Origin of the sequence: Dictyobacter arantiisoli (assembly GCF_008326305.1) — a bacterium.
Classification (GTDB): domain Bacteria; phylum Chloroflexota; class Ktedonobacteria; order Ktedonobacterales; family Ktedonobacteraceae; genus Dictyobacter; species Dictyobacter arantiisoli.
In genome coordinates, this window is record NZ_BIXY01000039.1 from 1 (window position 1) to 56870 (window position 56870).

At 49.7% G+C, this 56870-nt stretch carries 45 protein-coding genes, 8 tRNA genes and 3 pseudogenes; 34 read left to right on the forward strand and 22 right to left on the reverse strand.

The features are described 5' to 3' along the window. Nucleotides 1–230 precede the first annotated feature (230 nt). The 5 genes from F1593_RS13875 to F1593_RS13895 all read right to left on the reverse strand — a co-directional run bounded on the left by F1593_RS13875 (nt 231) and on the right by F1593_RS13895 (nt 788). Nucleotides 231–306 (reverse strand) — tRNA-Met (locus tag F1593_RS13875). A 46-nt stretch (nt 307–352) separates the two neighbouring features. Then, nucleotides 353–425, reverse strand: a tRNA-Met gene (locus F1593_RS13880). Between the two features lie 48 nt (nt 426–473). Beyond that, nucleotides 474–546, reverse strand: a tRNA-Met gene (locus tag F1593_RS13885). 48 nt (nt 547–594) lie between these two features. Beyond that, nucleotides 595–667, reverse strand: a tRNA-Met gene (locus F1593_RS13890). Nucleotides 668–715: 48 nt separating this feature from the next. Then, nucleotides 716–788: transfer RNA gene (locus tag F1593_RS13895), tRNA-Met, on the reverse strand. Nucleotides 789–973: 185 nt separating this feature from the next. Between F1593_RS13895 and F1593_RS29845 the strand changes: the two genes are divergently transcribed. Next, nucleotides 974–1567: a transposase family protein gene (locus F1593_RS29845; RefSeq protein ID WP_371873847.1), complete on the forward strand. Its 594-nt coding sequence runs from the start codon at nt 974–976 to the stop codon at nt 1565–1567. Between the two features lie 3 nt (nt 1568–1570). Here F1593_RS29845 and F1593_RS13905 read toward each other — a convergent pair. Beyond that, nucleotides 1571–1771 (reverse strand): annotated as a pseudogene (locus tag F1593_RS13905) (helix-turn-helix domain-containing protein); the annotation flags it as partial. A 128-nt stretch (nt 1772–1899) separates the two neighbouring features. On the opposite strand from F1593_RS13905, the pseudogene F1593_RS13910 reads away from it, so the two are divergent. Then, nucleotides 1900–2639 (forward strand): annotated as a pseudogene (locus tag F1593_RS13910) (Rossmann-fold NAD(P)-binding domain-containing protein). Between the two features lie 447 nt (nt 2640–3086). Further along, nucleotides 3087–3893, forward strand: coding sequence for an LLM class F420-dependent oxidoreductase (locus F1593_RS13920; protein ID WP_235932579.1), 807 nt, complete (start codon nt 3087–3089; stop codon nt 3891–3893). Nucleotides 3894–4053: 160 nt separating this feature from the next. Here F1593_RS13920 and F1593_RS13925 read toward each other — a convergent pair whose 3' ends face one another. The 3 genes and pseudogenes from F1593_RS13925 to F1593_RS30135 all read right to left on the reverse strand — a co-directional run. Beyond that, the gene (locus F1593_RS13925; protein ID WP_149402172.1) at nt 4054–4881 is read right to left on the reverse strand and encodes an SDR family oxidoreductase; all 828 of its coding nucleotides are present in this window, start codon (nt 4879–4881) and stop codon (nt 4054–4056) included. A 375-nt stretch (nt 4882–5256) separates the two neighbouring features. After that, nucleotides 5257–6201, reverse strand: a complete 945-nt coding sequence (locus F1593_RS13930) for a helix-turn-helix domain-containing protein (RefSeq protein ID WP_149402173.1) — start codon at nt 6199–6201, stop codon at nt 5257–5259. A 211-nt stretch (nt 6202–6412) separates the two neighbouring features. Then, nucleotides 6413–6652 (reverse strand): annotated as a pseudogene (locus tag F1593_RS30135) (transposase); the annotation flags it as partial. Nucleotides 6653–7329: 677 nt separating this feature from the next. On the opposite strand from F1593_RS30135, the gene rsgA reads away from it, so the two are divergent. After that, the gene (gene rsgA / locus F1593_RS13940; RefSeq protein ID WP_149402175.1) at nt 7330–8385 is read left to right on the forward strand and encodes a ribosome small subunit-dependent GTPase A; all 1056 of its coding nucleotides are present in this window, start codon (nt 7330–7332) and stop codon (nt 8383–8385) included. A gap of 40 nt (nt 8386–8425) precedes the next feature. Here the strand turns inward: rsgA and selA are convergent, their stop codons facing one another. The 3 genes from selA to F1593_RS13955 all read right to left on the reverse strand — a co-directional run bounded on the left by selA (nt 8426) and on the right by F1593_RS13955 (nt 10567). After that, entirely contained in the window at nt 8426–9817 is a 1392-nt protein-coding gene (gene selA / locus F1593_RS13945) for an L-seryl-tRNA(Sec) selenium transferase (RefSeq protein WP_149402176.1), read from the reverse strand. 61 nt (nt 9818–9878) lie between these two features. Further along, on the reverse strand, nt 9879–10310 hold the full coding sequence (locus F1593_RS13950) for a type II toxin-antitoxin system PemK/MazF family toxin (protein WP_149402177.1): 432 nt from the start codon (nt 10308–10310) through the stop codon (nt 9879–9881). Between the two features lie 32 nt (nt 10311–10342). Further along, nucleotides 10343–10567, reverse strand: a complete 225-nt coding sequence (locus tag F1593_RS13955) for a hypothetical protein (protein WP_149402178.1) — start codon at nt 10565–10567, stop codon at nt 10343–10345. A gap of 301 nt (nt 10568–10868) precedes the next feature. On the opposite strand from F1593_RS13955, the gene F1593_RS13960 reads away from it, so the two are divergent. From F1593_RS13960 to F1593_RS14025, 14 genes are all read left to right on the forward strand, one after another. Beyond that, nucleotides 10869–10952, forward strand: a tRNA-Tyr gene (locus tag F1593_RS13960). Nucleotides 10953–10989: 37 nt separating this feature from the next. After that, nucleotides 10990–11061 (forward strand) — tRNA-Thr (locus F1593_RS13965). A 261-nt stretch (nt 11062–11322) separates the two neighbouring features. Continuing rightward, the gene (gene tuf / locus F1593_RS13970; RefSeq protein WP_149402179.1) at nt 11323–12528 is read left to right on the forward strand and encodes an elongation factor Tu; all 1206 of its coding nucleotides are present in this window, start codon (nt 11323–11325) and stop codon (nt 12526–12528) included. 123 nt (nt 12529–12651) lie between these two features. Beyond that, nucleotides 12652–12819 carry a 50S ribosomal protein L33 gene (rpmG, locus tag F1593_RS13975; protein WP_149402215.1) on the forward strand — a complete coding sequence of 56 codons (168 nt, stop codon included), beginning with the start codon at nt 12652–12654 and terminating at the stop codon, nt 12817–12819. Nucleotides 12820–12902: 83 nt separating this feature from the next. Further along, entirely contained in the window at nt 12903–13292 is a 390-nt protein-coding gene (gene secE / locus F1593_RS13980; RefSeq protein ID WP_149402180.1) for a preprotein translocase subunit SecE, read from the forward strand. Nucleotides 13293–13329: 37 nt separating this feature from the next. After that, nucleotides 13330–13899 (forward strand): transcription termination/antitermination protein NusG, encoded by a 570-nt coding sequence (gene nusG, locus F1593_RS13985; protein ID WP_172632113.1) that lies wholly within the window; start codon nt 13330–13332, stop codon nt 13897–13899. A 44-nt stretch (nt 13900–13943) separates the two neighbouring features. Continuing rightward, nucleotides 13944–14366 carry a 50S ribosomal protein L11 gene (rplK, locus tag F1593_RS13990; protein ID WP_149402182.1) on the forward strand — a complete coding sequence of 141 codons (423 nt, stop codon included), beginning with the start codon at nt 13944–13946 and terminating at the stop codon, nt 14364–14366. A gap of 50 nt (nt 14367–14416) precedes the next feature. After that, complete coding sequence (rplA, locus tag F1593_RS13995; RefSeq protein ID WP_149402183.1) at nt 14417–15133, forward strand: 50S ribosomal protein L1; 717 nt, start codon at nt 14417–14419, stop codon at nt 15131–15133. Between the two features lie 203 nt (nt 15134–15336). Beyond that, complete coding sequence (locus F1593_RS14000) at nt 15337–16515, forward strand: hypothetical protein (RefSeq protein ID WP_149402184.1); 1179 nt, start codon at nt 15337–15339, stop codon at nt 16513–16515. Nucleotides 16516–17058: 543 nt separating this feature from the next. Then, nucleotides 17059–17598: a 50S ribosomal protein L10 gene (rplJ, locus tag F1593_RS14005; protein ID WP_149402185.1), complete on the forward strand. Its 540-nt coding sequence runs from the start codon at nt 17059–17061 to the stop codon at nt 17596–17598. 19 nt (nt 17599–17617) lie between these two features. Continuing rightward, nucleotides 17618–17995 carry a 50S ribosomal protein L7/L12 gene (gene rplL / locus F1593_RS14010; RefSeq protein ID WP_149402186.1) on the forward strand — a complete coding sequence of 126 codons (378 nt, stop codon included), beginning with the start codon at nt 17618–17620 and terminating at the stop codon, nt 17993–17995. 276 nt (nt 17996–18271) lie between these two features. Further along, a complete protein-coding gene (gene rpsO, locus F1593_RS14015; protein ID WP_149402187.1) occupies nt 18272–18559 on the forward strand; it encodes a 30S ribosomal protein S15 in 288 nt (95 codons plus the stop codon). A 372-nt stretch (nt 18560–18931) separates the two neighbouring features. Beyond that, entirely contained in the window at nt 18932–21376 is a 2445-nt protein-coding gene (locus tag F1593_RS14020) for a polyribonucleotide nucleotidyltransferase (RefSeq protein ID WP_371873848.1), read from the forward strand. 104 nt (nt 21377–21480) lie between these two features. Continuing rightward, nucleotides 21481–22143, forward strand: a complete 663-nt coding sequence (locus tag F1593_RS14025; RefSeq protein ID WP_149402189.1) for a uracil-DNA glycosylase — start codon at nt 21481–21483, stop codon at nt 22141–22143. Nucleotides 22144–22283: 140 nt separating this feature from the next. Here F1593_RS14025 and F1593_RS14030 read toward each other — a convergent pair whose 3' ends face one another. The 3 genes from F1593_RS14030 to F1593_RS14040 all read right to left on the reverse strand — a co-directional run bounded on the left by F1593_RS14030 (nt 22284) and on the right by F1593_RS14040 (nt 26436). Beyond that, nucleotides 22284–22901 (reverse strand): GtrA family protein, encoded by a 618-nt coding sequence (locus F1593_RS14030; protein WP_149402190.1) that lies wholly within the window; start codon nt 22899–22901, stop codon nt 22284–22286. Nucleotides 22902–23163: 262 nt separating this feature from the next. Further along, the gene (locus F1593_RS14035) at nt 23164–23673 is read right to left on the reverse strand and encodes a GvpU-like protein (RefSeq protein WP_149402191.1); all 510 of its coding nucleotides are present in this window, start codon (nt 23671–23673) and stop codon (nt 23164–23166) included. Nucleotides 23674–23913: 240 nt separating this feature from the next. Then, complete coding sequence (locus F1593_RS14040) at nt 23914–26436, reverse strand: transglycosylase domain-containing protein (protein WP_149402192.1); 2523 nt, start codon at nt 26434–26436, stop codon at nt 23914–23916. A 301-nt stretch (nt 26437–26737) separates the two neighbouring features. Here F1593_RS14040 and F1593_RS14045 point away from each other — a divergent pair, with 301 nt between their 5' ends. The 3 genes from F1593_RS14045 (at nt 26738) to F1593_RS14055 (ending at nt 30931) form a co-directional block, all read left to right on the forward strand. After that, nucleotides 26738–27382: a hypothetical protein gene (locus F1593_RS14045; protein ID WP_149402193.1), complete on the forward strand. Its 645-nt coding sequence runs from the start codon at nt 26738–26740 to the stop codon at nt 27380–27382. Nucleotides 27383–27666: 284 nt separating this feature from the next. Further along, nucleotides 27667–28530, forward strand: coding sequence for a 16S rRNA (adenine(1518)-N(6)/adenine(1519)-N(6))-dimethyltransferase RsmA (gene rsmA / locus F1593_RS14050; RefSeq protein ID WP_216368869.1), 864 nt, complete (start codon nt 27667–27669; stop codon nt 28528–28530). A 181-nt stretch (nt 28531–28711) separates the two neighbouring features. Further along, a complete protein-coding gene (locus tag F1593_RS14055) occupies nt 28712–30931 on the forward strand; it encodes a serine/threonine-protein kinase (protein ID WP_149402194.1) in 2220 nt (739 codons plus the stop codon). Between the two features lie 202 nt (nt 30932–31133). Here F1593_RS14055 and F1593_RS14060 read toward each other — a convergent pair whose 3' ends face one another. From F1593_RS14060 to F1593_RS14075, 4 genes are all read right to left on the reverse strand, one after another. Further along, nucleotides 31134–31622, reverse strand: a complete 489-nt coding sequence (locus F1593_RS14060) for a PRC-barrel domain-containing protein (RefSeq protein WP_149402195.1) — start codon at nt 31620–31622, stop codon at nt 31134–31136. A gap of 401 nt (nt 31623–32023) precedes the next feature. Further along, nucleotides 32024–34066, reverse strand: a complete 2043-nt coding sequence (locus tag F1593_RS14065; protein WP_149402196.1) for a prolyl oligopeptidase family serine peptidase — start codon at nt 34064–34066, stop codon at nt 32024–32026. A gap of 126 nt (nt 34067–34192) precedes the next feature. Next, complete coding sequence (locus tag F1593_RS14070) at nt 34193–34855, reverse strand: alpha/beta hydrolase (RefSeq protein ID WP_149402197.1); 663 nt, start codon at nt 34853–34855, stop codon at nt 34193–34195. Nucleotides 34856–35037: 182 nt separating this feature from the next. Then, entirely contained in the window at nt 35038–35421 is a 384-nt protein-coding gene (locus F1593_RS14075) for a hypothetical protein (protein WP_149402198.1), read from the reverse strand. An 828-nt stretch (nt 35422–36249) separates the two neighbouring features. On the opposite strand from F1593_RS14075, the gene F1593_RS14080 reads away from it, so the two are divergent. The 8 genes from F1593_RS14080 (at nt 36250) to F1593_RS14115 (ending at nt 45921) form a co-directional block, all read left to right on the forward strand. Then, nucleotides 36250–36999 (forward strand): dTMP kinase, encoded by a 750-nt coding sequence (locus F1593_RS14080; RefSeq protein ID WP_149402199.1) that lies wholly within the window; start codon nt 36250–36252, stop codon nt 36997–36999. 48 nt (nt 37000–37047) lie between these two features. After that, a complete protein-coding gene (locus F1593_RS14085) occupies nt 37048–37743 on the forward strand; it encodes a dTMP kinase (protein WP_149402200.1) in 696 nt (231 codons plus the stop codon). An 852-nt stretch (nt 37744–38595) separates the two neighbouring features. Beyond that, nucleotides 38596–40533, forward strand: coding sequence for a magnesium transporter (gene mgtE / locus F1593_RS14090; protein WP_149402201.1), 1938 nt, complete (start codon nt 38596–38598; stop codon nt 40531–40533). A gap of 77 nt (nt 40534–40610) precedes the next feature. Further along, nucleotides 40611–40682: transfer RNA gene (locus tag F1593_RS14095), tRNA-Asn, on the forward strand. Nucleotides 40683–40792: 110 nt separating this feature from the next. Then, a complete protein-coding gene (locus F1593_RS14100) occupies nt 40793–41899 on the forward strand; it encodes a sensor histidine kinase (RefSeq protein ID WP_172632114.1) in 1107 nt (368 codons plus the stop codon). Between the two features lie 570 nt (nt 41900–42469). Beyond that, the gene (locus tag F1593_RS14105; protein ID WP_149402203.1) at nt 42470–42865 is read left to right on the forward strand and encodes a response regulator; all 396 of its coding nucleotides are present in this window, start codon (nt 42470–42472) and stop codon (nt 42863–42865) included. A 13-nt stretch (nt 42866–42878) separates the two neighbouring features. Then, nucleotides 42879–43463: a chemotaxis protein CheW gene (locus F1593_RS14110; RefSeq protein ID WP_149402204.1), complete on the forward strand. Its 585-nt coding sequence runs from the start codon at nt 42879–42881 to the stop codon at nt 43461–43463. Next, on the forward strand, nt 43456–45921 hold the full coding sequence (locus tag F1593_RS14115; RefSeq protein ID WP_149402205.1) for an ATP-binding response regulator: 2466 nt from the start codon (nt 43456–43458) through the stop codon (nt 45919–45921). Before F1593_RS14110 ends, F1593_RS14115 begins: the two co-directional genes overlap by 8 nt. Nucleotides 45922–46019: 98 nt before the next feature. Here the strand turns inward: F1593_RS14115 and ftsH are convergent, their stop codons facing one another. Further along, nucleotides 46020–48032, reverse strand: coding sequence for an ATP-dependent zinc metalloprotease FtsH (gene ftsH / locus F1593_RS14120; protein ID WP_235932580.1), 2013 nt, complete (start codon nt 48030–48032; stop codon nt 46020–46022). A gap of 760 nt (nt 48033–48792) precedes the next feature. Beyond that, entirely contained in the window at nt 48793–49506 is a 714-nt protein-coding gene (locus tag F1593_RS14125) for a zinc ribbon domain-containing protein (protein WP_149402207.1), read from the reverse strand. A 320-nt stretch (nt 49507–49826) separates the two neighbouring features. On the opposite strand from F1593_RS14125, the gene F1593_RS14130 reads away from it, so the two are divergent. From F1593_RS14130 to F1593_RS14140, 3 genes are all read left to right on the forward strand, one after another. Further along, nucleotides 49827–50192 carry a cupin domain-containing protein gene (locus F1593_RS14130; protein WP_149402208.1) on the forward strand — a complete coding sequence of 122 codons (366 nt, stop codon included), beginning with the start codon at nt 49827–49829 and terminating at the stop codon, nt 50190–50192. Between the two features lie 711 nt (nt 50193–50903). Then, nucleotides 50904–52550, forward strand: a complete 1647-nt coding sequence (gene guaA, locus F1593_RS14135; RefSeq protein WP_149402209.1) for a glutamine-hydrolyzing GMP synthase — start codon at nt 50904–50906, stop codon at nt 52548–52550. Nucleotides 52551–52571: 21 nt separating this feature from the next. Beyond that, nucleotides 52572–53387: an NUDIX hydrolase gene (locus tag F1593_RS14140; protein WP_149402210.1), complete on the forward strand. Its 816-nt coding sequence runs from the start codon at nt 52572–52574 to the stop codon at nt 53385–53387. A 65-nt stretch (nt 53388–53452) separates the two neighbouring features. On the opposite strand, the gene F1593_RS14145 is transcribed toward F1593_RS14140, so the two are convergent. After that, nucleotides 53453–54706, reverse strand: coding sequence for an ISL3 family transposase (locus F1593_RS14145; RefSeq protein ID WP_149402211.1), 1254 nt, complete (start codon nt 54704–54706; stop codon nt 53453–53455). A gap of 930 nt (nt 54707–55636) precedes the next feature. On the opposite strand from F1593_RS14145, the gene F1593_RS14150 reads away from it, so the two are divergent. Both F1593_RS14150 and F1593_RS14155 read left to right on the forward strand, forming a co-directional pair. Then, nucleotides 55637–56143 carry a DUF2690 domain-containing protein gene (locus F1593_RS14150; protein WP_149402212.1) on the forward strand — a complete coding sequence of 169 codons (507 nt, stop codon included), beginning with the start codon at nt 55637–55639 and terminating at the stop codon, nt 56141–56143. Between the two features lie 370 nt (nt 56144–56513). Then, nucleotides 56514–56870: DUF2690 domain-containing protein (locus F1593_RS14155; protein ID WP_172632116.1), on the forward strand; the 357-nt coding region annotated here is incomplete at its 3' end.

The window sequence follows — 56870 nt, forward strand, 5'->3', positions numbered from 1 at the left end:
TCCTGAACTGTTTGGAATTTATCAATTTCCTTTACATCGTTCAGGAGGTTTTTTAGGTTTCACTTCCTTTGTTGAGTCTTTTATCACTCGAATATTTGTTCGAAAGATTCGGGGTGACCCATGCTGGTATGTAAGTGGTGCAGAAAACTCAGCGATGAAGGGCAAATTAAAGCGCCTGCACGAAGGCATAAAAAGAACCCTTTCTATAAGGGTTATTATAGAAAGGGTTCTGGTAGCGGGAACAGGACTCGAACCTGTGACCTCCGGGTTATGAGCCCGACGAGCTAACCACTGCTCTATCCCGCGTCAATAGGGATTTTGGGTTTGATCAAACATAGTGCCGAAACACTAATAGCGGGAACAGGACTCGAACCTGTGACCTCCGGGTTATGAGCCCGACGAGCTAACCACTGCTCTATCCCGCGTCAATAATGGGATTCCGTGTTATGTCGACCATAGCGCCGAAACGCTAATAGCGGGAACAGGACTCGAACCTGTGACCTCCGGGTTATGAGCCCGACGAGCTAACCACTGCTCTATCCCGCGTCAATAATGGGATTCCGTGTTATGTCGACCATAGCGCCGAAACGCTAATAGCGGGAACAGGACTCGAACCTGTGACCTCCGGGTTATGAGCCCGACGAGCTAACCACTGCTCTATCCCGCGTCAATAATGGGATTCCGTGTTATGTCGACCATAGCGCCGAAACGCTAATAGCGGGAACAGGACTCGAACCTGTGACCTCCGGGTTATGAGCCCGACGAGCTAACCACTGCTCTATCCCGCGTCGACTGTCTTAGAATACTACATTCTCAACTAGATGTCAAGTAGGGCTAGAAAAACACCAGGGCTACTTAATTTTCCCTTCCCCTCCCAGAAGTTCTGAAGAAGAAACAAAAGGATCAGTCCCTGTTACAGTGATGAAAACAAAAACGTCACGGAACGAGGGCTGATCGTCAGATGAACTATACCATGTTGGAAGAACTAAGGGAACGAACAGAGTGGAGCAAGGAATGTGAAGCCCTTTCCATTTATCACGAATTGAGTAAAATTCAAGATCTCCGTGGGAAACGGGGAAAGAGATATGGGTTAGCCCTTCTCCTAACCTGTGTGTTGCTGGCCAAGATGGCAGGAGAAACGACGCTTCAAGCCATCAGCGAATGGATACGCTTGCGTAGCACCTGGTTACAACAGGTATTACCTGAAACGCGTGCGACGTTTCCGTGTGCTGCGACGCACAGTAATGTGCTGCGGGGAGTGGATCAAGCTCAGGTAAATCAGGTCCTTATGGATTTGCTGACACGTGTGAGAACAGAGAAACGCACAATAAAAGAACAAATGCATGTGGTGCTCGATAGAAAGATGTTACGAGGAACACAACATCATCTTGCAGAAGATCAAAAGAATATGCATCATATGCATCTTATGAAGCACAGACGGGTATTGTCCTCAAGGAAGAGATGGTTGCGGAGAAAGCGCATGACATGGAAACGGTCCTGTGTGGTTCGGGAAGGGGCCGATGGAACAGGGCCAGCAATGGTACCTCGCCAGCGGCCTACTTCATAGCTCTACCCCTTCAAGGAGATCCTGACGCGTGGGGAAGTGGCGGTACAGCGTTCCGATTGCGACCCCAGCCGACCTGGCAACGTCTTCGAGGACGATGTCAGCGCCGCGCTCCGAGACTGCGACTCGCGTCGTGTTCAGCAGGCTGGCGTAGTTGCGCTGGGCATCAGCTCGCATGGGGCGGTTGGCGTGTGTTGGCTCGTTCATTTCATGCTCCCCCTTCCTCCCAGGAATATTAGTCCTTGATAAAGTGAGGGTTCCTCCGTTACTATAGGGAGGAACCCTCACTTTATCACACTCACGCTTGATCTTACCAGTAGAAGGAGAACTTTCTTATGCGTGTTTTCGTCACAGGGGCCACAGGCTTCATCGGTTCCGCCATCGTCCGCGAACTCATCTGACGACCTCGACAGCCTGCGCCTTGGTGCCGCCGCTGCCGACGGCGTCATTCACCTGGCGTTTGGGCAAAACCTCTCGGACTTCGCAGCCGCGCTGACCACCGATCTGCGCGCCGTCCAGACGATAGGGGCGGCACTTGAGGGCACCGGCAAGCCGTTCGTGACCACCGCTCACATAAACGGGGAAGCATCGGATAACGCGGTGCTCGCACTGGCTGGAGTGCGATCATCGGTCGTCAGTCTCGTACCGGCTGTGCATGGCGAGGGCGACAAGGGCGGCTTCATGCCCAGACTGATCACCATCGCTCGCGCGAAGGGCGTCTCCGCCTATATCGGCGACGGATCCAACCGCTGGCCGGCTGTCCATCGTCTCGATGCGGCGCGCCTGTTCCGCCTGGCACTGGAAGTCGCCCCGGCGGGGTCACGGTTTCAAGGGGTTGGCGACGAGGGTGTCCCATTCCGCGACATCGCTGGCGTCATCGGTCGCCACCTGAATCTGCCGGTGGTCAGCATTTCCCGTGAAGAGGCTGACGCCCACTTCGGCTCTTTTATCGGCGCCGTGGCGGCGCTCGACGCCCCGAGGTCGAGGAGTGCACAGACCCAGGAACTCTTGGGATGGCGGCCTGTACACCTCGCACTGATCCCGGGACCTCGAACAGCACTACTTCAACAACTGATGTGAGGCTGAGGGTCACTCCTGATGACAATGACCCTTGGGTATGAACAGACCGGAGGAGGACACCGCTGGATACCCGTTCGGCTGCGGCGGTTCATGCTCCCCGTGATCCAGAAATGGCGTTGGAGTTTTCCGCGTATCAGTTGTGCGGCCTCCACCGTCGGTGCATGGCGAGGGCGACCACGATTTTGTCCAGGCTCTCGTCAGCATTGCTCGCGTGAAGGGTCGATCTGAAGATCTGGCCAGGCTCGCGCAAATGGTAGCAGAGCAGCAATTGCGGACGCCAATCGAGGTGGAGGCTTCCTGACACGACGTTGGTGATATCGCACAACGCTTTTGGGAAAGACAATTCACCGGCAAAGCTGTTCTGGATCTGGTGGAGAGAGTCCATCTGAAGCTGCCAGAATCTTCCATGTTTCGATAATTGCAAAAAGAAGGATTTCTATCCGTGACACAACAGTCTACGCACCCTATAAAAGTAGGTGTACAAATTCATCCGCAACATACGACGTATAAAGATTTCGCAGATGCAGTGCGCCGGGTCGAGGACCTTGGTGTAGATAGTATCTGGAACTGGGATCACTTTTTCCCGCTGTCTGGCGATCCTCAGGGGAATCACTTTGAGAGCTGGACATTGCTAACCGCAATGGCTACTCTGACCACACGTGCTCAGATCGGTTGTCTGGTGACCGGCAATACCTATCGTAATCCCGCTTTGCTGTCCAATATGGCGAAAACAGTTGATCACATTAGCGATGGCCGCTTGATCCTGGGTATAGGAGCTGGCTGGTTTGAGCGTGACTATAAAGAATACGGCTATGATTTCGGCACTGCTGGTAGCCGCCTGGCCGCTCTTGAAGAGTCTCTGGTCACCATCAAACACCGTTGGGAGATTGATAGGCCCAAACCCATCCACGGCAGTGTGCCGATCCTGATCGGTGGCGGCGGCGAAAAGAAGACGTTGCGCATTACCGCCAAATATGCGGATATGTGGAACGGCCTAGGTGATCCTGAGACCATCAAACAGAAGATGCAGGTGCTCGACGAGTGGTGCGCCAAAGAGGATCGTAATCCCAGCGACATTGAGCGTACCGTTATTACGAAAGCAGGAGATAGCGACGAGACACGCGATGCATTCATCTCAACTGGTGTCAGCCAACTCATCATCGGCCCGGGCGCACCGCAGGACTTACCAGCCTTCTTCCCAGCCCTCGAACAGCTCATCCGCTGGCGAGACTCCCGCAACAAGGCCTGATAGGTTGTGTTGCAAGAAGTAAACGGATCTGCTACAGTTGGGGTCCCAACATTTTTCTCTCCCAAAATTCCCGCTAAGAATTCGCCAAGGCGATTTTGGGGAGAAAAATGTTGGGACCACTATACCCCACGTCGGCCACAACAAACTCGAAAGAGAGACATCATCGGGGAGCGAATCTAGAGTTCCTCCATTCGTCGTATTCTGTAGACGGAGCACGCCGCATCCGATCGCTGTCCTTTACATCCTGCCCCACCAGGAAGCGTAGCTTGCCAGTAGTGTCTGTGGCGGCTGCGAGCACAGCTTCTGCGACATCGTTCTCTGTCCCAAAGTAGTCCTTGGGCGGCTCGCCCATGAAGAAGGCTATCCTCTGAGCGACATACGCTTGATATGAAGATGGAATTGGAATTGCGTCTGCAGCTTGCTGAGCCTGCTGAGTAAATTGCGTGCTTGCTACGAATCCCGGCTCAACCATTTTCACTGCCACATTCTGGTTCTGCATCTCGTATTGCAGCGCTTCTGTGAAACAATGAAGAGCACCCTTACTCGCACTGTAAACCGACATCAGTGGTTCCGGTACAGTGGCCGTCCCCGAAGTGATGTTGATGATGCGCCCACCACCGTTCGCTTGAAAGTGCGGAAGGATGGCTTGCGTCACGAGCATTGGGCCAAAAACATTTGTGCTAAACAGCACGTTGATCGTTGCCATCGGGGTTGCTTCAAAGACGGAGAACAACCCCATGCCAGCATTATTGACGACGCAATCGATACGACCAAATTGCTCAACGCCGAGCGTGATCGCTTGGTGAATCGTCGCTTCATTTTGGACGTCAAGCTTCGTCACGAAAATGCCCGCTGAGTCTTGGGTCTCTTCCCACTGATCGGTATTGCGCATTGTTGCCACAACATTCCAACCTGCGCTCCGGAATGTGAGAGCTGATGCTTTTCCAAAGCCAGATGAGCATCCTGTAATGAGTACTGTCTGCGTCATGTTTTCTCCCTCGGGTGAGTCTTCGTAGTATTGCCCTGCCAGTGCGTGTTGTTGTTTGACTCAATAAACTTCCGATAACTTTTCGCTGGTTTACTGCCGATCAGCCTACCAAGCGGGCCAATGTTATATAATGGTTGCTGGCTTCTGCCAGATAACTTTTTGTGAGTCTGACGAAAACGACCATTTGCGAGAGCCTGACGACCGATGCAACGTATGTTTTGTTGCTACGAAAAAGAATTGTGTCAGACCAGCGAAAGGCACTGCTTCTGCATCTCAACTATTGAGATACGCGAAGCTATATGGGCAAAAAAACGAAAAGAATTACGACTCCATAGAACTCAATCGTTGTCTATGGAAGGCACCAACGGGATGCCTTTACTTAAAAGAGTGTAAGATAGATGTACCTTCTATGTCTTGAACGTTCCTACCCAATCGTAGAACGTTCCTGCGATCTTTTCGGAGTTCTCCGGGTGTCACACCTACCATGCGCTGGAAATGGCGTGTGAGGTGACTTTGGTCGGCAAAACCACATTGAGAGGCAATCTCGTGAATCGAGATATCTTCAGTCAAGAGGAGTTTCTTAGCACACTCAATACGACAGGCGATAAGGTACTCGTGTGGTGCCATACCTATCGTTCTCTTGAAGAGTCGTGCGAAGTGAGAAGGACTCACATTGGCAGCAACGGCCAATTCAGCAACTGAGAGGTCTTGCGCGTAATATTCATGCACATACTCAAGCGTCTGGCGAAGTTGCGTCTTACTCAGACCCCTGGTGACGCTCCGCTCTCCTTTTTGGAGCGTACTGTAGTACCGCAACAAATGGAGCGCGAGCGTGGTAGCCAACGATTCGGCATAGAGTCGTGTATTGAAGCCTGAGGAATGGATCTCACGGAGCAACATTCGCCCCAATTGCTCACTATATTGGTCGGGCAAGAAGCTGTGTGAGAGAAGTTCAATACGGTTTGCCTCAACATCGCTTGCTTCAAGAAGAGCGCGCATAAATGTCGGATCGAAATTCAAGAAGAGAAAATCAGCATCCATCGACCAGTTTCCCTCAAGCCAGCTCCCTGCGGGCACAAAAGCATGTTCGCCCTTCTTGATAAATATGTTACTGGTGGACGTGGAACCCATTTGTACAATCATGCTTGGCTCTCCAAGGTAGAGCAGAAGCAAGTGGACGGGAAGACCCTGTTTCTTAGAGACGTGACCAGGCGAAAGGAAATAACGCGCAGCTTTAATGCCATTCCATCCCAGTGACTTGCTTGAAAACACAGGCTGATACTGTTGGTCAAAAGAATCGATGATGAGTTCTTTGTTCATAACTGCTTTTCCTTGTGCAAATTTCCTCTCACACTGCCCGAGAAAAAGTGAACCTTGTCATGTCGTCCAAGGTTTCATACCAGGTGGTGCGCCCGAGGGCGCATGATTCTTTGGAAATAAGCCCCCAAAAAATATGACTCAAATTTCGGCGTGTTGTCCCATATTTGTTGGCAATCCAAGTCTTCGTCGCCCCATTCTTGAGGAGTGCCGTTTGGACGCGTTCCAAATCTCGTTTGAGGCGTCGGTTTTCTTCCTCTAATGCTGTTTGATGCCCTTTTCCTGGAAATGCCTCTTCCCCATGCTTTGCCAACTCTTTGCGCCAGGTATGAATCGCACTATCCGAGATTCCCAGCTCTCGTGCTATCTGCGCGATCGATTTGCCCGACGTTTGCACTGGTCGCACTGCTTCCTCTTTGAATTCTTTCGAGTAGAATTTTTGAATCTTGCCCATTGTTAATCCTTTTCCTAAGCTTGATTGAGTATATCTCAGCTTTGGGGACTCTTTCAAATCGGGGCAAGATCAGTTCATCAAACCACGCAAAGGCGTAGTAGCCCAGATTGAAGGGCTGGCAAAGGGTACCTTGCTGCTCTTCGATCATCTGGTGTGCATGGACATAGGCTGCCAACCAGCGATACACGCTGAAACACGAGGAATGGATGGACAGACCGCGAGAGGTGAGAATGAGGAGAAACACACCTACGTTTTTCCCTATATTTTCGTTCATTGAGCGGTATTGCCTGTGAAGGGTAGCTTTGGGGTGTCGCATTGTCGCATTTGCGCATTGACAAACGTATAGAGATTCTAGTATGCTCTAAAAAGAATACTGTTTTTTCAAGTTCTGGCTCGTCCAGTCAAGGAGGTGCAGTTTTATGGCTAAACACACAAATTTCCATACTGTGCCTGCATGCACCTTGTCTACCCCGCTCGAGGGTAACGGGCGAAAACCACAAGGTCAGGATACCGGTATCCCACAGCGATGCTGAAAGTGTCCGACCAGCGCAATAACACGACGCATGGTTCCACCGCCCTCCACTTCCTTCCAGCACGGTAGACAGTTTCACTAAACGACATAACACTCAACTGTTTTAGACCGTGTTTTTTTTATTCTCTGTGGAGGGAATACAGCATTGATTAACAACCCGGCACAACTGACCGGCATGGTCCTCAACGGCGCACATGGCATTTACGATGTTCATACCGATAATGGCATTATGCGTTGTACGTTGCGAGGCAAACTCAAAAAGGCGTTCGCGCAGGCCAATACAGCCAAAGCCATTGGCAAAGTACGACAGACTCAGCAGCAGCGCGCAAATAAATATAGCACTTCTAACGAAGTCGAACGCACCGAGCGCATTGAGAAGCACGATAGTAGCGAAACTCCCGCGCCGGTCCGACTCTCAGTCGGGGATTATGTGGTGATCCGTAAGTTGGATGAAACCACTGGTTTGATAGAAGAAATATTACCCCGCAAAAGTGAACTCTCACGCCTGGATGCCGGCTCAAATGCCAATAAATTAGTGCAACAAACCTTATTAGCCAATCTCAATCAAGTCGTGGTGGTATTTGCTACCGCGCAGCCTGATCCACACTTTGGTCTGCTGGATCGCTATCTGACCATCTGTGAGTCGGCCCAATTGATGCCAGTTATCTGTATCAACAAGGCTGATCTACCGCATGAAGATTACGTAGAAGAGGCTATAGAATTATATAGTCAGCTCGGCTATACCGTCATTCGCAGTAGCACCCATACAGAAGAGGGGATTGCGCAGCTACGAGAAATTCTCAAAGATCATACCACCCTCTTTACGGGACCCTCGGGAGTAGGAAAATCTTCGCTTGTCAACGCGATTGAGCCAGGAATGGCGCTACGCACAGGATTGGTCAGCGATGTAACTGGTAAAGGCAGACATACCACTACCGGGTCGCAACTCTATCCACTCTCCAAGGGCGGCTGGTTAGCCGACTCCGCCGGTATTCGTGCCCTGGCAACCTGGAATATCGCTCCTGAAGAGTTGGCCTGGTGTTTCCGCGAGTTCCGTCCCTACCTCGGCGAATGCTTCTACAGCGATTGCGCCCACCTGGATGAAGAAGGATGCGCCATCTGTCAGGCTGTCGATGACGGTCTGATCAACGAACGACGGCACCGCAGCTATGTCCGTATGTATACAGGCGTAGAACGCTAAATCTTTATTCTTATCCCAACGAAAACTGAAGACCTCACCTTTACGGTGAGGTTAAGATGGAGAGAAGGGCAGGAACGATTTCTTTATCCTGCTCTTCGAGGATGGTGCGGGGATCGAGCAGCAAGGTATCTCGGAAAATGCGGGTGATGATAGGGATGGAGCGTTCACGAAGGCGTTGCGCGATCAGATCGAGCGCGCAAGGCATCTGTTCAGCATCCAGCGCCAGTAATGTAGTGGGTAGCGTCTCGCCCGGCAATGATCCTCCACCGATAGTGGATTCACCAGACAGCGTATGGATAGCAAAGCCTCTGGCAGTGAGCTGGTGCGCCCAATCGGCGGCCCGACTGGCAAGCTTTTCAGGCCGCGCCGCAATCATCCGCCAGACAGGAATATGCGTCTCCGCCTGCCCACGCTGATAATGGCGCAAGGTAGCTTCAAGCGCTGCCAATGTCATTTTATCGATTCTGACGGCCCGCATCAAAGGATGCTGTGCCAGACGTGCAATCACATCCGCGTTACCGACCAGGATACCAGCCTGTGGTCCCCCCAGCAGTTTATCCCCGGAGAAGCATACCAGATCAGCACCGGCCACCAGGCTCTCACGTGGGGTCGGCTCATGGCTTAAACCATACTGCTCACTCGGCAAAAAACAGCCGCTGCCAAGATCATCCATCACCAGTAAGCCATGCGCGTGGGCCAACTCGGCCATCTCCTGTGTTGAAGTTGCTTCCGTAAAGCCAGTCATCAAAAAATTGCTGGGATGGACTGTCAGCAGAACCGCCGTACGTTCGCTCAGCGCCGCAGCATAATCCTTAATCCTGGTCCGATTCGTCGTTCCCACTTCAACCAGTGTACAGCCACTTTGACGGATCACATCAGGAATACGGAAACCACCGCCAATTTCGACCAGTTGTCCACGCGAAATAATCACCTCGCGTCCCGCCGCCAGAGCGCTCAATCCCAACAGTACCGCCGAAGCGTTATTATTTGTCACCAGCGCCGCCTCGGCCCCGGTTAATTCGCGCAATAATGCTGTGATATGGGTATGGCGTGAGCCGCGTAAGCCTGCGGCCAGATCATATTCAAGATTGGAATAGCCACCAGCCACTTCTTGTACGGCCTGCAAAGCCATCTGACTGAGCGGGGCGCGTCCCAGATTAGTATTAATAATCACGCCAGTCGCATTGATGACGGGACGCAATTGGGGACGGGCTTGCTGGCGCAAAGAGAGATCAGCAGCTGCGAGCAGCACTTCGGGAGAGGGACAAAGCGCACCGGCCCGAATGGCATCTCGAGCCTGTGCGATATGCATACGGAGAGCGCTCACCACCAGATCATGTGAGAACGTCGCGATCAATCTTTCGCCCTCAGATGTACGCAATAATTCATCTACCGAAGGAAGGAAGCGAAACTGATTGTGATCGAGCGTCATAATAGCTTATCTCACCGTACAGGAATAGAAGTCGACCGCCAGAAAAATTTTCAGGAAAAGGTTAATGTAATGAATAGAACATCGTGATCGCCAGACTATTTGCTACCTTGCCTATCACGGCCCGCAGATCGGCGTCATTCAAGCGACAAATAGCATATTGATCAGCCAGGAGAGAGCGCAGAATAGGATACATCAATTCTGTCTTCACCAGGCTGTCGGTGTCTAACAAAGGATAATCGCGCTTGAGAAGAAGATGGTGATAAGGGCGCAGTTTGCCACGATAGGAGGTTAATGCAACCACATTGACTGCCCCTGCATGGCGACAAAAAGGCTCTCCTGACACTACCAGTGCAGGATGCCAATCAAGTATCCGTTTTTCCTCAATTCCGGGAGGAAGAGATGGATATCCGAAATTCACCCAATACACCATGCCAAACTGCACTGGCGTAAGGTAAGTGAGTGAGTCCGGTGCAATTTCAGGAGGATGAGGCATGGTAATTAAATTAACACATCTTTACTAATAAACTACGGACGAACAAGAGCAACCGGAGTATAGGACGCCACATCACTGGTTTCGAGCTGTGAATGGAAACATGCAGACGTTAAGGCCCAGGAGCGAGCAACGAGGCCGAGGCGCTCATCACGTTCATCCTGATTTTCCTCTTGTAATGCGACAGCGATGAGTTCCATATCATGCTGGTATTGTTCACTCAGCAAGGAAGAACGGCTGAAGTCACAATTCGTCGCCATAGAAGCTACCTCTTATTCCTAAATCCTAACAGATTACTCGCACATTGGGTAGCGGAAAAACCGCATGAGGTGTAATGAATTTCTCCAACGTTGGAGATTATACCAGCAATTTAGGCAAGACGCAATGCTTTTGGTAACGACTTTCAACGAGCAGATAAAATGAATACCAATTTACCAATTTTCTCAGCATTAAAAAAATTCCCTGTAAAAGTGCTTGACACAACGACACCGGTCGGCTATAATGACGTCGTTGATCACTCAGAACAATCATCCAGAGAGATCTGGAGTGTTTGACACATAGGGGCAGTTACCAAAGTGGACAAATGGGACTGACTGTAAATCAGTTGCGTAAGCTTCGAAGGTTCGAATCCTCCACTGCCCACCACTATCAATAACTCCAGATATTGGTAGTAAGTAATCAGGCCCGTGTGGCGCAGAGGTAGCGCACATTCTTGGTAAGAATGAGGTCATGGGTTCAATTCCCATCACGGGCTTCCGTGGTTTCCATATACAGTATGGGCCGTTTGTTCTTCACACTCCAGGCCCATCCTCATGAATTCCGCGTGTGTCTTATAAGAAATAAGAAAAGATCTTGCTGCCGTCTTCTGATTGATCGTCACCTCCCGTCCGTTTTATCGTAGGAAGGTTTATTCTCATTGTTTGACGATCGGATATAGGAGACGGCTGCTGCATGTCTACACCATTGCTATCTGATCTGAACGTAAGCAGGATTGCAGAAGGAGCCACAGTAGGAAATGGCGAAGAAAAAGTTCGAGCGAACAAAGCCGCATGTGAACATTGGCACCATTGGACACATTGACCATGGCAAAACCACGCTGACCGCGGCCATCACAAAAGTGTTGTCAGCAGCACAGCTTGCCAAGTATACGGCTTTTGACCAGATCGACAAAGCTCCCGAAGAGCGCGAGCGTGGTATCACCATCTCGATTGCTCACCTGGAGTATGAGACTGAGAAACGCCACTATGCTCACGTCGATTGCCCCGGTCACGCTGACTACATTAAGAACATGATCACGGGTGCCGCTCAGATGGACGGCGCTATTCTCGTGGTGAGTGCCCCTGACGGTCCTATGCCTCAGACGCGCGAGCACGTACTGCTTGCTCGTCAGGTAGAAGTGCCTGCCATGGTGGTCTTCCTGAATAAAGTTGATATGATGGAAGACGAAGAGTTGCTCGAACTGGTTGAGTTGGAAGTACGTGAACTGCTTTCCAAGTACCAGTTCCCTGGCGATGATGTTCCAGTCGTACGCGGCTCCGCCATCAAAGCCCTGGAGAGCAAAGGCGATCTGTCCCGCAACGATCCTGATGCCAAACCCATCTGGGATCTCATGGACCAGGTCGACGCGTATATTCCCACTCCTCCACGTGCCACTGATCAGCCATTCTTGATGCCTGTTGAGGACGTCTTCGGTATTAAAGGTCGCGGTACTGTCGCTACCGGTCGTATCGAGCGTGGCGTCGTCAAAGTTGGTGAGAACGTCGAGATCGTTGGCATTCAGGAAGTGACCCGCAACGTCGTCGTCACTGGCGTTGAGATGTTCCAGAAAACGCTGGACACCGGTATGGCTGGTGATAACGTTGGGTGTCTCCTGCGTGGTGTTGAGCGTGCCGACCTCGAACGTGGTCAGGTGCTGGCGAAGCCCGGTTCCATCAAACCTCACAAAAACTTCAAAGCTCAGGTATACGTCCTCTCGAAAGAAGAGGGTGGCCGCCATACTCCATTCTTCAACGGCTATCGCCCCCAGTTCTATGTCCGCACCACGGACGTAACCGGTTCGATCAAGCTGCCAGAGGGTGTTGAAATGGTCATGCCTGGTGACAACATCGAAATGACAGTTGAGTTAATCCAGCCGGTCGCTATGGAAGTAGGCGTGAAATTCGCCATCCGTGAAGGTGGCCGCACTGTTGGTGCTGGTTTCTGCACACAGGTCATCAGCTAAGAATAACGAACAGACAACGTGGGCGCAAAAACTTGCGCCCACAACTGTCTCTTCAAATTCCCTGATGAAATAGACAGCCTGAGTCAGCAGCAAGCCAAACCCAACCCGTTAACGGAGAAGAAAATGGCAAAGAGCAAAGAAAGTCGTATCGTGGTAACATTGGCTTGCACAGTGTGTAAAAGCCGCAACTATACCACCTCAAAAAACAAGAAGAACAATCCTGAGCGCATGGAGCTGAGGAAGTATTGTAGCACGTGCCAAGAGCCTGCGCCTCACCGCGAGACCAAGTAAGAAGTATGATTGTCTCCCTTCAACTCGTAGGTTGAACCAGGTGAGATCGTTACTGATCAGAAAGGTTGAACGTGGCAAAGAACATGACTGACAGAAAGAAAAATGTCAGCCGAAGTCAGGCAACTGAAGTCCAACCTCAACAGGTTCAGACGACAGCTGCAGCGAAAGCTTCGGCCCGCGAAGAACGGCGTGAGCAAAAGCGCGAGACTGCCACAACCAAGTCAGCCAGTAAGCCCGCTGCTCGTCGATCTTCTAAAGGATCTTCTCCAGTTGCACGATGGCGCAACAATAGGATTGGTCGCTTTGTCTACGAAGCTTACTATGAGCTCCGCTACAAGGTAACATGGCCAACATTTGAGGAAGCCAGAAACATGACCATTATGGTCCTGATTATTTCTGTGATCCTCGCCGTACTTTTATCCTTAGTTGATCTCGGGCTTTTTAATCTCTTCAAAGTTATAATCGGTGGGTAACTAGCTCCGACACCTGGAAAGCATAAGGGGAAACGCTGTGGTTACTGAACGTACCAGTGGAAAAGAGCCGCCCGAGGAGAAACGTGCCTGGTATGCAATACATACATACTCCGGCTATGAAAACAAAGTAAGAAGCCACCTCGAGGCACGTATCGCTTCGATGGATATGAAAAATAAGATTTTTCGTATCATTGTTCCGATGGAAGAAGAGGTGGAAATTAAACAGGGTCAGCGACGCACAGTACAACGCAAGGTTTTTCCTGGCTATGTACTTGTCGAGATGATTATGAGCGACGAAGCCTGGTATGTCGTCCGTAACACCCCTGGAGTCACCAGTTTTGTGGGTTCCGGGACGCGCCCCGTTCCATTAATGGAACACGAGATCCAGACTATCCTGAAACAGGTTACGCATGACGTTGAGAAGCCCAAAGCGAAGATCAACTTCAGCAAAGGTCAGAGCGTACGTGTGGTAGATGGACCTTTTACCGAATTTATTGGCACTGTCAATGACATTAATATGGATCGCAATAAAGTGACTGTGCTTGTATCATTCTTTGGTCGTGAGACCCCAGTTGTGCTGGATTTCCTCCAGGTGGAGAAAATCTAAGCCGATCACCAGTCATCGACCCATTCTGAGGAGTTTGAACACATATGGCAAAGCGTATTAAAGCGGTAGTAAAGCTGCAAATTCCAGCCGGGAAAGCAACCCCTGCCCCCCCAATTGGTACTGCACTTGGACCTCACGGCATCAACTTAATGATGTTTTGTAAGGAGTACAATGCTCGTACCGCCGAACAGGCAGGTATGGTCATCCCAGCTGAGATCACCATTTTCGAGGATCGTTCCTTTACTTTTATCACCAAGACACCTCCAGTACCTGATCTGTTAAAGACAGCAGCTGGCATCTCCTCTGGCTCTGCTACCCCTAACAAGAGCAAAGTTGGAAGCATTGATCGCGCTAAATTGCGTGAGATCGCCGAGTTGAAGATGAAAGATCTCAATGTGAATAGCATTGAGGCTGCTGAAAAGACAATTGAAGGTACCGCTCGCAGCATGGGTGTTACCATCGAGTAGTCCAGCCCGAAAGTCACTGCGGTTACTGCCTCAAGGAGGGCAAAAAATTCATGGCAACGACAAAACACGGAAAAAAATACCTGGAAGCGGCCAAGCTGGTCGATTCCGAGAAGCTGTACCAGCCATCAGAAGCTGTTTCACTCCTCAAAAAAATTAGCTATGCCAAATTCGATTCTACCGTCGAAGTACATATGAAGCTTGGCGTTGATCCGCGCCACGCTGATCAGATGGTGCGTGGCGTTGCTACGCTGCCAGCTGGTACTGGTAAAGACGTACGTGTGCTGGTCTTCGCACAAGGTGAGAAGGCAGCCGAGGCCGAGGCCGCTGGCGCCGATATCGTCGGTCTGGATGATCTTATCAAACAGATCGAGGGCGACTGGTTGGGCTTCGACGTCGCAATTGCAACTCCTGATGTCATGGGTAAGGTTGGCCGACTTGGTAAAAAGCTCGGACCCCGAAACCTGATGCCTAGCCCAAAAGCTGGAACGATCACTTTTGATCTGGCTAAGACGATTCGCGAAGTGAAGGCTGGTCGTGTCGATTTCCGTATCGACCGCACTTCCCTGCTGCACATCCCTGCCGGTAAGATCTCGTTCAGCGAAGAGGCTCTGCTGCAGAACATCAGCTCGGTCATCGATGCAGTGATGCGTGCTCGCCCTTCCGGCGCCAAAGGCGTCTATGTGAAGAGCGTGGTGCTCTCCTCCACGATGTCCCCCAGCATCCATCTGGAAGTTGCTGCCGCCACCGCCTTAAAACCCCAGGCATAATAAGTAGAACAAAGAAAAAGACACAGGCACATTTGCGCCTGTGTCTTTTTCTTTGTAGAGATTTCTCTCCCAGACAACAAAGACCTGAACCCTCGCGGTCAGGCTCTCTTCCTCGTACGATTACTGGATAGACAATAAGCATCACGATTGTTATAATAAAAAAAATCATCGACAATGTTAACAAATATTTCAGGAGCGATCGCATGGAAGCAGGCGCAACAGAAGAAGAAAAAGATAGCGTGCACACAACAGTCAATGTGGATACGACTTTGTCTACGCAGCAGATCTATCAACATGACCCATTATTGATTTTGCTCAAGGGAAAGTTACATCTAAATAATCTCTGGATTAGTGCCGGTGCAACCCTTCTTCCAGGAAGCGTCTATCTGCTGGCGTGGTTACTCTGGCGAGTTAATGAGATAAAAGAGTGGGATAATAAAGATCTGCTCAGCCTTATCATTCAGACTTTCATCCTTTTTCCCTTTCTTTCTCTGATCTATACGTTGATTCCCAACGCTATTGTAAAGCTCTTTAATACCCTCGCGACGAATGGCGTGATTGGTCATGCTCGTAAAGATCGACCTGGTGGCGAAACATATGCAGCCTTCAAGCAACAGTTGGTCTATTGGATAGATAATAGCTGGTGGACAGTGGCAATCACCATCGTTGTCGTTCTCTACATCCTCACCAGATTATTCCTACGAGAATTACCAGCTCAAAATAATCCGATACCTTACCCGTTACGAGCTATCGTGATTATCGCCTATGCCCCTCTGATGTTTGCTACAGGAATGAGTGTGATACGGCTCGTAATAGTATTGATCTTTACAAATCGTTTGTTTTATTTTTTCACCCTTCAAATCCAACCAATACATCCCGATGGCTCTGGCGGACTTGGTATTCTTGAAAGTCTTCTCTGGCTCTGCGTCGGCATGATGCTCTGGGTAGTAACCCTGCTGATCGCAATGATACTTGTTCAAAAGCTGAGCGGTCTTTCGTACGCTGAAATGTTTTTACTGGGTGCTATTTATATAGCGCTGATCCCCACGCTTTTGATTGGCTGGTTGATCTTTCCTCATCGTATGATGGTACAAGCGCGCAATGAGGCATTACAACCACTGATGGTTGAATATCAGCATGCGCTTATACAATCTCTATCCTCAGGAACGCAAGATACACAGAGTATTGCCGCTGAAACGCTCCACCTGGAAACACTGAAAAAGCGCTATGACCTGGTATACAATTTGTTCCCTGTCTGGCCTCTGGACACCAACACATTAAGTCGGGCTGGTGCAACCGTGATTATACCCATCATCTTACCGCTGATTTTACCATCCACTCTTTCATTTATTTCATTCCTCCTTCAGAAGTTTGGCCTTTGAGTCTGGCGAAGACAAGCAAGGTCAAGACGAGTGTCCGCCCGTGGTGGTGTCGTTGAATACAGCGAGGATCTTTTAGACACCGGAAAGTTTGATCTGAGAATGAAATAGCCCAGATTGGTTGCCAAAAAGACTTTACAAATGCTTCGCATTGATGTATGATAGCTGGGCTGTGCGTAAGGCACACATTTCTAGATGATTTATTCATCGCCGAAGACAGCAAGCATGCCACTGGCATCTAAGCAATCTTTTGAGAAGATTGACTTGCCGAGGGGATAACTATTCCAGAATAGAATTCGCGGCTGGATCACATGATCGCTGCGTATGATAGATAGAGAATAGAGGTTCTCTCCGGCCTTCGGTGCTTTATCGAAGGCATTTTTGTTGCCCTTAAAAGCAATTGTAGGACGGTTTTAGGACTGTCCCTCAAATCAAGCGGAAGACTACTCTGGCTGATCAACAGGCGCCCATAACGCGAATCAGAACCAACAGCGGCAGTCATCCACTGCTTGAACAGCACTATTCGGGAAAGGAGGAGAGCACCTTATGCCAACACAGGCAAAAGCAGGTAAAATTGACGAGTTAACTGATAAGCTGGGTCGTGCGACGATCGCTATCCTGGTTCAAACTCAGGGTTTGAGCGTAAAGGATATGAACGAACTGCGCAAGAAAATGCGCGATGCCAGGGTGGAGTTCCAGATTGCGAAAAACACCTTGCTGCGTATCGCCGCCGAGCGCAACAATATGACCGGAGTCGATAACAAAATCTTCAATGGTCAGTCCGCTGTCGCCTTCGGTTACGAAGACGAAGTCGCCGCGGCCAAAGCTGTCACTGACTACATCAGTACCTCGAAGGTAGCAGTTCTCAAATCTGCCATTCTTGGCGGTCGTTCATTGACGGCCGATCAAGTCGAGGGCATTGGTAAAATCAAAGGTGGCAAAGACCAGTCGAAAGCAGAAGTCGTTGGTACACTCCAGGGACCACTTGCCGGAGCGTACGGTCTATTCACCGCTCCATTACGCGATTTAACGTATGTGCTGCAAGCACGTGCCGACCAACTCAACAGTGGGACGTCCGCTGAATAATTATTAGGAGGAACCAACCATGGCTGTACAAGACATTATCGCCGAGATCGAAAAGTTGAACGTTCTTGGGCTCGTAGAGCTGACAAAGATCCTGCAGGAAAAATGGGGCGTAAGCGCCGCTCCTGTCGCTGCTGCCGCTGCTCCAGTTGCTGCTGAGGCCGCTCCTACCGCCGCTGCTGAAGAGCAGACCGAGTTCGACGCTGTTCTGACCGAGGTCGGTCCTAACAAGATCAACGTCATCAAAGTCGTTCGTGAGATCACTGGTCTGGGCCTGAAAGAGGCCAAAGCCGTCGTTGACGAGGCTCCAAAGGCTGTCAAAGAGGGTGTCTCTAAAGAAGAGGCCGAGAAGATCGCTGCAAAACTTGCTGAGGCTGGCGCGAAAGTCACCATTAAGTAAGATTGCGTCTCCACAGGCACCTCACCAACAAGTAATTGTCGGAGAGGTGCCTTTACGCACATGTTCCATTTCATGCATAGAGGCTTTCAAGGCATGCTGATTCATTGCGCCCTTGAGGTATCCATGTTATAATGCGAACATATATGATAAGCCCACAAGGAACACATGTATACCTGCACAGGTTATATGCACAACTGTAAGGCTTTCCTGTATGTCTCAAAAGACATACCTCAGTATCTTTTCCCAAGCAGATTACATTGGAGGTGATTTAGTAACGTGGCATTGACATTAGAAGAAAAAACCGAAGTTATTGAGAGTGCACGTGTTCATGAGACCGATACCGGCTCTCCTGAAGTACAGATTTCTATTCTGACAAATCGCATCACTCAGCTCACAGAGCATCTGAAAGTTCACAAGCACGACCTCCATTCACGTCGAGGCCTGCTGATGTTAGTTGGACAGCGCCGACGCTTGCTTACATATCTGAGCAAGAAGAGTCCAGAGCGCTACCGCGCGTTGGTGGCAAAGCTGGGCATTCGCGTAAAACTTGGCCCACGCCAGTAAATCTCAGGTTGCTGTGGATGCGGTCGGCGCAAGCATGGCGAGCGCCGTACGTTATGCCCGACCGCTGCTCCATTTTTCTCCGCTTGATCCATTCAGACAGTTGTTAGCACAAGACAAGACGAAACAAAACGAGACAGAACGGACGAGAAATCAAGCCCATCCAGGCAGGGTATCCCCACACAGAAGTACGTGATAGAGTAAAAAAAGAAGACAAGACAGAAAAACCACAAGCAGGTAGAGGCGTGACGAGGATTGCACGCAAAGCTTTACCCTTATAAGTAAAGAATAACTGCACCCAGTTTTAGATGATATGGGATGTGAAAGGCCCTCCACCAAGGATTCCAAGACAGAGATTAAGATAGGGTGCCATTTATCGGAGGAAATATGATTCACCGTCAAGAAGCTGTTATCGGCGGTCGGGTAATGAGCATAGAGACCGGCCGGGTAGCAGAACAGAGTAGTGGCGCAGTGCTATTGCGCTACGGAGATACCATCATACTGGCAACAGTCGTAGGCAGTGACGAGCCTCGCGAGGGTATTGATTTTTTCCCGTTAACCGTTGATGTAGAAGAACGTATGTACGCTGCAGGGAAAATCCCTGGTGGTTTTATCAAACGTGAAGGCCGCGCAACTGAACATGCCATCCTCTCTTGCCGCCTCGCAGATCGCCCACTCCGTCCTCTTTTCCCCAAAGGTTACCGCAACGACGTCCAGGTTGTTATCACTGTACTTTCCGCAGATCAAGAAAACGATTATGATATCCTTGGTATTGTTGGCGCGTCTGCCGCACTCAGTGTTTCGGATATCCCTTTTGCTGGCCCTGTTGGTGCCGTGCGGGTCGGATATATCGATGATCAGTTTGTGATCAATCCGCTCGAGTCACAGATGGCTCAGAGCAAGCTGGATCTCGCGATCGCTGGTACCTCTGACGCTGTGATGATGGTTGAGGCTGGCGCGAAAGAACTGCCTGAAGAGTTGATGCTGGAGGCAGTCCGCATCGGTCAGGAAAGCCTGCAGGATATCATTAAAATGCAGGAGAAACTGGCTCAGCTGACCAATAAGGCAAAACGCCCCTTCGTTCCCGCTCTTGTGGATGAGGCTTTGCGGGTAGACGTCGCGACGTTTGTCCGCCCTCGTTTTGAGGCTGCGGTGAACAACACTGATAAAACCGCTCGCTCCAATGCTCTGGGTCTGGTACAGGAAGAGTTGGTCTCAACTCTGGGTGTCCAGTATCCTGAGCGCTTGAAGGAAATTATCTCCTTCTACGAAAAAGAGCTCAAGGCTTATGTCCGTAACAATATTCTGGACAATGGCGTGCGTCCCGATGGTCGCGATCTGAAAACGATCCGTCCGATCAACTGCGAAGTTGGTTTGTTACCTCGCACCCATGGTTCAGCCATTTTCACGCGCGGCCAGACTCAGGTACTGAGTGTGGTTACCCTGGGTTCACCCGGTGATGAGCAGGTATTGGATGGTCTGAGCTCAAGCGAGAAGAAGCGCTTTATGCATCACTACAATTTCCCACCATATTCCACTGGTGAGAGCAAACCTCTCCGTGGTCCTGGTCGTCGTGAAATTGGGCATGGTGCTCTGGCTGAACGCGCGGTGTCGGCCGTTCTGCCTTCTCCAGGCGAGTTCCCTTATACTATTCGCGCCGTCTCCGATATCCTTTCCTCCAACGGCTCGACCTCGATGGGTTCGGTCTGTGGTACGACCCTGGCTCTGATGGATGCTGGTGTGCCAATTCACGCTCCAGTCGCTGGTGTGGCCATGGGCTTGATCACTGGTGAGGGTGAGCGCGCTGGCAAATGGGCCGTTCTGAGCGATATCCAGGGCATTGAAGATGCACTGGGCGATATGGACTTCAAAGTGGCCGGTACCGCCGATGGTGTCACTGCTCTGCAGATGGACATCAAGGTGAAAGGTATCACCTACGAGATCATGTCGAAGGCTCTTGAGCAGGCTCGCGAAGGCCGCATGTTTATCATGGAGAAGATGCTCGATGCGATCGATGCACCTCGTGAGGAGTTGTCAGAGTACGCACCACGTATTCAGACGATTAAGATCAATCCTGATAAGATCGGCGCTGTTATCGGACCAGGCGGCAAGACGATTCGCAAGATCCAAGATGAGAGCGGAGCCAAACTCGATATCGAGGATGATGGCTCGGTGAATATCTCTGCCACTTCTGGCGAGGCGATGCAGCATGCAATGGATGCCGTACGCGCCCTGACTGAAGAGGTTGAGGTAGGCCACATCTACACCGGTACGGTTCGCCGTATCGTGGATTTCGGCTGCTTCGTTGAGATCCTGCCCGGCAAAGAAGGTCTGGTGCGCACATCACAACTGGCTGATTACCAGGTGGCACGTCCAGAGGATGTCGTTTCGGTCGGCGATGAGATCACTGTGATGGTGATTGAGGTCGATGGACAGGGACGCGTTAACCTCTCACGCCGTTCAGCATTAAGTGGCGAAATGCCAACTGCTGCTGAGATGGAGAGCGAGCGTAGCAATCGTGGTGGTCCAGGCCGTGGCGGCCCGGGTCGCAGCTCCGGTGGCTACGGTATGCGCGGCGGTGATCGCGACGGTGGCCCTAATCGCGGTGGCTATAACAATGATCGCGGCGGTTACAATCGTGGCGGTTATAATAATGACCGCGATAATGGCTCACGTGGCGGTGGCTATGACCGCAATAGCGGTGGGGGTGGTTTCGGCCAGCGCCGTCCAATGGGCGGACCGAGCCGGACACCTAATCCTAATGGCCCTTCCGGACCTCGCCGTGACAACTACGGTCAGCGTCCTGACCGCCGCTGGTAATTCTGCTACATGAATAAGTGATAAGATAAGGCGACCTTTGCTGGTCGCCTTATCTTATAAAGACCTCGGTTATCAATCAGCTTTGAAGAAGGGGTAAAAATGTGATGTCGTCAGAGGAGATTTTACAAGAAGTAGCTGTAGAAGTCTCTACCTGTTCCAGGTGTAAACTCTGCAAAGGTCGCACAAAGGCAGTTCCAGGCGAGGGCTCGCCCACCGCAAAGATTATGTTTATCGGCGAAGGCCCCGGCTATCATGAGGATAAGCAAGCCCGACCTTTTGTGGGACCGGCAGGACAATTTTTGGATGAACTGCTTGCCAGCATCAAGCTCAAACGTTCCGATGTCTTTATTACAAATGTTGTCAAATGTCGCCCCCCCAGCAATCGCGATCCTGAACGCGATGAGATGGTCGCCTGTAACGATTATCTGGATCGTCAGATAGCCGCAATTCGTCCTCAAGTCATAGTAACCCTGGGCCGCTTCTCTATGTCAAAATTCTTCGGCTCAGAGCGTATTAGCGCTATTCATGGCCGTGCCCGCAGAAAAGATGGCTATCTATGTATTGCTATGTACCATCCAGCCGCCGGACTGCATGATCCCAGTAAAAAAGATGTCATACGGCAAGATTTTAAGAAGATACCATTAATTATTGCTGAGGTTGAGCGCCGGGCTGCGTTACGCGCAGCAGAACAGCCCGCACAAACAATCGTCCCTACCTCTCCACAGCAACGTGAACAAGAGCCTCCCCAACAACTCTCACTGTTCTAATCGCACTGCACCATCAATAACCACAAAGAGGGAGCAGATCCCATGAATAGATCTGCTCCCCTTTATCATTACATCATTCAATAAATATATATTAGCAATTCATTAATTGTAGGCCCTGCCATTTCGGCAGGGCTATTCTGTTACGCAACTACATCGGCAGTTTTAACACGGCGATAAGTAAAGAATTGATGGAAGAAGAAGTTGTAGAACAAGACGATGATGATCGCGATAGCCTGTGCGATCAGGGAATTCATATGCAACGCTGAGTTCAATATACTTTCAATAACGCTGGTAAGCACAAGACCAACCAGACCGGTAAGATTGAAACGGCACATGCGTATATACCAGGGGCGATTCTGACCGGGAGCATCGTGGAAGGTATATCTATCATTCAAGGCAAAATTAACCAGTAACGATAGCTCACCTCCTAGCAACGAAGCAAAGGTACTATTGAATGTAGGAGAGACCAGCACCGGAAATAGATGTGTATAAGCAGCCATAATGATCAGGTTGATGACCGCACATGTACCACCGATGATGAGGAATGAGGTGAACTTCATTAAAGAGCCGGCACGGCCCTTGGTGATATGATCCACCTGATCCAATACGGTATTGGCGAGAGCCCAACGTGTAGGGCGATAGCTGGGAAGCTGCTGAAGGGGAGCTACCTGGTCTACCATCTCGACCAGTTCTTCCATAACCTCTTGAGAGGGATTTAGAATTTCTTTTGAATTATTCTGAACGAATGATTGATCCATAAAATTTTATTGTGCTCCAAATTTTCTACATAGTCTAGTACAGTCAAATCGACCTACATGATTCTCAGACGAAAAGAGGATAGTGAATGTAACGGCCCCCCCAAAAGTAATCCATAATGTTCCATGTAAATCAACTCTTTGAGAGTGTCAGCCTCCCGTGGTCTCCACCACACACTAAAAAAGACGTCACCTGCGCATATTTTATGAAGTGTTGCTGAAAAAGTTTAAACTTTTTCAGCAACACTTCATAAAATATGCAGACTTATTCCTCTTCCCCTGCGGAGGCGCCAACGACGAAGGCGTCGACTTGATTGAGTTTGCCACGCCAGTAGGGGAGTTTGACTTTATGTCCGGCACTCATGAGGGTAACATCCCGTAGATGAGCATAGCGGAATATGACAGGTAAGCCTTCCGGGCCAAACTCAGGCTGATCTTCAGGGGGAACAAGCGCGGCATAGTATTCTCCCAGGAAGTCAGCGGTCTCAGGTGATGCATCTCGATACATGCGCTCATGCAGGTTGACATAAAACTGCGCATAGGCCAGGGTACTGACCATGGTGCCAAAGACGAGTAATCCTTGCATCTGTAACATGATCTCTAGCTCCAGGCCTTGCTGTTCGACCAGACGGGCCCAGGATTGGAGCGCGATGTCTTGTTCCTGATAGTCATGAATCCAGATATTACGACGTTCACTGCGCGAAAGGGGACGAAAGCCTGTTTGCGCCAGCGTTTGCTGTAAATTTTCTTTATCATTCTCGGAAAGGTCCGCCATGCCAAATCTCCTCTAGAGCACTCCAGCGTCATCTTTGCTGACACTGGATATGAATTGTTGCTATCAAGTTAAAGTATTGCGTCAATTGTCCATGCCATGAATACGTGGCACAGCTGATTGCTTTTTGTAATAGCATACCATTATTTTGCGTTGCGTCTATATCAACCACAATTCGGGCAGGGCATTCCAATGCTCATGCCCCAACCGCGAGGGATCGGGCCTTCTCTGTGGGGACGATGGTTAAGGATTGTTTTGATCCTGACTCTGATTGTTGTCCTGGTTCTGGGTATTATCCTGTCCCTGGTTCTGGGTATTATCCTGGTTCTGGCTGTTTTTTTCATTTGGATTTTTCTTGTCTCCATTGCCAACATCAGGATTAGGATTGACAGCGATGATGGGCGGAGCATAATAGGGTCCTTCAATGGTCGGTTGCGTGCCATCTATAAACCAGTCGCTGACAGTTGGTTCAGTCAGATGCGGCAGGAGGCCAGTGTAGGCCGAGACAATGTCTTTATGGACGTCAGGAGGCGAAGGGAAGCCATCAGAGGGAAAATGATAGTGTTTGTTGGCCCAGGTCATGACATCATGCCAGATAGGACCTGCTCCGGTGATACCAATGACATTTTCCATGGGCGTGTTGTCACTGTTACCCGCCCAGACACCGACGGCGAGATGGGGTGTATATCCCAGAGTCCAGTTGTCGACAAAACTATCGGTGGTGCCGGTTTTGGCGGCGGCCGGACGATCCAATTCCAGGGGATTCCCAGGGCCAAACTCTTCATAGCGGGCGGGATTGTCCGATAAAATACTACTCATTAAGAAGGCGACCTCTTCACTGATGACTCGCACACCCTGCACTCTCTGAGGATCGAATTTGTAGATGGGATGTCCCAGATTGTCATTAATCTGTAAGATGGTGACCTGGGGCATACGGACTCCTTTGTTGGCAAAAACTGCATAGGCGTTGGTCATATTGAGCAAGGATTCGACGCTCGAACCCAGTGCCATTGAGGCTCCTTGCTGGCTTTTGGGAGTATGCGCAACGTTGGTTAAACCAAAACGGGCCGAGGTATTCATCACGTTGGGAATGCCCGCGAACTCAAGGGCTTGAATGGCGGGCAAATTAAAGGAGTTGGCGATAGCACGACGTATTGTCATGTTATATGCTCCTCGGAAGTGACGGTCATAGTCCAGTGGTCCATAGGGCGTTACGCCATCGGGAAAATATGTGCGGATATCTGGTATGATCATCGCGGGATACCAGCCCATTTCAAACGCGGTGGCGTAGACAAAGGGCTTGAAGGATGAACCGGGCTGGCGTAAGGCATCGGCGGCGGAATTAAATTGTCCTTGTACACGGGGATCATTGGAGGTGTCGTTATAGTTGACGCTGCCATTCATAGCCAGCAGTTGGCCGGTAGTAGGATCGGTTACAACGACGGCCGCATTGTTGAGATTATGCGCGGTTTTGAGATTAGTATAGCCATAGGCATCGACCGCGTTTCCATTGATGCGGCTAGCGGTGATCTTTTCCACCTGCCGTTCCAGATCCAGATCCAGGGTCGTATAAATCGAATAGCCACCATCCACCAGATTACGAGCACCAAAGAGCGGGATCAGCACCTGATCAACCAGATAATCCACAAAGTGCGGGGCATTTTTGACCATGGGCAGGCGTTTAAATTTAAAGTTGACCATCTCTTGATGCGCTGCCTTGCTTTGCGCGGGCGTGATCATATGCAGAAGTAACATATTGTCCAGAATATGCTGCTGGCGCTCCAGGGCGGCGCGCTTGTTATAGAATGGCATATAGGCGGTCGGACTTTGCGGCAGGCCAGCTAATAGAGTAGACTCTCCCAGCGTCATCTCTTCGACAGCGGGGGTACAACGCCCCGATCTGGCACATTTCGGTTGCAGGCCAAAGTAATCCTGAGCCGCCGCCTCAATGCCAAAATTGGTATCTCCATAAAAGACAGTATTAAGATACATCTCCATGATCTGGCCCTTGGAGTAGCGCTGTGTCAGCGCCGTTGCCAGCAGGGCCTCCTCGCCCTTAATTTGCAATGTACGATCCTGGTTTAAGAACAACTGATTTTTAATCACCTGCTGGGTAATGGTGCTACCACCCTGGGTCACATTGTGAGACTTCACATTGGCAACCATTGCACGTGTAATTCCATAATAGTCAACACCGCTATTTGTCCAGAAAGTATGATCTTCAGCGGCAATGGTAGCATTCACCAATGAATTAGGAATATCAGAAAAGGTTACATAGGTGCGGCGACCGGCCACCGCATTACTTCGCGCATCTGTCGCATGATCATACAATTCATAGAGAAGCTTACCCGTTCGATCATAAATATGGGTAGTTTGAAAGAGCGAATGCTGGGCAATCCCATCCAACAAGGGGAGTTGTGACACATAAAAGGCTACGGCAGCCCCGCCAAGGCCTGAAGAGAGAGATACACATAGCGCCATCAACACTAATCCTATGAAGGTCAGGCGCGGCATAAACACAACGTAGAGGCGCTCATGCCGATGCTTCCGCATAAACACGCGGTTAATACGCCGGCGTTTCTGTAACGTCTTCGCATGGGTGCGCAAACGCCTGAGATAAGACAACTCAGTGACCGCAGCCTGGGGCTGAACAACTTTCTCTATGTCATGTGCTTGATCCTGAATGGAAACGTTATCGTGTCCCCCACGCTCAGATGGTAGCAATACACTATCTTGCTCATGTTTATAAATATCATCCATTGGCATGTGACCCTCCTCCACACCCGGCTACATTATTTTTCATATACGCCTCAACATCCTCCAACACCTGCGTAAATAGGTATAATCCGCATAGATACTTTTTTAAATCATACCATAGCAACCTAAAGCATACACCATATGTTCTAATAACGTATCGTTTCTCATCTCTGTTGCGAGTCTATGACCATCTGGCGTAGATACAGATTGGCTACCGCTGGAAAAAGATATATCTACTACTTGCAACCCTCGTCTTAAGCAAACGTAGATTTTTAGTAGGGTTTTTATGCACCTATGAGGTAGGGAGACTATGAGCCAACAGGAATTCATGCCCGAGTCCCAACAAGCACGCGAGGAGGCTCAGGACAACGAAGAAGTAACGATTCAATCGTACAGCCAGTACCGCACCAGCGATATGCCCAAGCGGGATCATCCTGCAGATTTTGAAAACTCGATTCCGCCGTATAGCTATCCAGCACAGGAGCGCCAGCAGCAGAAATCCAGCGAGGCGCAAGCCAACACCAGACAACAGGAGACGGGAACCTATCAGCAGAACCCGCACATCGCTCAACCGAGCAGAATAGAAGAACAGCTTGAGCGTGCTGGGCGACGTTTTTATGCTAAACAACAACGCCGTTTTGAACGTGCACGCAACGGACAGCGAAGCTATGTTCCGCCTCAGGCGAGCAGACGCCGGGCGGCCGGTAGAGCACCGGGCTGGGTGATTGTACTACTCATCGCGGTTGGCTTCCTGGTCCTGCTGCCACTATTGCTGAAACTCTTATTGGCACTCTTTGCGGTTCTGCTTGTGTTAGCGCTGGGGGCCATCTTCGCGATTATACTCGTCCTGTTTATCACTGCTATCGTATTCAAAAACCGCTGGCAGCGCAGTCGTTGGAGATATGGTCCTCCCTTGCGGCATGGACGCATGAGATATACCCGCTGGCGACGCTGAGGATGATAGAATACAATCAGCATGACAGCAGTCGCTCACCGCAAGGATGAGTTCTACGTCTGGCAACCAGCATAAAATGTGGGGCGTTGGTGTTCACCACTTTCCCTCTTCTCCCCCGCCAAAGGCGGCACCCAAGAGAATTGAGAAGTCCTCTCTCTTGCTGGAAAGTTTGACAGCAGGCAGGTGGTTTGTTAGAGTTAGAGGAGCATTAGGAAAAAGTATGACAAGTGAGCCAGACATTGACGGATAAAAACACACCGAATTCAGAAGATACAATACATACAGTGAACGATTTAGATTTAACCAATGTGCGTGAGCTACGTTATATGCTTACCACGCACGGCATGCGTCCAAATAAGGCCTTTGGACAGAACTTTTTAATTGACCGCTCGATTCTACAACAGATCATCGATGCCGCTGCTATTACCCCTGAAGATACCCTGCTTGAAGTGGGGGCAGGGACAGGTGTGCTAACACGTGAACTGGCACAACGAGCAAAACGGGTAGTGGCTGTAGAAATTGAACGGGATATGCTCAGGCTACTGGCAGAGACCACGCATGAATATTCCAATGTCGAATTGATCGCCCGTGATCTGCTCTACTTTAATCCGCTTGAGGTCTTTGGAGAAACAGCGTATAAATTGGTCGCGAATCTGCCGTACTATATCACGGCCCCGACCTTTCGTCATTTTCTGGAAAACACTAATCCGCCACAATTGTTAGTAGTGATGGTGCAATGGGAAGTCGCGCAACGTATCGTAGCGGAGCCAGGCGATCTCAGCCTACTCGGGATAAGCGTCCAATTCTATGGTCAACCCGAAATTATTGCCAGAGTGCCAGCGCGGTCATTTTATCCCGCACCTAAAGTTGACTCGGCTATTTTGCGCATCAATGTAAATAAAGAAGTACGCTTGACCAGAGAGGAGCGGGATCGCTTTTTCCGCGTTGTCAAGGCGGGCTTTACCGAGCGGCGTAAACAGGTGCATAACTCACTGACACATGGGCTGCATTATAAAAACGAGTTGGTTCGGGCGTGGCTTGAAGAAGCTGGCATTGTGCCGAGTCGCCGGGCCGAAACGATCAGCATCGAAGAGTGGATCAACTTATGGAGAGTTATTGAGCGCCAGACCGCCAGCCCGGCCTCATAATCCAATCCTACCCCATTCAATATTCAATGATCATTGAGTGGGGCAAGCACATGTTCTATAATTGAAGCAGCAAAAGGCCAGGAAACGCCATATCATCCACAGCCATATAGCAAACAAGCAAACAATTAATTGTGCGATGTACAATATGTATCATAATTTCACATAGGAAAATGTAAGTGTTATGGCAATGCAGGAACAGTTCTGTGAGACATGTGGGGCCGCTAATCCCGGCACCGCGCGCTTTTGTCAATACTGCGCCGCGCCGCTCCCATTCAAGCATACAACGGGAGAGTTACCAGAACAAACCCTACTGAATGGCCGCTATCAACTGGAAACCAGAATCGGTCAGGGCGGCATGGGGGCAGTCTATCGGGCGGTAGATACACGTTTTAATAATCGTGCCATTGCGATTAAAGAGATGAGTCGGGCAGGTCTGACGCCGGTAGCAGTGCAGGAAGCGGAGGCAGCCTTTGAACGCGAGTCTCATTTGCTCGCGGATCTGCTGCACCCCAATTTGCCACGTATCTACGACCATTTCACAGAGGAAGAACGTTCGTATCTGGTCATGGATTTCATTGAAGGGGAAACCCTTGAAGAATATCTTGAGCACAAAGGTGGCGGCCCGGTCTCCCTGGAACAGGTCCTGAACTGGGGCAAGCAGCTTTGTGATGTTTTAAGCTATCTCCATACCCATCAACCACCGATTATTTTCCGGGATCTCAAACCATCCAATGTGATGATGAGCGACAATGGACACCTCTATCTGATTGACTTCGGCATCGCACGCGTCTTTAAACCGGGACAATCCCATGATACAGTCGCGCTGGGTTCGCCTGGCTATGCCGCGCCAGAGCAGTATGGCAAAGCCCAGAGCACGCCACGCTCGGATATTTATAGCCTGGGCGCACTCCTGCACAGCCTGCTAACCGGGGTTGATCCCAGCGAACAGCCTTTCTTCTTCCGACCAGCCAGCCAGCTCAATCCCAATGTGCCGCAGGAGTTGGAAGAACTCTTACACCATATGCTGGATATGACCGCCGACAATCGACCAGACAGTGTAAAAGAGGTCGAGAACGTGTTGCAACATGTAGATCAGCAGCGCATCAGTGGCACGCTGCATATCACACAATCCCATACGACCGTGCCGCGCCCGCCCCAGCCACCCCAGTCGTTATCGAGCCAGCTTTTGAAAGACGCCTATCATCTCTACACGCAGCACCGTCTCAACGAAGCAATTACCCTCTATGATCGATCCATACAATTGGATGGAGGGAATGTGCAGGCATGGCAAGGTCGTGGACTGACGCAGGCGATGAAGGGACAACACCGCGAGGCACTGGCCTCATTTGAGCAAGCCCTCAAAATCAATCCCAATCTGGTGACTGTCCTCAATGGCAAAGGGACCGCCTTGAATATGTTGCATCGGAACCTGGAGGCGCTGGATGTCTTTGATCGTGCGATTCTGCTAGAGAAGGATAATGTGATCGCCTGGAATGGGAAAGGGGCCGTATTAAGTGCCCTGGGGTTGCCAGATCAGGCTCTAACCGCCTTTGATGTGGCCCTGCACTTTGATCCATTGATGGCACAGGCCTGGGGCAATAAAGGACTCGTCCTGCGCCAACTCAGGCGCTATCCTGATGCGCTACGCGCCTTTGACCAGGCATTATCCTTAGATCGCAACTCGGTGGTTTACTGGAATGGGAAGGGCCTGGTTCTGTATGAGATGGGGCGCTATACCGAAGCATTACAGGCCTATCAGGAGGTACTGACACGCGATCCTAACTACGCGCCAACCAAATGCGGCATCGGAGATATTCTCTATGCTCAGCATAAGCTACGCCGTGCCCTCGATAACTATGAGCAGGCGCTACAGAGCGATCCACGCTTCATCAAAGCTATCGAGCGGCGTGCGATTGTGCTGGCCGACCTGGGCAACTTTCATAAAGCCCTGGAAGCCTATGCTAACGCCATCAGCCTGGACCCTAATTACGCCCCTGCCTGGAACGGCAAAGCCAGTGCGCTCTGCCAACTGGGGCGTTATCAGGAAGCCCTGGAAGCCTACACCAGGGCCCTCACAATCAATGCTAACGTCCCACAGGCCTGGAATGGAGTAGGCAATGCCTATTACCACCTTGAGAACTATCCCAAGGCCCTGGACGCGTATGAGAGAGCGCTACGAATCAATCCCCGTATGGCTACGGCACAGCATAATAAGTCATTGGTCCTGAAGCAACTACAACGCTATGAAGAAGCTCTGATAGCCGCCGAAGAAGCAATTCGTCTGGCACCCAATGATCCAGATAACTGGCTACGCAAAACCGAAGCCTTAAAGAAACTGCATCGCCGCCGCGAAGCCCGCGCCGCCGAAGCCGAAGTAGCCCGCCTACGCGGAGAAGTCTAAAAAAGCACACAAAGCACAGAGGAAAGTAAGTAGAGGGTGCAGGGGGAACGCGTTCCCCCTGCCGGGTGTCCCTGTACTCTCCTTATTTTCTTCTCGCCGCCGTAGGCGGAATGAAGAAAGCGGGAAAGCACTTTCCGAGAACACGACTGTATGACTGCTGAAAAGTCGAGCGGGGAAAAGAGAAGGAAACCAGAAAAAGCTACTAGCGCAACTTCTTGGCAGACTGATCATAGATCACAACACTATTTGTCTCATCATCATAATGTGACACAATGACACCGGCAATACTACGAGTAGTGGAACCGCGCAACATCTCAAATCCAGCTACACGCATAGCGGTAGGCGGATCAACATGGACGACCACATCTTTAATAGTGCCTAACTCACTGCCCTTCTCATTCACCACAGTACGAGTCAGTAACTGCTGAGCACGTACCAGGGGAGGCAATGCCTTTGCCAGCATTTGCGCGCTACGAATCGTCACGCGACCCTTCTCAACAGCGATAATACCCGTCACCGGCAAGGACAAATCGCCATGGAGGCGTGTACGCACACACAAAGCATACACAGCGTTTGAACCTTCTTTAACAAAAAAATCCTCGACCGTTCCAAGCGATTTGCCTTCGCTGGGAACGACTACATTCAGTTTATACAGATCTGACCACTTAATTGTAGCCTGGTTGTTTTCCATGAATTGCTCCTCGAAAATTAGAACGTGTAAATATTCATTCCAATATTATCACTTTTCATAGGCACACAAAAGAGACACAGCATTTGATACCCAGACAACCGCCATTTCTGCGTCCTTTTATTTGAGTGTGTCTGCCTCCCGTGATCTCCACAGTCTCTGTGCATGAGTTTTCGCACCTACGGTGCTCAAACATCTTTTTGTTGTGTCGTGTCGAAAAAATTCTTCGAATTTTTTCGACACGACACAACAAAAAGGGCGGCGCGCAGGCACCTGCCAGCAGCAGCAAGATCCCGATGGTACTGGGAGGCTGACACATTCTTATCCATTCTCTCATTTTTTACTTAGGTGAGAGAAATCATAAGAGAGAAGCCAGCGTCCCGCATAGCGGGCATAATAATTCCCTACATATCAAATGTGTTGAAGAGGAAACCCAACACATCAGATTCTTCTTCGATGATTTTGGCGGTGGGTTTGCCCATGCCATGACCGGCCTTGCTTTCGACGCGTAAGAGGATCGGCGCGTCTCCGGCCTGAGCGGGCTGTAAAGTGGCGGCGAATTTGCGGGCGTGGGCAGGCACAACCCGATCATCGCTATCCGCCGTCATGATCAGCGTGGGAGGATAGGATACTCCAGCTTTGACGTTATGCAAGGGCGAGTAGGCGTAGAGGAAAGCAAATTGCTCGGCATTGTGTTCCGCATCGCCATATTCTGAGATCCAGTAACGCCCAACGGTGAAACGGTGATAGCGAAGCATATCGATAACTGGCACACGACAGATAACCGCACCATAAAGATCAGGACGCTGTACCAGACAGGCAGCAACTAACAGCCCACCATTACTACCACCCATGATGGCGATACGCGAGTTCTGCGTATATTTCTCGGCTACCAGCCATTCGGCGGCAGCAATAAAATCATCGAAGACATTTTGCTTCTTCTCCAACATGCCATCCAGATGCCACTGCTCGCCATATTCGCTGCCACCGCGCAAATTAGCGACAGCATAGATGCCACCATGCTCGATCCAGAGGAGAGGAGTCACAGAGAAGGAGGGGGTCATACTGATATCGAAACCACCATAGCCATAGATTAACACGGGATTATTACCGTCGCGTAGCAGCCCCTTTTTATGCGTCAGGAACATCGGGACGCGTGTCCCATCCTTCGAAGTATAAAAGATCTGAGTTGTCTCATAGCTACTGGGATCAAACTTTGAGAACAGCTGGCGCAATGGAGTCAGCGTCTGTTGGGCAAAATCATAGCGAAAAACGGTGGAAGGATAGAGATAGGAGGTGAAGGTGATAAACAACTCATCATCATTTACTTCACCGGATAGCTCAATGATTGATCCCAGGGTTGGTAACGCGATCTCATGCAGGAAAGTGCCATCCTTAGCGTAGAGTTTGAGTTGATGGTGCGCATCATGCATATATCCGAGGACAAACTGCTGATTGACGATCTTTGCAAAGTCCAATACATCGTCCTGCTCTGGTATCAATTCGCGCCACTGCTCACGTGCTGGCTGCTGGCTGTCCAAAGCCACGATACGGCCTCTGGGGGCGTTGAGATTGGTCTGAATATAGAAGAGCGAGCCATCATTGCCAACCAGGCTGTAGCTCGCATCAGCCTCATCCAGTAGCCGGATAAAAGGTTCAGAGCTTTCAACCTCACGATAATAGAGCCGGGTACGTGGATCGGTACCATTCCAGACATCCAGGAACAGATAGCGACCATCCTCCGTAATAAAGGGAGTAAAGCTGAGTTCCTTCGCATCAGGCCGTTCGTAGATCAGTTGATCATCCGACTGAGGTGTATTGAGGGCGTGCCAGTACACTGAACTATAGTTGCTTTGATCCTCTTCCGCTACCGTTCCAGGTTCCGGCAGACGATTATAAAAGAAGCCAGAATTATCATGCTTCCAGGCTATCCCACTAAATTTACACCAGTGGATCACCTCATCATAATCGTGTCCGCTCTCCACAGCGCGCACACGGATCTCTTGCCAATCGCTACCACTGGCGGAGGTACCATAAGCGAGCAACGAACCATCGTGCGAAAACACCGTAGTATTCAGGGCGACTGTCCCATCCGCGCTCAACCTATTGGGATCGAGTACCACTGTCGTCGGGCCAGAGAGACTATCCTGTCGATAGAGAATCGCTTGATTTTGCAAGCCAGTATTTTGAGAGAAGAAATAGCGACCAGCCTTTTTATTGGGAGCCGAAAAGCGAGGATAATCGTAAAGTTCTTTATAGCGTTCCCGGATCTGCTCAAGTCCGGGAATCGCATCCAGATAGGTGCGGGCAACAACATGCTGTGCCGCTACCCAATCCCGTGTCTCCTGCGTATCCTCATCCTCCAGCCAGCGATATGGATCGGCAACTGGCGTACCATGATAATCTTCCATCGTATCATCGCGCCGTGTTACAGATAGCTCAGCCATCCTATACTCCTTTGTGTCTAATACTCATGAACCAGCTACTATCAATGAATCATAGCGAATCAGCATAAGGCTGATTGTGCTTATAGTGACTCGCTATAGCTTACTGCTCAATTTGATCAGGCCCGGTTAGTGCCCAACTTTAGAAGAGAGAGAGGCGGCAAAATCGGCGACCAGTGTCTGCACTTCAGGTAAATGATCCTTGAAAAAATGATCTGCACCTTGCAGGGTAAGCAACTGTTTTGGGGCCGAAACCTGCTCAAACCATTGCTGTGTCTGTTCATAGGGAGCCAGTTCATCATCAGTGCCATGGATAAAGAGCTTAGGTTTATGGCAATCCTGCAAAGCTTCACCATCCCGAAACATACGTGCTGGCACGCCCAGACCAACCATAGCATGCACACGATCATCCGCGCAGGCGACCCGTAAACCGACATAGGCCCCAAAGGAAAAGCCTCCAATGATCGCAGGAATGCCAGGATAGCGGCGGCTCATAAAATCCAGGGCATAGCGCACATCATCCATCTCACCGCGACCCTCATCATAGGTACCGGTGCTATGTCCCACACCGCGAAAATTAAAGCGCAACGCGGGAATATTCGCCATTTGTAAAGCCTGCGCAACCTTAAAAACCACTTTATTATGCATAGTACCGCCGCCCAGAGGATGTGGATGACAGATCACACTCACAAACTTCGGCATCCCTTCCGGCTCCGGCTCCGGCTTCAAAATACCTTCCAAATGACCAATAGAAGTAGGTATATTCACATGCAATACTTGATTCGTTGTCATAACATTTCCTGTTCTGCAAACACATCGTCTATTTATTTAGAATATAATACACTTGATAATACAACTAACGGATCTATCAAGATCATTTGCAATCTGTAATCCTACCATTTTACTATTACTCGGTTCATCTTCAGTACCATACAACCTCCACACTTCCAGCCATGCTTCCTCTATTACCGCCGTTATACATCCTCTTCTTTATGATCGCGACGTGGCGCAACCGGCTGCTGTGATGCCTGCAAAGCGGACATCAAACAGCGCACCACCAGTACCACACTCACTACCAGGAGCAGGATGATCAGCGCAATCAGCACCATCTTGATGATATGCACTGTAAGCAACATCAATAGCATCACCAGGATCACCAGACCTGCAAAAACAAGGTTGTTCAAGCCAAATAAAATTGAGATCTGTTTATGCCATACTGCCCCCGAACCAACAATACGTGCACGTGCTAATGCCTTACGACCAGAACGGATACTTCTAATCCCAAACGCACCTAACACCACCGCACAGATGCCTAAAAAAATAATACCAGCCAGACTAGCGACACTTAACACTGCCATAAAAGCCTCCGCGCTTCACACACAAGCTCATCTCCATTTCATCAATCAACAAACACTGCTTCCATACTATAGCATGCATGACCATGCGCCACACAATTACCCTTCGCCTGAACACATCAACATGCAGAAACGCGCCAAAACAGTCGATAAAAGATAGTAGACAACAGGTGAGAAAAAACTGAATATTTTAGCTATACTACATCCCCTAAGCGAAGCGCCCGTGGTCTCCACTGTCTCTGTGCCTGAGTTTTCGCACCTACGGTGCTCAAACATCTTTTTATTGTGTGCTGTAGAAAAAGTTCTTCGAACTTTTTCTACAGCACACAATAAAAAGGGTGCGGGCGCTTACGCGCCCTGGCAGGTGAGACAGGGAGTGCAGGGAACCGCAGGCCCATAGGTGCGAACGTAAGGCTTTTCAAGCGGGATTGCAAAGGGCGGCCAGCCCTTTGCCGGGGTTTGGGGTGCCCCAAATACCTCTTTTTCTTCTTTTCTTCGCCGCCGCATGCGGCGGCGAGAGGGAGGTAAGAGATCGGGGCACAGCCCCGAGCCCCAGGTTAAGTTAAGGGTTGCACCCTTAACAATCCCGCTTACGTTCGCACCTATGGGGGTGTCCCCATACCCTCCCTTCTCTCTCCCCGCGCCGCAGGCGGCAATAAAGAGAGCAGAAAACCCCCAAAATTGCTGAATAGCTCAGCATAAATAAGATGATAGTATAGTATAATAGAAACTCACAGAAAAAATACCTATCAGCGCTTGACATCATGGCAGATGCTGACACATAATCGATTTTTACATTTCCTTTGTCGTAGGAAGAAAAAGGATACAGGTATGGAAACATATGGATTGCATCAGTATCCTGGCAAACTCTTTGTTGTTGAAGGAGTTGATGGTTCAGGAAAAAGTACACAGATCGCCTTGTTGCGTCAATGGCTGGTCAGCGAAGGCTATACAGTCTTTTTTAGCGAGTGGAACTCCTCGCCGCTGGTCAAAAAAACAACCCGTCGGGGCAAAAAAAAGCAGATGCTCACACCAACGACCTTTAGTCTGATTCACGCGACCGATTTCGCTGATCGGACCGAACACGACATTATTCCTCCCCTCAAAGCCGGAGCTATTGTGCTCGCTGATCGCTATATCTATACCGCATTCGCACGTGATGTGGCCCGCAATGTAGATCGCCAATGGGTACGCGAGCTCTATCAATTCGCCGTTCAACCCACACGGGCCTTCTATTTTCGGGTTCCACTGGACATCTCCCTGGGTCGTATTCTCTCCAATCGCTCAGAACTGAAATACTATGAAGCAGGGATGGATCTAGAACTGCATAGTAATCCGCGCGAAAGTTTTGGCCTGTTCCAAAAACGCATTGTCGCCGAATACGAAAAGATGATCGCTGAGTATAATCTGACCGTCATGGATGCAACCCTCCCTATTCCTGAACAGCAACGAATGATGCGCCAGTTGGTAGCGCCCCATCTGGAAGGGATACGCCGCTTCCGCCAGCTCATCCCCGGCACAGAGCTGGAACATATCGCCCATCGGGCAGACATCGTACATTCCACTTCTCATTCACAATAAACGAAGCCATTAATCCGCTTGCAACCCCAGACGGAGGAAAAGAAAACTATGACGGCGCTAGATTTTTATGGTATTGATGCGATTGGCCTGCAAAGACGCGAGGAAGTGTTACCAGGTCGCCTGATCGCATTGGAGGGAACCGATGGGGTAGGCCGCTCTACCCAGATACGCCTTTTACGTCCCTGGCTGGAAAGTCTGGGCTATGCAGTGGTCGATAGCGAAATGACGCGCTCAGAGCTAGCCGGCAGTGGACTTAAAGAAGCCAAAGAAGGAAATACACTGGGCACCATTACCTTAAATTTGTTCTATGCGGCAGACTTTGTGGATCGCTTTGAACACCAGATCTTACCAGCTTTACGCGCAGGCTTTATCGTGCTTGCTGATCGCTATATCTATTCTTTAATGGCGCGTGCCCTGGTGCGTGGCGCAGACCCGCAGTGGCTGCGCTCAATCTATGGATTGGCCCTCAAGCCGGATGCTATTTTTTATTTGCGGGTCGAATTGGAGGATCTGGTTCCCCGTGTTCTGCAGAAACATGGCTTTGATTATTGGGAATCAGGCATGGATATGCGTCTGGGAGAGGATCTCTTTGAGAGTTTTGTGCGCTATCAGAAATTGATGCTCAACGAATACGACAAGATGTCTAAACATTATCACTTCCAGGTGTTCGATGCAGGGCGCAGTTCTGAAGAGATCGCAGTACAGCTAAAACAAGCTATTCAGCCGTTACTTCCCAATGGATAAACTTTCGCCTTAGAGACGGAGAATGATGCCAGAATAGTATCTCAATCTGCACTATACATCCAACAGGAAGAGTACCAAAAATTCTAGTATAGGACTTATCGGCAAAATGAACAGGTGTATACTTGCCGTACAACCAATAAAGATGCTATACTTGCAAAAGAAATAATGTTTGTTTACACCTGCAGGTGTTTTGTGCTGACCATGCTTAAACTTTTCGATAGCCATCTGAGCTATAATATGGCCAAAAGCACACATCTGTTCAGGCAAAGGAGGTGAGGGACATGGACGCTGGCCCTAGTCATAGTAGGTATGCCACACAGAAACTATATGCATGCCTGCTTTCCGGGTTGTTCTTCTCCTCACTGAGTACTGTAAGCGGATACCTTCATTCCTGATCCTCAAGGGTATCCCACCCCCTTTACTCGATGAGCCAGCATCACCCCATTGCTGTGAATGATGTCGAGTAAGAACACCATTTTTCGCCAGTGAGTCCTTTGCACTGCTAAGTGCAGTGCCCCGGCGTGTCCAGAGCGTTGCGTGAAATGCATTCACTACCATCTTGCTACTGTTCTCATAACAAAACTGTTGTATCACCATGCATTTCAAAAACGCTTTTCATCTATGTAATGTACTATTACATAGAACGGTACAAAGTGCACATAATGATTCACAACATGTGCTAACAGAGTGCGCACGAGACAGCCATGGATGACCAGCACCAGAGCTATCTGGTGTGGAAAAGCCATGCGCGACCTGCGTCAAAGGATTGCGCGTCACCGTAATACATGTGCCAGCGCACAGATGATTACGTGCTAAAAAAACCTGTTTACTCACGAGAAGGTGGTGATACCTATGATTTTTTTGAGCTTGCTGCTGCATAAAAGCATCTACGATAGCGACCATCGTCGCATTGGCTCCCTGCGGGACATTTGTGTAACCTTAAATGAAACCTTTCCGATGGTGACGGCCCTGGTGGTGAGTTCCACGGTCGGCAACGATAAAATGATTATTCCCTGGTCCCAGGTGCGCAGCATCGAAGAGACCCCGATTGAACTCTCTGTCACCCGCACAGAGATCAACGCCTATGAACCACATTGCGAAGAACTGTTGCTTAAACGCGATATCCTCGATAAACAGATTGTTGACACGCAGGGCTTCCGCGTGGTCAAGGTGAATGATTTAAAACTAGCTCAAATCAAAAAGACGGCCCGCCTGGTTGGCGTTGATATTGGCTTGAGTGGACTCCTGCGCCGCCTGGGCTGGCAAAAGGCGATGGATATGCTGGGCCGGGTAACACCCCTTCAACTGGCCGAGCGCACGGTAACCTGGAATTATGTTGAGCCCATTCAGGTGGTAACCGCCAATACCAGCCAGCTGGCCGCAGTGGGCGCTGGCTCGATGGGTGTCGGTACGGTAGGAGTCGTGCCAAAAGTACAACTAAACGTCAGCCATAATAAACTCGCTGACCTGCATCCTGCCGATATTGCAGACATTTTGGAACAACTCAATCTTGAAAACGCCGGGGCCGTCCTGGAACGCCTGGATGATGAAACCGCCGCCGATACATTGAATGAGATTGAATATCCACTTCAATCCGAGCTTCTGAGCGAGCTTGGACCTGAACGCGCCTCCGATCTGCTTGAGCGTTTGCGTCCAGATGATGCAGCCGATATTCTGGCCGATATGCCAGCAGCCGAGGCAGAACACTTACTGGATTTGATGTCCGTTGTCGAGTCCCAGCCAATTCGGGATCTGCTCCGCTACGGCACTGAGACTGCTGGCGGTATTATGACCACCGAGATTCTGGCACAACCCGAAGAAGCGACCGTCGAAGAGGTCCTGGCCTATCTACGCCAGCATTCAGAACATCTGGATATGGTTTACTATCTCTATATCATTGATGAAGAAAAACATTTGATTGGCGTTGTCTCGCTGCGCCAGCTTGTTACCGCTGCACCTGACGCACGCATGCACGATCTCATGGATGAGGATGTAATCAAGGTCCATATTGATGCCGATCAGGAAGAGGTTGCGCATGTGATTGCTAAATATGATCTACTTGGCGCTCCTGTGGTGGATGATGAAAATCATCTGATGGGGATGGTTACAGTGGATGATGTGATTGATGTGATCCACGCCGAGCAGGCAGAAGATGTGTCGGAGATCACGGGTACCGATGTGGATGAGCCGGATAATAATGATGATTCACGCCGCAACTCAGTGAGCCGTGTCTCCTGGCTATTGGTTAATGTAGTGATTGGCTTTTTTATGGCCCTGATCATTTCCAATGCTTTTAGCATGTTGCTGGGAGCAGCTACCGCCTATGCTTTCACGGGCAGTGCATTGCCAGCCGCCAGTAACCGCAGCGCCCTTGCCAGCCTGCTCTGCTTAATTCCGATGCTTCTCCTGACCGCTGGTGCTGCAGGCTCACAGACCCTGGCGATAGCTGGCTGGGAATTGCGTACCACCCGTGGCCGTGACTTTGTACGGACCTTCTGGCGTGAGATACTGCATGGCTCTATCGGTGGCATCCTGACCACCATGATCGTGGGGCTGCTCTCCTGGTTGCTTTTCCACTCGCTCTACCTGAGCATTTCAGTCGGCATCGGCTTTGGCCTGACACTCTTTATCGCAGCGGTCTGTGGGCTGGCACTCCCGAATATCCTGCAACGCTTACGCCTGCGCGGCAGCTTGATCGCAGCCCCGCTACTCAATCCCGTTATCGCCATTATCAGCCTGTGCATATTCTTAGCCAGTAGTCTGACTTTGATTGACCAATTTTTGGGATAAGCCGAAAAATCCGCCCTAAAAGTATTGACGAAACCCGACTGATAGTATATAGTATCAGTGTTCCAAGCGAACAACCTTCCTCGATAGCTCAATGGTAGAGCAATCGGCTGTTAACCGATTTGTTACAGGTTCGAGTCCTGTTCGAGGAGTTTCTAAAAAGGCCACCTGTAGGTGGCCTTTTTGCATGTATGAAAGAAACACCTCTTCCCTTCATAATAAGAAGTGCCGTAGTGCCATACAAGCAGGAGAAGATAACACAGTGGAACGAGAACTAGCTGACATTCATTTACAGGCCATCACCAAAAGCCTGCTTGAAGCCTCCCCTTTGCCAACCTTTATTGTCAATCGCAAGGCAAATATCCTCTATTGCAACCAGCCTGGTATGCAATTTAACGTGCGACATCCCTGGGAACCAGGGATGGCCCTCAACCACATCGTCGAACATCCAGAGATCATCCAGCTGGTCCATTCCAGCATTGAGACCAATACAGCGCAAAAAGGCTTATATGAGCAGGGCAATTCAGATGTCGCATGGAAGGTCAGCGTCTCCCCACTTGCCGATCAAGAGGACATCTCCAACCTCGGCTACGCGTATTTTGCAGTCATTATTGAAGACATGACCGAGTCCCGCCATATCGAACGTATTCAACGCGACTTTATCGCCAACATCTCCCACGAATTGCGTACCCCCCTCACCTCGGTCCGACTGCTAGCAGAAACGCTAGAAGATACCATTGATACCGATCCCGATAAAGCCCAGGAATTTGTCGAGAAGATCGAAAATGAAGTTCAATATCTCAGTGAACTGGTAGCGGAACTCCTCGAACTCTCACGCCTGGAATCGGGCCAGACCCTGATGACAATTGAGCCTGTGGGAGCCGAACATATGGTGCGTGAAGTCATGGCACGTATGCTGCCCCTGGCACAACGCCATCGGGTACAACTTATCACCAACATCGAGCAGGGAGACACTCAGGTCGTAGCCGATAGCAAACAGATCACACGTGTCCTCGTCAATCTGGTCCATAATGCCATCAAATTCACCTCTTCCGGTGGACAGATTACCGTTGGCACCGCCTTACAGGATGATCGTCAATCACAGCGCATCTTTGTCAAAGATACAGGCGTAGGCATCCAGCCTGAAGAACTCTCACGCATCTTTGAACGCTTCTACAAAACAGATCGCGCCCGTGCCAAACCCGGTTTCATCGGTCCGGGAGGAGGGGGCACGGGGCTCGGCCTCTCCATTGCCCGTCATGTCGTCGAAACGCATGGTGGACATATCTGGGCTGAAAGCACCTTCGGCGAAGGAAGCACCTTTATCTTTACGCTCCCTGTCGCCATTCAGCCTGACACAGCCCACTAACTTCAAGGATAGGAGAAAAGAGAAGCCGGGGAATCCCCTACACCCCGGAAGATAGATGGATTGCTGCCCCCTGTCCCTGCTGCATCCTTTCAGGTGATTTGGAAGGTCTGTGCCACATGGTGTTGATAGCAGGTTACCATTCATGCTAAAGATGCCATAAAAATAGCAAGGCATGAGTTTTATGTTATACAATCACAGATATGCGTGAATCTACCAGATAAGAATTTTAAATTTTAAGATAATCTTTACAGATTTACGTTGCAACAAGCCCTAGCGGTATGGTAACATTGCCTCATTGTACTTGAACATGTGCACAACCGTAGACAGCAAGTTTTTAATTCTAGTAAAAGATGCCTCATAGATCCAGAAATAAAAGAATAGGTTTTCTCTTTTAGAGATGATGCGCTATAATGGAATGCACCATGCACGAAATGGTTGCAGAGCTTGAGGTTACGGATAGTTAAAAAGGGCATAGGAATTAGCACCTGTTTGTGGTAGTACTTGCTCTTGTGTATTGACATAATGTCAGGTACAATGGGATGGTAGTGGGACGAGAGAGAGGACACATGTATGAACAAACTCGTAATGGTAATCGATGATTCCGCAACGGTCCGCAAAATTGTGGAGACATGTCTGAGACGCGAGGGCTTTGATGTGAAGAGTTTCCCCGATGGCGTCGAAGCGATGCGCTGGCTGACTGAGCCTGACGCCCGGGTTCCCGACCTGGTTGTCCTCGATATTGGACTGCCAAAAATGGATGGCTATGAGGTGGCCCGACGTCTCAAAACAAAACCACAATTTAGTAATACTGTGATTATCATGCTGTCTCGACGTGATGGTATGATCGATAAACTCAAAGGACGCCTTGCGGGCGCTAAAGATTATTTAACGAAACCTTTTAAGACCCAGGAAATTATATCTGTAATTGAATCACACCTGGGTGGCCCTGCATTGACATCGCAATAGAAAAACAGGTGCCATGAGCCAACACCCATTGCTGTCCGCAGCTGTGCTGAACGGCACGCATGTGCAGTTTCTCGAACAATTAAGCGATACAGAGTTCTGGCAATATGCTGAGCAATTAGCTAAAACGCCATCTATGCCTGCTGCCCAGGTAGATGAATATCTAGAGTGTGCCTGCGTGGAAGGACGCGTGATTCTCCCTCTCGCCAGTATATGCGAGGTGTTAGCCGCGCCACGCCACTATGTGCAACTACCAGCATCCCCGACCTGGATGCTTGGTGTCACCACCTGGAAAGGTGAAGCGGTAGCAGTGATCGATCTGGGTGCTTTGTTAACACAACAGCCAGCGCAAGACCATGTGGATCAAGTCTTGTTAATTACTCATTGCGAGAATACAACGCTCGCCTTTACCGTCACGCTCTCACGTACTTATCCGACCATACCTGTAGAATATATCCAACCATTCATACCACCAGAAGCCTCCAGCACCAATGGGCTGTCTGAAGCAATTCAAGGTATCTACGCTGGTGCTCTGGTTCTGAATATGGCATCCATTACCACTCTAATCATACATCAACTACAATTTACTGCTTATGAATGAAACAACACCTCCATTTGATGAAAATGAGCTGACAGATGAAGATTTAGAGATACTGAAAAGCTTCGATGCTATCGAGAGTTGGTCAGAACCTACCTCCTTATCCTCCTCCACAACGCCACAACCAGCGGATACATCCACAACCGTGGAACAAGATGAAACACTAGAAATGCTGCTTGTTTTTCTGGAAGAGGCCAACGAGGATATTGCTAAAATAAGGCAGGCGCTGAATCAGATCCTGCAGCAGCCGCAGCCGTCTCCTACCCGCTTTACCAGCTTCCAGCGTGCAGGCCATAAGCTACGTGGTACAGCAGGTGCCGTTGGCTATAACACTATGTCCATTGCCGCTGAACATATCGAAACCATCGCCGAGCAGGTTCAACAGGGGCGAGTACAACCAGAGACAGGACTGGAAGCCATCTCACGTGCGCTAGTCGTGCTGGATCATTGCCATCAATATCTTTCAGAAGAGGGGCATGAACCCGAGGCTCCCGATATGATTGCCAATCTGGAGGCATACTATATCACTCTGGACATAGATATTACTCAATCCTCCAGTTCAGATACAGGACCACTGAGTGTACAGGGAACCTATACAACAGCAGATCAAGCCAGGATTACACGACACTTATCCCACAGCGAATCAACAGCAAAATTAGATACACACAAGACAACATCACAGACCAATTCTGCGATCAAACCACCAGCCAGAGAAGATGAGAACACGGCATTTATTCAGATCGAAGCCCGGCGTTTCGAACAATTCCTCAATCATACGCGAGAATTGTTCAATCTTAAGGCAGCGCTCGATAACGCTCAACAGAATGTCACAATCGCGTTACAAGAGCAACAAGTTGCGTTGGTCCGCTTACAACAACTTGAGCAACCACTCACCAATCAGTTGCAAGCAGAGCATCCTTTACCAGTTGAAGATACATTCAACTCATCCTCACTCATCGCACGCATCTTAAGTACGGCAGACCCGGAAACACTACGAAACAGCAAACAAAAACAGCGTCTGCGTCCTCCATTCGTCCAGGCGGAACATTCCTGGGATGAACTGGATATGGAGCGTTACACAGAAAAAGATCTGTTGTCGCGCTCCTTACGCGAAGCTATCATGCAAGTAACCGCCTGCGCCAACCGTGTCACGCTCGCCACCACAGAACTTCAGGCGCTTCAGCAAGAGTATCAGGCACATGTGGCCTTCGTCTATAACGATACCCGCCAGATGCGTCTGACCCCACTCAGCGTCATCATACCCGGACTACAGCAGATTATTGCCGAGAGCGTCCTGGCCCGGCAATATCAGGTCGCCGTGGAATTTGCTGGCGATCAGCTCGAAATTGATCAGGCCATTTTAGAAATTCTAGCTCCAACCCTTCAACAGATGTTGCATATCTGTACATCCGATAGCTCCGTCATCCAGGAAGAACAGCAAGAACTGTATCGCATCTGGTTTCAGGCACATGGCAACGGGGAACTCATCACCATTGAGATCGGCTTCTCTATGCCTGTGCTGGGTGGCGCGTTAGAAGTTTTGCAGACGATGGTACAAAAACTAAATGGCTCCCTGAATCCACAGCGCAATGCCAGCGGAGGCGTCAGCTTTCATCTCTCCTTTCCACGCACATATGGTGGAGTCAAAAGCTTAATTGTGCGTATCGACGATCAACAATTTATAGTACCCATAGCGCAAATACAGCGTGTCGGACTTCAGGGACAGGAGAGCTGTGATCAAAACTATCAGCTTAAAGAGCTAATCGATTTCGCCGATAGCTCGACGGTCAATTCTGCTACAAATAGTCCCAGACCGTTGTTAATCATGCAATCACAGGCTACCCGCAAAACCGTGGGCATCGTGGTTGACGAGATTATTGGTGAGGCCGAAATGATGGTCAAACCACTTGCCAATATCTTACAACGTCCCGGCATCAGTGAATCCGCTATCGATGGGCAAGGCAATGTCCTTTTTATGATTGATCTATCAGAAGCACTCAGATATTATATGAAGCAGGCGGCAACGCACAACCTGACCGCCAGACAAGAAGGAATGAGGCCAGCTCAGCCCAGACGTTCGAGCAATACTATGGCTAAAATACTCATTGCAGATGATTCAGCCAGTCACCGTCAGGCGATTATCCGCACGCTCAAGCAAGAACGCTATGCTATCGCAGAAGCCAGAGATGGTATGGAAGCAATTGAGCAGCTTATGGAGAACACGCCCGATATCTTCCTGCTGGATATTGAAATGCCCAACCTCAATGGCTATGATGTTCTCAATATCATCCATGAATATCCTGAACTGGCCCATATTCAAACGATTATGCTCACCTCACGCACCTCAGAAAAGCATATGCAACGTGCTCTCGAACTTGGTGCGCAGGCGTATCTCACCAAACCATGTTCGCAAGAACTCTTACTTGCCACCATCCATAAGTTGCTCGCCCGCCCATCCTGATAGAGAAACTGCTTGCCACAAACAGTAGAGCCCTGGGGCTATCCAATAAGGAAGGTTCCCAGGGCTCTACTGTTTGTATGCGAAGCTAGACGATGTGTTTAGCGATAAGAGGCGGGGGCAGCTTCGATAGCTCCGGTCTCAATCATAATCTCACGCAATTGTTTAGCATCAATGACCTCATTGGTGCGTAACGCGTGCGCAATGCGATCCAGGGTGACGCGATGTTCGCTCAAAAGATTTACCGCACGCTCATAAGCATGCGCGACAATGCGATTGACCTCTTCATCGATCAGTGTAGCGGTCTTCTCACTATACTCACGTGAGTTGCTGGCCAGTGCGGTACCGGCAAAAGGATCTTCGCGTTCACTATAGGAGATTGTACCAAGGCGCTCACTCATACCCCACTTGGTCACCATCTGACGAGCAATCGCGGTGACGCGTTGCAGATCATTTTCGGCCCCTGTAGTAATATGACCAATTGCGACCTGTTCGCTAGCTCGGCCACCAAGGGCCGTAACCAACTGTGCTTCCAGATAATCCTGGCCATAGTTATAACGATCATCCAGCGGCGTATACTGCGTCACACCGAGCGCCTGACCACGTGGAACAATCGTGACCTTGGTCACAGGGTCCACAAACTCGGTCAACAGGCCGGTGAGCGCGTGTCCACCTTCGTGATACGCAATCACATTGAGATCGCTCTCGCTCAGGATCAATGGGCGTTCAGCTCCAATCTGAATCTTATCCAATGACTCCAGGAAACAGTTCTGCGTCACATAATCCAGATTACGACGTGCCGCCAGCAAAGCGGCTTCGTTCACCAGATTCGCCAGATCAGCGCCGACCATGCCAGGTGTCTGGCGTGCCAGGGCGACCAGATCCACATCGTTGCCCAGAGGCACCGTGCGGGAATGGATCTTCAGGATCGAGAGACGACCATTCCAATCGGGACGATCCACAGTCACGCGACGGTCAAAACGTCCGGGGCGGAGCAACGCCTTATCTAATCCATCGGGACGGTTGGTCGCGGCGATAACTACAACAGCCTGACGAGCATCGAAACCATCCATCTCAACCAGCAACTGGTTCAAGGTCTGCTCACGCTCATCGTTACTATTGATACTTGAGCCACGCTGCCGTCCAACAGCATCAATTTCATCAATAAAGATAATGCTTGGAGATGCCTTCTTCGCCTGATCAAACAGATCACGCACGCGACTGGCACCCACACCAACCAGTACCTCCACAAATTCAGAACCGCTTATAGAGAAGAACGGCACACCGGCTTCACCGGCCACGGCACGGGCCAGCAGTGTTTTACCAGTTCCCGGAGGGCCCACCAGTAAGACACCGCGAGGAATCATACCACCCAGGCGCTGGAACTTCTGAGGAGTCTTCAAGAACTCCACCACCTCAACCAGATCATTTTTAGCCTCATCAACCCCTGCGACATCCGCGAAAGTAGTCGAGGGGCGATCTTCGAGGATCACCTTGGCCTTACTCTTGCCAAAACTAAAGATGTTTTGCTGGCTTGAAGTTGCTCGCCGCATCACCACCAGGAAGATACCAATCACCAGTAACCAGGGCAGGAAGTTGATCAGTATATACAAGAAATTATTGTCCGGTACAGGCTTTGCTTGATACGGAACATGATACTGATCCAACAACTTCATCAGCGTGGAGTCGCCATTGGGGAGCATCGTGAAATGGAACTTCACGCCCGTCTTCTGGTTGACCGTAATCGCGTTTTTAAAAGTACCAGTGACATCTTGTCCCTGGAACACAACTGAATCTACATTGCCATTTTTAATTTGTTGATAAATGGTACTATTCTGTACTTCAATAGTGTCGGCGCTGACCCCACCATTGCTCTGCGTAAATAGCTGGAAGAGATAAATCCCTACAATCAGCACCACTGCAATGATGATGACGCGAAAAATGATAGAGGAAACATTGCCGCCCTCACGTGGGCCACCCGGGGTGTTCCCATTTCCGCCACTATCTGGTCTTTTTGGACCTCGCGAACCCTGGTCATCAGGATTCTGGTACATATATGTAGCCTGAGCATCCATCGGTTCAGACCTGCTTTCTTCGTCTGTCGAGACATCCAAAGAGGATGCTCTTACAAGAGACCGGATATTGAACACGTTATAAGTATCTCCATATTACACGCATACCGATTTTTCGTCTACTGCTATTGGCTCTGTGTGCAGAACTTTCCAATTCTCTTTGTTTGCCGCCTTCGGCGTCAGGGGAGAAGAAGGAAGAGGGAAGGTGTGGGGCTGCCGTCTCCCTAAACCCTCTGAGCCCATTCAGGGGTAGAACGAAAAATTTGAAAGATACGCAATAAATACGTTTCACAAGACTGGCAGGTTACATAGTCAGGAACGCCAGCAGATTACACGCCATACAAAAACCTATTTTCCAACCCTTCCCCATCCATCCACAAGCACAAGACGCCCACGCCGTGCGTTTCGTGTATGCCATCCTCATCAAAACAGCTACCTCACCGAGCAAATGATCTGATATCAGACACCGACATATACCATGATATATTTATATATCATGATGTGATGTCGCGTAGAGCAGTGGGGGTATTCTTTAATAGCAGTGTATCACATATTGTTTCCATAGTTCTGAAGGTGGAATGAGAACCGGCTCGAAGAAGCTCAAAAATCAGGAGAGAAGAACTGGTAACGGGCATGGAATGGTACTACGTCTTCATTGACGTATACACAGCCAGCTAACGTTTCTGTGCTGTGAGCCGCTCCATTGCTCTGCTTTTAATACATAGCTATAAATATATGGCCTGTAGTGATTGGAAATTATTTGCGTTTACTTGTTAAGCGCAAACACAAATTAGCGCTCATGTTAGCGCTCATAATAGAGGATACGTCCACAGTTTGTGCAGGTCTGCAATTCGGGGCTGATACGTACTAATTGTAACTCGCTTGGTGTCAGGATAACACGGCACCATTGGCAGGAGTTTTGGTCAACTTTTGATACGGCTCTCCCTTGCTTGGTACGGCGCATCGTTTCATAGCGCTTAACCAGAGTGGGATCTAATTTGGCAACGGCCTGCTGGCGTTTGGTCTGAAAATCCTGCTCACGCGCATCCGCCTGATCACGGCGCGCTTGCAGAGTCTCTTGCTCCTGCTTCCAGAGCTCTTCAGCCTTTTGTAAGGCAACAGCCTTCTGTTCCGCAGTCTCAGCCAGGGACTCAGCCATATCCATCACTTCTAGCAAACGCTCTTCCTGGCGATTTTGTTGAGCATGGAGATTCTGCAACTCATGCTGGAGCACCTGTAATTCTTTGCTATTCTGGATTGTGCCACCATAGAGCCGACGCTCCTGACTAGCGATACGCTGATTCACATCATCCAGTGTCCATTCAGCATCTTTCTGAGCCTGCTGGCCGGAGAGCAATTGTTGCCGTGCCGCTTCATACTCCACGCGCAGCTTCCGCAATGTAGAACTACCTTGCAAGGAGGTAGAAATAGATTGCTTTTCAGCAGAGACACGATCCAATTCAAGATCGATCAGTTGCAACTGATATAAGGCAGCTGCCACTATTGTCGTGTTCATGATAGCCTGGACCCTCCTTATGAAAGCCTACAACGTGCAAAGGATAGTCTATCTATTGTACCGCTTTCCGGACCTAACAGCAATAGTTAACCTATACACAAGAAAGTGCGATATTAACAATTTTTTTGCGATCCTTTCATATCCTGTTCACAGAGCGCCACTATACTTAAGGCAACTTTCATCGGTCTACACCTTTATCTATCGACACGGTCAGACGAACGTAGTTAGCCAGAGCCACATGGGCACAGCTACCTTCGCACAGCTGAGCGGATAGCAACGCTTATCCAAAAATACAGTTCTCTTAAGAAAAGGAGTTTAGCATGCAGATTACGCGCTGGAACAGCCCCACACCGCCTCAGGAACAAGAGTTGCGTCAGAAGATGCATGAGCTTGGATTAAATCCTTATCTATGGTCCAACGCCGCTGGCGATACCTATACTCCACACACGCACAGCTATGATAAAGTCTTATATTGTGTACGCGGTTCAATTCGCTTTACATTACCCGATCAGCTGGATGTCTACGGGCATGCTATTTACGCCAATCTCGCATCTGGGGATTGTATGATTTTGCCTGCCGGCACGCGCCATAGTGCTCAGGTTGGTCCTCAAGGTGTCACATGTATGGAAGCGGCTCGCGCACCACTGATTACCGCCGCCACACTCCTCTCGCTACATCACTCCTAAGCATGCCCAATAGCGCATAAAATGAACACAAACGTAGGTGCGTCCCAAGGCCGCAGCCGAGGTGCGCTTTCCTCATCACGTACGAGAAACGCACCCGTAGGCTCATCCTTACCACAACTGTCATGCCAGGGACGTCACAGCGCGTTGGGGCGAGATGGTCGTACATGAACGGGGAAGCCCCCCCCGTAGGCTCATCCTTGCCACAACTGTCATGCCAGGGGCGTCACAGCGCGTTGGGGCGAGATGGTCGTACGTGAACGGGGAAGCGCACCTCGGTTGCGACCTCGGGACGCACCTACGTTTTTGTTCATTCTCACCAATTCCGGTCTGTTCATCTCTTGTCTGAGTTCGGGGTTTTCGCGTTGTTGCACTATCCATTCTCGTTATTTTAGTGGTATTGCCTGTGAATGACGGCTCCTAGGTGGGTTTGTTTGAATGGGATACGGTGATCTGTGATATACTCTAACATTAATATTGAATGCTTATACCAGCGCAATGAGAACTCGTTCGCAGTGGATAATTGGCAGGCCAGCGATACACGTGCACATGTGCCTGAACACCCACGAGTATCTTTGTATACCTCCTCCAATGCGCCGACGGCCTCTCTTGCCTGTAATCGTTATAGCAACGGCCATGATGTACAGGCGTCCCTCGCTGGCCGTCAACACAGCCTATTTGCCCGCGCAGTGCGCTATTTGGAGAAAGGACCCCATGCACGCTTTAGAGCGCCGAGAGGCCATTATTGTTCTGGATTACGGCTCACAATATAGCCGCTTAATCACCCGTCGTATCCGCGAATGTCAGGTTTATAGTGAACTTGTTCCGGCCAATACAACGCTGGAAGACCTGCAAAAAAATGCCCACCTGGATATTAAAGGTTTTATCTTCTCAGGCGGCCCATCCAGTGTTTATGATGCCGATGCACCTCTCTGTGATCCCGCCATTCTGAATAGCGGACTCCCTATTCTGGGTATTTGCTATGGGATGCAACTGTTGGCACAAGAGTTGGGTGGACATGTCGCTCCAACCCAGGGCTTGCGCGAATATGGTCCTGCTACCATTGAGGTGTTGCCAGAGGCAGCCGAGGATAAACAGATTTTCCGTATTTTCGAGGGTATCTCAGCTACGCCACAACAAACCGATAATCTCGATGCCTCCCAGCCTGAGGTACTGCGCCTGCCTGCCTGGATGAGTCATGGCGATAGTGTCGATAAGCTTCCAGAAGGCTTCCGGGTGCTGGCTCGTACCGAGAGCAATCCTGTCGCGGCGATCGGGGATGCCAGAGGCTATATCGGCCTGCAATTTCATCCCGAGGTGACCCATACGCCACAGGGAAAAGAGATTATCCGCAACTTCCTTTTCCGCATCTGCCATTGTGAAGCCAGTTGGACAGCCGGTCATGTGATCGATGAGGCGGTGGATCTGATTCGTCAGCAGGTAGGATCTGACCATGTGATCTGTGGACTCTCAGGCGGCGTTGATTCGGCAGTGGCGGCCCTGCTGATCCATAAGGCGATTGGCGATCAGCTGACGTGTATTTTTGTCGATACGGGATTGCTGCGGGCCGGTGAGCGTGAGCAGGTTGAGGAGACCTTTGCGAACCATATGCACATTCCCCTGGTGGTGGTCGATGCCCGCCAGCGTTTCCTGGATAAGCTCGCCAATGTGTCTGATCCAGAGCGCAAGCGCAAGATTATTGGCGCGGAATTCATTAGCATCTTTGAGGATGAGGCGGTTCGCCTGGCCGAGACACAGGAGAATGTGACCTTCCTGGCCCAGGGCACCCTGTATCCCGATGTAATCGAGAGTACCAGTCATGATACTGCAACCACGGCCAAGAGCATTAAATCCCATCACAATGTCGGTGGTCTGCCCAGCGAGATGAAATTAAAGCTGGTTGAGCCACTCCGTATGCTCTTTAAGGATGAGGTGCGCGAGATTGGTGCGGCCCTGGGACTGCCTGAAGAGTGGGTCTGGCGTCATCCTTTCCCCGGTCCAGGTCTGGCGATCCGTGTGATCGGTGCCGTCGATGAGCCAAAACTGAAAGTATTGCGCGAGGCGGATCGCATTGTGATTGAAGAGATCCGCAAAGCTGGCATCTATCGCGAATTGGGACAGGCATTTGCGGTCCTGACACCTGTGCAGAGTGTGGGCGTAATGGGCGATTATCGCACCTATGCCTATCTGGTTGCGGTACGCGCCGTGACGACCGGCGACTTTATGACCGCCGACTGGGCCCGCCTGCCAGATGAACTGCTGGGACGTATCTCAAACCGTTTGACCAATGAGATCGCGGAGATCAATCGTGTTGTCTATGACATCACTTCGAAGCCACCTTCGACGATTGAATGGGAATAAAAGCAGAGGTACAGCATCTCAATGCTTGAATTTGAAGTACTGGCACGTGGTCTCTATCGACCCGAGCAGCTAGAGATAGAGTATCAAGCACAGCAGCGCCTGCAATTCGCTCCAGAGTTGCAGGCGGCTCTGGATAGCGATTGGCAAAATCAACTGCAACAGGCATCCCAACAGCAGCGCCTGCTCTTCGATGCTCCCCTGTATCGCTTGCTCTCCGTCCCACCAGCGCACACATCCGACCGACTGCATCTGATTCTGGGTGACACGAGCTATAAAGAATATGTTACGACACGCACCCGTGCCTTCGCGGATCAACATACCAGAAGCGAACTCGGCAATCCTCTCGCCGTTTGCTCCGTTGTTGAGACCTGCGACCATGTGATCCTGCTCGATCAGCGCCAGGGCGTGGATGTCTATGTGGGACGCTATCATGTCATCGGCGGCTTCTTTGAACGCGACCGGGATATCACTGCTCAACAACCTGATCCCTTCAGAGCCATCCGGCGCGAAATTCGGGAAGAGACCGGCATCCAGGAACAGGATATTCAGGAGCAATATTGCCTGGGACTGGTCTATGATCTCACCATGCCGCACAGCGAACTCTGCTTCCTAACACGCCTGCGCATTCCCCTCACCGAGGTACAGAAAAGGGTAGCGGAAGATCAAGAGATTAAAACGCTGCACACATTATCTGTGACAGCCAAAAGCTTACAACAATTTATCCTTACCCACCACGGCAATATCTCAGCTACCGGCGAGCCCAATCTACTCTTTTATGGCGCCTGGAAATTTGGCGAAAGCTGGTTAGCTGATATCATGCACAAGCTTGATGCATGAATTTTCGCATCTTCGGCCCTCAATTTTTGGTTCTCCGTCCTTTGGGGGGAAATGATGAGGTATTCTCATACCGTTCCTCCCAGAAGAATACGTACACGGAGATTACGAAAATTACGATAGCCATACGCCTGGCGCATCATGGCTTTGGTTCGATTATTTTTGCCTTCGACAAACCCATTGGTGAGACGATTTGGCAGAAAGCGGAAAAACGCCAGGATTTCTGCTTTCCAATTGACAAAGGTTGAAAGGGCCTGGCGCATGGGCTCCGGCCCTGTTTCCCGGACCTGTATGATCCAGGCATCGAGTTGCGCCTCAGCGGTTTTCATGGTGGCTTGAGCATACCAGGTTCGCAACGCTTCTTTGAGCTCCCACGCGTGCGCCAGAGCAGGCAGATGTGTGGCAATGCGAGCCCGTTCGTGCTCTTGTTCTGCCGTCAGATCTTCTTTAGCACATAGGAACAGATGTTGTTTGCGATGCAACAGGATGCACCCTTCTTTTTTATGAGCCCAACTGGAAACGACTTTGCGAAAGGCTTTCATGAGATGCTGAATGACATGAAAATGATCCACCACAATCTGCACCTGAGGCAACGCCTTTCTGACAGCAGGAGCAAAGGAAGCGCTCATATCCATGCTCACCGCCTGGACGTTTTCAGGATGCTCCAGCCGGTTGAGCAAGGCAACCACATCGTCGAGTTTGCGACCAAGGCAGACCTCCATCACCTCTCGCTGCTCCAGATTACAGAGAATGGTTGCATAGCGATGACCTTTGCGCACGGCAAATTCGTCAATTCCCAAAAAACGAGGCGTGGGCAACGGGCCGAGAGCATGCTCATCCAGACCTCGAGCTTGCAAAAGAGGCGTACTCAGGTGGTGCAAACACTCCCGGACAAAACGCGGACCCACCGCAAAGGTGTCTGCCACCTGTTCTACTGGCTGGGTCATCGCGTGCTTCCCAAGAGTTTCCCGCAATCGCCTTGTGGTCCTTCTCTGACGGCCACAGGCCTTATCCGGCTCCGTAAAGGTGTGGCGACAGGTGCTACAGCGAAAGCGACGTTTGATCATGATCAGGTTCACACGAGAGGTTCGCACCATCAGATCGCGCTTGACACGATCGCGACGATCATGAATGCGATCACAGGAGACCTGACACTGAGGGCAGATCGCTGTCTGCTGCTTTGCGATCACTCTGACGCTCACACTTCCATCGTGATGCCACGTTTGGCTCACGACCTGGAATTCAGGCAAATCAAGGGGAATGAGAATTCCTTCCTCAAGGGCTTTTCCTTCGTCGTATTCTTTGGTATGCTGATCTGGCAAGGCTTGTTTCTCCTGAACGTGGTGGTGTTTGTTTTCTTACCAAGTTCAACGAAGAATGAGCCTCTTTCTTGTTCTCCTTTCTCCTGTTCTGGCTGGTTTGGTCAAGCTCATCAGTTCCCCCTAAAGGACGGAGAGCCCAATTTTTTAGTGTGATGTGCATAAAATACTCTTCATACTTATAAATCATAAAATATATATTTTATGATTATTCCACTAATTAACAAAACTTTTAAGGCAAAAAAGGACGCAAGCCTTTTGATTGCTGACCGAGCGTGGCTCAACATGTAGAAAGAATCCCGCAGGCAAAGGTATTGTAATACAACGAATTTTTGAGCTAGGAGCGGCGGGGCAGGCCAACATGCCTATTCTTGCTCATCCTTCGCCAGTGCTCCTTGTGGCGGGTAAAAAGCAGGAACACAATGCTATATTCGTTTGTCCTTCGTTGAATTGCTACAGCTTCTTCCTACTGCACATCCGCATTATACCTTTCTAAGGTAAGCCATCATAATTACTTTAAATAAAATACTTATGAACGGCCGTTCTCAATTTGGCTCTTTTACTATATTTAGTTACTATTTTAAACTCCAAACATTGATTACAATAACCTAATCCAGTTATATCTGGATACCATATATTCTATAACTATCAACAGATAAAACTTAAAATATCAATAAGCTTGACAATACATAATTGTCAATGTTAATATATTTAAACTTGTTGATTTATAAATATTAAATATTAGTTTTTGTCACTCCCTAGTTGCAGACAGGCTTAAAGCTAGCTTGTACATAAAATACTTGCTTGCATTTATTTTTCGATATAAATTGCAAAAACCCCAAAATTCCAATTAGGGAGGATGACCTGCGATATTTCAATTTTATTCAGCAAGCCGTTTCATTAATATATTAGCCTTATTGAAAGGGATGTCAAATGAGGAAAATTTTATCCTTATTTTCAAGTGTTACGTTATGTTTGATCGTGTTGTTTCTTAGTACCGTTAATGCTTCCGCTCATTCAGCCAGTGGTATTCCCGGGCACCACAACAACATATCAAATAGCAGTGTTATTCCTTATGCGGGTAACAGCTATAATGGCCAACAACCTGATACCTCAGGTTGCTGGGATTCTTCTGCTTACATTGTGAAAAGTGCGACAGGTACCTATAATGGAAATCCAGTCTTGATATATTTATGGTATTCCCCAACTTGTGGTACCAATTGGGGGGATTTTCAGATCACCAACCACGTAACCTTTAATTTAAGTGCACAGGTAACTAGAAATAGTGATTATTTAACTGAAAGTGACTATTTCACGGGATGGAGAGTATGGTCTACGATGGTCTATGCACCAACCACGACCGCATATGCTTGTGGTTTTGTGATATATCACACTTCGAATTTTGATGGACAAGCTTATGAGCTTTGTGTTTCACAATAAACATCATGTGCTTGATGTGGAATTACGACTGTGAGATATTTTACACAACATTGTATCAATTAAATATAGTGCTACTCGGGTACCCTATAGAGCGTTTTTGATCTCAAAATTATTAGCTATTGCCCCATCAATAGCTATTCAATTACTATTTTTTGGGGCTTTTCAGATGATAGCTGATACATATGTAGATGGCATGTATTTAGTTGCCAAGTTTTAGTATTATTTGGGAACCAAATATATGTTTAGCTTTAATCAAAGAAATTTGATCAGATAATAGGGCTCGGTATCTCACTCATCATTTTTTGTAACTAGTGCCTCTGCCCGCGCAAGCGACTGAATTATGACAACAGTTTATTGAAAGGGATGTCAAATGAGGAAAATTTTATCCTTATTTTCAAGTGTTACGTTATGTTTGATCGTGTTGTTTCTTAGTACCGTTAATGCTTCCGCTCATTCAGCCAGTGGTATTCCCGGGCACCACAACAACATATCAAATAGCAGTGTTATTCCTTATGCGGGTAACAGCTATAATGGCCAACAACCTGATACCTCAGGTTGCTGGGATTCTTCTGCTTACATTGTGAAAAGTGCGACAGGTACCTATAATGGAAATCCAGTCTTGATATATTTATGGTATTCCCCAACTTGTGGTACCAATTGGGGGGATTTTCAGATCACCAACCACGTAACCTTTAATTTAAGTGCACAGGTAACTAGAAATAGTGAC

Excerpts from the sequence above, each read along its gene's own strand:
- F1593_RS29845 (WP_371873847.1), top strand. The coding sequence starts at position 974 with ATGTTGGAAGAACTAAGGGAACGAACAGAGTGGAGCAAGGAATGTGAA.
- F1593_RS13925 (WP_149402172.1), bottom strand. The coding sequence starts at position 4,881 with ATGACGCAGACAGTACTCATTACAGGATGCTCATCTGGCTTTGGAAAA.
- F1593_RS13930 (WP_149402173.1), bottom strand. The coding sequence starts at position 6,201 with ATGAACAAAGAACTCATCATCGATTCTTTTGACCAACAGTATCAGCCT.
- selA (WP_149402176.1), bottom strand. The coding sequence starts at position 9,817 with ATGACGCTCGATCACAATCAGTTTCGCTTCCTTCCTTCGGTAGATGAA.
- F1593_RS13950 (WP_149402177.1), bottom strand. The coding sequence starts at position 10,310 with ATGCCTCATCCTCCTGAAATTGCACCGGACTCACTCACTTACCTTACG.
- F1593_RS13955 (WP_149402178.1), bottom strand. The coding sequence starts at position 10,567 with ATGGCGACGAATTGTGACTTCAGCCGTTCTTCCTTGCTGAGTGAACAA.
- tuf (WP_149402179.1), top strand. The coding sequence starts at position 11,323 with ATGGCGAAGAAAAAGTTCGAGCGAACAAAGCCGCATGTGAACATTGGC.
- rpmG (WP_149402215.1), top strand. The coding sequence starts at position 12,652 with ATGGCAAAGAGCAAAGAAAGTCGTATCGTGGTAACATTGGCTTGCACA.
- secE (WP_149402180.1), top strand. The coding sequence starts at position 12,903 with ATGACTGACAGAAAGAAAAATGTCAGCCGAAGTCAGGCAACTGAAGTC.
- rplK (WP_149402182.1), top strand. The coding sequence starts at position 13,944 with ATGGCAAAGCGTATTAAAGCGGTAGTAAAGCTGCAAATTCCAGCCGGG.
- rplA (WP_149402183.1), top strand. The coding sequence starts at position 14,417 with ATGGCAACGACAAAACACGGAAAAAAATACCTGGAAGCGGCCAAGCTG.
- F1593_RS14000 (WP_149402184.1), top strand. The coding sequence starts at position 15,337 with ATGGAAGCAGGCGCAACAGAAGAAGAAAAAGATAGCGTGCACACAACA.
- rplJ (WP_149402185.1), top strand. The coding sequence starts at position 17,059 with ATGCCAACACAGGCAAAAGCAGGTAAAATTGACGAGTTAACTGATAAG.
- rplL (WP_149402186.1), top strand. The coding sequence starts at position 17,618 with ATGGCTGTACAAGACATTATCGCCGAGATCGAAAAGTTGAACGTTCTT.
- F1593_RS14025 (WP_149402189.1), top strand. The coding sequence starts at position 21,481 with ATGTCGTCAGAGGAGATTTTACAAGAAGTAGCTGTAGAAGTCTCTACC.
- F1593_RS14030 (WP_149402190.1), bottom strand. The coding sequence starts at position 22,901 with ATGGATCAATCATTCGTTCAGAATAATTCAAAAGAAATTCTAAATCCC.
- F1593_RS14035 (WP_149402191.1), bottom strand. The coding sequence starts at position 23,673 with ATGGCGGACCTTTCCGAGAATGATAAAGAAAATTTACAGCAAACGCTG.
- F1593_RS14040 (WP_149402192.1), bottom strand. The coding sequence starts at position 26,436 with ATGCCAATGGATGATATTTATAAACATGAGCAAGATAGTGTATTGCTA.
- F1593_RS14045 (WP_149402193.1), top strand. The coding sequence starts at position 26,738 with ATGAGCCAACAGGAATTCATGCCCGAGTCCCAACAAGCACGCGAGGAG.
- F1593_RS14055 (WP_149402194.1), top strand. The coding sequence starts at position 28,712 with ATGGCAATGCAGGAACAGTTCTGTGAGACATGTGGGGCCGCTAATCCC.
- F1593_RS14060 (WP_149402195.1), bottom strand. The coding sequence starts at position 31,622 with ATGGAAAACAACCAGGCTACAATTAAGTGGTCAGATCTGTATAAACTG.
- F1593_RS14065 (WP_149402196.1), bottom strand. The coding sequence starts at position 34,066 with ATGGCTGAGCTATCTGTAACACGGCGCGATGATACGATGGAAGATTAT.
- F1593_RS14070 (WP_149402197.1), bottom strand. The coding sequence starts at position 34,855 with ATGACAACGAATCAAGTATTGCATGTGAATATACCTACTTCTATTGGT.
- F1593_RS14075 (WP_149402198.1), bottom strand. The coding sequence starts at position 35,421 with ATGGCAGTGTTAAGTGTCGCTAGTCTGGCTGGTATTATTTTTTTAGGC.
- F1593_RS14080 (WP_149402199.1), top strand. The coding sequence starts at position 36,250 with ATGGAAACATATGGATTGCATCAGTATCCTGGCAAACTCTTTGTTGTT.
- F1593_RS14085 (WP_149402200.1), top strand. The coding sequence starts at position 37,048 with ATGACGGCGCTAGATTTTTATGGTATTGATGCGATTGGCCTGCAAAGA.
- mgtE (WP_149402201.1), top strand. The coding sequence starts at position 38,596 with ATGATTTTTTTGAGCTTGCTGCTGCATAAAAGCATCTACGATAGCGAC.
- F1593_RS14105 (WP_149402203.1), top strand. The coding sequence starts at position 42,470 with ATGAACAAACTCGTAATGGTAATCGATGATTCCGCAACGGTCCGCAAA.
- F1593_RS14110 (WP_149402204.1), top strand. The coding sequence starts at position 42,879 with ATGAGCCAACACCCATTGCTGTCCGCAGCTGTGCTGAACGGCACGCAT.
- F1593_RS14115 (WP_149402205.1), top strand. The coding sequence starts at position 43,456 with ATGAATGAAACAACACCTCCATTTGATGAAAATGAGCTGACAGATGAA.
- F1593_RS14125 (WP_149402207.1), bottom strand. The coding sequence starts at position 49,506 with ATGAACACGACAATAGTGGCAGCTGCCTTATATCAGTTGCAACTGATC.
- F1593_RS14130 (WP_149402208.1), top strand. The coding sequence starts at position 49,827 with ATGCAGATTACGCGCTGGAACAGCCCCACACCGCCTCAGGAACAAGAG.
- guaA (WP_149402209.1), top strand. The coding sequence starts at position 50,904 with ATGCACGCTTTAGAGCGCCGAGAGGCCATTATTGTTCTGGATTACGGC.
- F1593_RS14140 (WP_149402210.1), top strand. The coding sequence starts at position 52,572 with ATGCTTGAATTTGAAGTACTGGCACGTGGTCTCTATCGACCCGAGCAG.
- F1593_RS14150 (WP_149402212.1), top strand. The coding sequence starts at position 55,637 with ATGAGGAAAATTTTATCCTTATTTTCAAGTGTTACGTTATGTTTGATC.